This window comes from Rhodopseudomonas sp. NSM (genome assembly GCF_052445935.1).
Lineage (GTDB): Bacteria > Pseudomonadota > Alphaproteobacteria > Rhizobiales > Xanthobacteraceae > Rhodopseudomonas.
In genome coordinates, this window is the sequence record NZ_JBQTCH010000007.1 from 53,689 (window position 1) to 109,265 (window position 55,577).

At 67.6% G+C, this 55,577-nt stretch carries 55 protein-coding genes (2 of these 55 only partly in view); 20 read left to right on the forward strand and 35 right to left on the reverse strand.

Features of this window, described 5'->3' with window-relative positions:
* The 11 genes from ACTZWT_RS17930 to ACTZWT_RS17980 all read right to left on the reverse strand — a co-directional run.
* Positions 1–249 carry the start of an NAD(P)/FAD-dependent oxidoreductase gene (locus ACTZWT_RS17930; protein WP_444771036.1) on the reverse strand. The gene continues 1,074 nt to the left of window position 1, outside the view, so only the first 249 of its 1,323 coding nucleotides appear in the window; its start codon is at positions 247–249; its stop codon lies off the left edge, out of view.
* Positions 250–411: 162 nt separating this feature from the next.
* Positions 412–1,329 (reverse strand): metallophosphoesterase, encoded by a 918-nt coding sequence (locus ACTZWT_RS17935; RefSeq protein WP_444771037.1) that lies wholly within the window; start codon positions 1,327–1,329, stop codon positions 412–414.
* A gap of 72 nt (positions 1,330–1,401) precedes the next feature.
* On the reverse strand, positions 1,402–1,857 hold the full coding sequence (ybgC, locus tag ACTZWT_RS17940) for a tol-pal system-associated acyl-CoA thioesterase (RefSeq protein ID WP_444771038.1): 456 nt from the start codon (positions 1,855–1,857) through the stop codon (positions 1,402–1,404).
* A gap of 124 nt (positions 1,858–1,981) precedes the next feature.
* Positions 1,982–2,275: a type II toxin-antitoxin system RelE/ParE family toxin gene (locus ACTZWT_RS17945; RefSeq protein WP_444771039.1), complete on the reverse strand. Its 294-nt coding sequence runs from the start codon at positions 2,273–2,275 to the stop codon at positions 1,982–1,984.
* Positions 2,276–2,282: 7 nt separating this feature from the next.
* The gene (locus ACTZWT_RS17950; protein ID WP_444771040.1) at positions 2,283–2,489 is read right to left on the reverse strand and encodes a hypothetical protein; all 207 of its coding nucleotides are present in this window, start codon (positions 2,487–2,489) and stop codon (positions 2,283–2,285) included.
* A 67-nt stretch (positions 2,490–2,556) separates the two neighbouring features.
* The gene (locus ACTZWT_RS17955; protein WP_444771041.1) at positions 2,557–2,778 is read right to left on the reverse strand and encodes a type II toxin-antitoxin system HicB family antitoxin; all 222 of its coding nucleotides are present in this window, start codon (positions 2,776–2,778) and stop codon (positions 2,557–2,559) included.
* 240 nt (positions 2,779–3,018) lie between these two features.
* Complete coding sequence (gene ruvB, locus ACTZWT_RS17960) at positions 3,019–4,062, reverse strand: Holliday junction branch migration DNA helicase RuvB (protein ID WP_444771042.1); 1,044 nt, start codon at positions 4,060–4,062, stop codon at positions 3,019–3,021.
* A 232-nt stretch (positions 4,063–4,294) separates the two neighbouring features.
* Positions 4,295–4,723 (reverse strand): cytidine deaminase, encoded by a 429-nt coding sequence (locus tag ACTZWT_RS17965; protein WP_444771043.1) that lies wholly within the window; start codon positions 4,721–4,723, stop codon positions 4,295–4,297.
* Entirely contained in the window at positions 4,720–5,337 is a 618-nt protein-coding gene (gene ruvA / locus ACTZWT_RS17970) for a Holliday junction branch migration protein RuvA (RefSeq protein ID WP_444771044.1), read from the reverse strand. The genes ACTZWT_RS17965 and ruvA overlap by 4 nt, the downstream gene beginning before the upstream one ends.
* Before the next feature lie 175 nt (positions 5,338–5,512).
* Entirely contained in the window at positions 5,513–6,037 is a 525-nt protein-coding gene (gene ruvC, locus ACTZWT_RS17975) for a crossover junction endodeoxyribonuclease RuvC (RefSeq protein WP_444771045.1), read from the reverse strand.
* A 238-nt stretch (positions 6,038–6,275) separates the two neighbouring features.
* A complete protein-coding gene (locus ACTZWT_RS17980; protein ID WP_444771046.1) occupies positions 6,276–7,022 on the reverse strand; it encodes a YebC/PmpR family DNA-binding transcriptional regulator in 747 nt (248 codons plus the stop codon).
* A gap of 190 nt (positions 7,023–7,212) precedes the next feature.
* On the opposite strand from ACTZWT_RS17980, the gene ACTZWT_RS17985 reads away from it, so the two are divergent.
* The 3 genes from ACTZWT_RS17985 to ACTZWT_RS17995 are packed head-to-tail and all read left to right on the forward strand — an operon-like array spanning position 7,213 to position 9,359.
* Positions 7,213–8,967: a methyl-accepting chemotaxis protein gene (locus tag ACTZWT_RS17985; protein ID WP_444771047.1), complete on the forward strand. Its 1,755-nt coding sequence runs from the start codon at positions 7,213–7,215 to the stop codon at positions 8,965–8,967.
* Positions 8,968–8,979: 12 nt separating this feature from the next.
* Positions 8,980–9,213, forward strand: coding sequence for a hypothetical protein (locus tag ACTZWT_RS17990; protein ID WP_444771048.1), 234 nt, complete (start codon positions 8,980–8,982; stop codon positions 9,211–9,213).
* Entirely contained in the window at positions 9,210–9,359 is a 150-nt protein-coding gene (locus ACTZWT_RS17995) for a hypothetical protein (RefSeq protein WP_444771049.1), read from the forward strand. Before ACTZWT_RS17990 ends, ACTZWT_RS17995 begins: the two co-directional genes overlap by 4 nt.
* Before the next feature lie 418 nt (positions 9,360–9,777).
* Here the strand turns inward: ACTZWT_RS17995 and ACTZWT_RS18000 are convergent, their stop codons facing one another.
* The 5 genes from ACTZWT_RS18000 to ACTZWT_RS18020 form a co-directional block, all read right to left on the reverse strand.
* On the reverse strand, positions 9,778–10,059 hold the full coding sequence (locus tag ACTZWT_RS18000; protein ID WP_444771050.1) for a cysteine rich repeat-containing protein: 282 nt from the start codon (positions 10,057–10,059) through the stop codon (positions 9,778–9,780).
* Positions 10,060–10,155: 96 nt separating this feature from the next.
* Positions 10,156–10,599 (reverse strand): periplasmic heavy metal sensor, encoded by a 444-nt coding sequence (locus ACTZWT_RS18005; RefSeq protein ID WP_444771051.1) that lies wholly within the window; start codon positions 10,597–10,599, stop codon positions 10,156–10,158.
* Positions 10,596–11,027, reverse strand: a complete 432-nt coding sequence (locus ACTZWT_RS18010; protein WP_444771052.1) for a hypothetical protein — start codon at positions 11,025–11,027, stop codon at positions 10,596–10,598. The genes ACTZWT_RS18005 and ACTZWT_RS18010 overlap by 4 nt, the downstream gene beginning before the upstream one ends.
* Positions 11,024–11,662, reverse strand: coding sequence for an RNA polymerase sigma factor (locus tag ACTZWT_RS18015; RefSeq protein ID WP_444771053.1), 639 nt, complete (start codon positions 11,660–11,662; stop codon positions 11,024–11,026). The genes ACTZWT_RS18010 and ACTZWT_RS18015 overlap by 4 nt, the downstream gene beginning before the upstream one ends.
* Positions 11,663–11,666: 4 nt before the next feature.
* Positions 11,667–11,993, reverse strand: coding sequence for a hypothetical protein (locus ACTZWT_RS18020; RefSeq protein ID WP_444771054.1), 327 nt, complete (start codon positions 11,991–11,993; stop codon positions 11,667–11,669).
* Positions 11,994–12,500: 507 nt separating this feature from the next.
* Between ACTZWT_RS18020 and ACTZWT_RS18025 the strand changes: the two genes are divergently transcribed.
* The 5 genes from ACTZWT_RS18025 to ppk2 all read left to right on the forward strand — a co-directional run bounded on the left by ACTZWT_RS18025 (position 12,501) and on the right by ppk2 (position 19,990).
* Positions 12,501–14,192 (forward strand): methyl-accepting chemotaxis protein, encoded by a 1,692-nt coding sequence (locus ACTZWT_RS18025; protein WP_444771055.1) that lies wholly within the window; start codon positions 12,501–12,503, stop codon positions 14,190–14,192.
* Between the two features lie 219 nt (positions 14,193–14,411).
* Positions 14,412–16,016 carry a hypothetical protein gene (locus tag ACTZWT_RS18030; RefSeq protein WP_444771056.1) on the forward strand — a complete coding sequence of 535 codons (1,605 nt, stop codon included), beginning with the start codon at positions 14,412–14,414 and terminating at the stop codon, positions 16,014–16,016.
* Complete coding sequence (locus ACTZWT_RS18035) at positions 16,006–17,253, forward strand: ATP-grasp domain-containing protein (protein ID WP_444771057.1); 1,248 nt, start codon at positions 16,006–16,008, stop codon at positions 17,251–17,253. Before ACTZWT_RS18030 ends, ACTZWT_RS18035 begins: the two co-directional genes overlap by 11 nt.
* Positions 17,250–18,716: a pyridoxal phosphate-dependent decarboxylase family protein gene (locus tag ACTZWT_RS18040; protein WP_444771058.1), complete on the forward strand. Its 1,467-nt coding sequence runs from the start codon at positions 17,250–17,252 to the stop codon at positions 18,714–18,716. Before ACTZWT_RS18035 ends, ACTZWT_RS18040 begins: the two co-directional genes overlap by 4 nt.
* A 374-nt stretch (positions 18,717–19,090) precedes the next feature.
* On the forward strand, positions 19,091–19,990 hold the full coding sequence (gene ppk2, locus ACTZWT_RS18045) for a polyphosphate kinase 2 (protein WP_444771271.1): 900 nt from the start codon (positions 19,091–19,093) through the stop codon (positions 19,988–19,990).
* Between the two features lie 367 nt (positions 19,991–20,357).
* Here the strand turns inward: ppk2 and glyS are convergent, their stop codons facing one another.
* From glyS to ACTZWT_RS18075, 6 genes are all read right to left on the reverse strand, one after another.
* Complete coding sequence (gene glyS / locus ACTZWT_RS18050) at positions 20,358–22,526, reverse strand: glycine--tRNA ligase subunit beta (RefSeq protein ID WP_444771059.1); 2,169 nt, start codon at positions 22,524–22,526, stop codon at positions 20,358–20,360.
* Positions 22,526–23,482, reverse strand: a complete 957-nt coding sequence (locus ACTZWT_RS18055) for a glycine--tRNA ligase subunit alpha (RefSeq protein ID WP_444771060.1) — start codon at positions 23,480–23,482, stop codon at positions 22,526–22,528. The genes glyS and ACTZWT_RS18055 overlap by 1 nt, the downstream gene beginning before the upstream one ends.
* 380 nt (positions 23,483–23,862) lie before the next feature.
* Entirely contained in the window at positions 23,863–24,051 is a 189-nt protein-coding gene (locus ACTZWT_RS18060) for a hypothetical protein (protein ID WP_444771061.1), read from the reverse strand.
* Between the two features lie 107 nt (positions 24,052–24,158).
* Positions 24,159–25,061 carry a S49 family peptidase gene (locus ACTZWT_RS18065; RefSeq protein WP_444771062.1) on the reverse strand — a complete coding sequence of 301 codons (903 nt, stop codon included), beginning with the start codon at positions 25,059–25,061 and terminating at the stop codon, positions 24,159–24,161.
* A 260-nt stretch (positions 25,062–25,321) separates the two neighbouring features.
* Entirely contained in the window at positions 25,322–26,086 is a 765-nt protein-coding gene (locus ACTZWT_RS18070) for a tRNA1(Val) (adenine(37)-N6)-methyltransferase (RefSeq protein WP_444771063.1), read from the reverse strand.
* Positions 26,079–26,306, reverse strand: a complete 228-nt coding sequence (locus ACTZWT_RS18075) for a putative signal transducing protein (protein WP_322514348.1) — start codon at positions 26,304–26,306, stop codon at positions 26,079–26,081. The genes ACTZWT_RS18070 and ACTZWT_RS18075 overlap by 8 nt, the downstream gene beginning before the upstream one ends.
* A 212-nt stretch (positions 26,307–26,518) precedes the next feature.
* Here ACTZWT_RS18075 and ACTZWT_RS18080 point away from each other — a divergent pair, with 212 nt between their 5' ends.
* Both ACTZWT_RS18080 and ACTZWT_RS18085 read left to right on the forward strand, forming a co-directional pair.
* Complete coding sequence (locus tag ACTZWT_RS18080; RefSeq protein WP_444771064.1) at positions 26,519–27,529, forward strand: polyprenyl synthetase family protein; 1,011 nt, start codon at positions 26,519–26,521, stop codon at positions 27,527–27,529.
* Positions 27,530–27,594: 65 nt separating this feature from the next.
* The gene (locus tag ACTZWT_RS18085) at positions 27,595–28,140 is read left to right on the forward strand and encodes a hypothetical protein (protein ID WP_444771065.1); all 546 of its coding nucleotides are present in this window, start codon (positions 27,595–27,597) and stop codon (positions 28,138–28,140) included.
* Between the two features lie 172 nt (positions 28,141–28,312).
* Here the strand turns inward: ACTZWT_RS18085 and ACTZWT_RS18090 are convergent, their stop codons facing one another.
* The 3 genes from ACTZWT_RS18090 to ACTZWT_RS18100 all read right to left on the reverse strand — a co-directional run bounded on the left by ACTZWT_RS18090 (position 28,313) and on the right by ACTZWT_RS18100 (position 32,889).
* On the reverse strand, positions 28,313–29,203 hold the full coding sequence (locus tag ACTZWT_RS18090) for a 4-(cytidine 5'-diphospho)-2-C-methyl-D-erythritol kinase (RefSeq protein WP_444771066.1): 891 nt from the start codon (positions 29,201–29,203) through the stop codon (positions 28,313–28,315).
* Positions 29,204–29,216: 13 nt separating this feature from the next.
* Entirely contained in the window at positions 29,217–30,995 is a 1,779-nt protein-coding gene (locus ACTZWT_RS18095; RefSeq protein ID WP_444771067.1) for a tetratricopeptide repeat protein, read from the reverse strand.
* 235 nt (positions 30,996–31,230) lie between these two features.
* Positions 31,231–32,889: an electron transfer flavoprotein-ubiquinone oxidoreductase gene (locus ACTZWT_RS18100; RefSeq protein WP_444771068.1), complete on the reverse strand. Its 1,659-nt coding sequence runs from the start codon at positions 32,887–32,889 to the stop codon at positions 31,231–31,233.
* Positions 32,890–33,086: 197 nt separating this feature from the next.
* On the opposite strand from ACTZWT_RS18100, the gene ACTZWT_RS18105 reads away from it, so the two are divergent.
* Positions 33,087–33,935, forward strand: coding sequence for a uracil-DNA glycosylase (locus ACTZWT_RS18105; protein WP_444771272.1), 849 nt, complete (start codon positions 33,087–33,089; stop codon positions 33,933–33,935).
* Positions 33,936–33,947: 12 nt separating this feature from the next.
* Here the strand turns inward: ACTZWT_RS18105 and ACTZWT_RS18110 are convergent, their stop codons facing one another.
* The 3 genes from ACTZWT_RS18110 to ACTZWT_RS18120 form a co-directional block, all read right to left on the reverse strand.
* The gene (locus ACTZWT_RS18110) at positions 33,948–35,456 is read right to left on the reverse strand and encodes a glycosyltransferase family 39 protein (RefSeq protein WP_444771069.1); all 1,509 of its coding nucleotides are present in this window, start codon (positions 35,454–35,456) and stop codon (positions 33,948–33,950) included.
* Between the two features lie 71 nt (positions 35,457–35,527).
* Complete coding sequence (locus ACTZWT_RS18115) at positions 35,528–36,382, reverse strand: ribonuclease HII (protein WP_444771070.1); 855 nt, start codon at positions 36,380–36,382, stop codon at positions 35,528–35,530.
* A 128-nt stretch (positions 36,383–36,510) separates the two neighbouring features.
* Positions 36,511–37,671, reverse strand: coding sequence for a PA0069 family radical SAM protein (locus ACTZWT_RS18120; protein ID WP_444771071.1), 1,161 nt, complete (start codon positions 37,669–37,671; stop codon positions 36,511–36,513).
* 178 nt (positions 37,672–37,849) lie between these two features.
* On the opposite strand from ACTZWT_RS18120, the gene ACTZWT_RS18125 reads away from it, so the two are divergent.
* The 3 genes from ACTZWT_RS18125 (at position 37,850) to ACTZWT_RS18135 (ending at position 39,666) form a co-directional block, all read left to right on the forward strand.
* Positions 37,850–38,413: a glycosyl transferase gene (locus ACTZWT_RS18125; RefSeq protein WP_444771072.1), complete on the forward strand. Its 564-nt coding sequence runs from the start codon at positions 37,850–37,852 to the stop codon at positions 38,411–38,413.
* A 174-nt stretch (positions 38,414–38,587) separates the two neighbouring features.
* A complete protein-coding gene (locus ACTZWT_RS18130; RefSeq protein ID WP_444771073.1) occupies positions 38,588–39,511 on the forward strand; it encodes a bifunctional helix-turn-helix transcriptional regulator/GNAT family N-acetyltransferase in 924 nt (307 codons plus the stop codon).
* Complete coding sequence (locus ACTZWT_RS18135; protein ID WP_444771074.1) at positions 39,511–39,666, forward strand: hypothetical protein; 156 nt, start codon at positions 39,511–39,513, stop codon at positions 39,664–39,666. The genes ACTZWT_RS18130 and ACTZWT_RS18135 overlap by 1 nt, the downstream gene beginning before the upstream one ends.
* A 9-nt stretch (positions 39,667–39,675) precedes the next feature.
* On the opposite strand, the gene ACTZWT_RS18140 is transcribed toward ACTZWT_RS18135, so the two are convergent.
* From ACTZWT_RS18140 to ypfJ, 4 genes are all read right to left on the reverse strand, one after another.
* The gene (locus tag ACTZWT_RS18140; RefSeq protein ID WP_444771075.1) at positions 39,676–40,428 is read right to left on the reverse strand and encodes a CoA-transferase; all 753 of its coding nucleotides are present in this window, start codon (positions 40,426–40,428) and stop codon (positions 39,676–39,678) included.
* Entirely contained in the window at positions 40,425–41,243 is an 819-nt protein-coding gene (locus ACTZWT_RS18145; protein ID WP_444771076.1) for a CoA transferase subunit A, read from the reverse strand. The genes ACTZWT_RS18140 and ACTZWT_RS18145 overlap by 4 nt, the downstream gene beginning before the upstream one ends.
* A 108-nt stretch (positions 41,244–41,351) precedes the next feature.
* Positions 41,352–41,900, reverse strand: a complete 549-nt coding sequence (gene moaB / locus ACTZWT_RS18150) for a molybdenum cofactor biosynthesis protein B (RefSeq protein WP_444771077.1) — start codon at positions 41,898–41,900, stop codon at positions 41,352–41,354.
* 154 nt (positions 41,901–42,054) lie between these two features.
* On the reverse strand, positions 42,055–42,972 hold the full coding sequence (gene ypfJ / locus ACTZWT_RS18155; protein WP_444771078.1) for a KPN_02809 family neutral zinc metallopeptidase: 918 nt from the start codon (positions 42,970–42,972) through the stop codon (positions 42,055–42,057).
* Positions 42,973–43,335: 363 nt separating this feature from the next.
* Here ypfJ and ACTZWT_RS18160 point away from each other — a divergent pair, with 363 nt between their 5' ends.
* Positions 43,336–44,469 (forward strand): site-specific DNA-methyltransferase, encoded by a 1,134-nt coding sequence (locus ACTZWT_RS18160; protein ID WP_444771079.1) that lies wholly within the window; start codon positions 43,336–43,338, stop codon positions 44,467–44,469.
* A gap of 237 nt (positions 44,470–44,706) precedes the next feature.
* On the opposite strand, the gene ACTZWT_RS18165 is transcribed toward ACTZWT_RS18160, so the two are convergent.
* From ACTZWT_RS18165 to mutY, 3 genes are all read right to left on the reverse strand, one after another.
* Positions 44,707–46,029 carry a methyl-accepting chemotaxis protein gene (locus ACTZWT_RS18165; RefSeq protein ID WP_444771080.1) on the reverse strand — a complete coding sequence of 441 codons (1,323 nt, stop codon included), beginning with the start codon at positions 46,027–46,029 and terminating at the stop codon, positions 44,707–44,709.
* Entirely contained in the window at positions 45,992–46,528 is a 537-nt protein-coding gene (locus tag ACTZWT_RS18170) for a PAS domain-containing protein (protein WP_444771081.1), read from the reverse strand. Before ACTZWT_RS18170 ends, ACTZWT_RS18165 begins: the two co-directional genes overlap by 38 nt.
* A gap of 129 nt (positions 46,529–46,657) precedes the next feature.
* Entirely contained in the window at positions 46,658–47,782 is a 1,125-nt protein-coding gene (gene mutY / locus ACTZWT_RS18175) for an A/G-specific adenine glycosylase (RefSeq protein WP_444771082.1), read from the reverse strand.
* Positions 47,783–47,810: 28 nt separating this feature from the next.
* Here mutY and ACTZWT_RS18180 point away from each other — a divergent pair, with 28 nt between their 5' ends.
* From ACTZWT_RS18180 to ACTZWT_RS18200, 5 genes are all read left to right on the forward strand, one after another.
* Positions 47,811–48,308, forward strand: a complete 498-nt coding sequence (locus ACTZWT_RS18180) for a DUF721 domain-containing protein (RefSeq protein ID WP_444771083.1) — start codon at positions 47,811–47,813, stop codon at positions 48,306–48,308.
* Between the two features lie 139 nt (positions 48,309–48,447).
* Positions 48,448–49,116: a DsbA family protein gene (locus tag ACTZWT_RS18185; RefSeq protein ID WP_444771084.1), complete on the forward strand. Its 669-nt coding sequence runs from the start codon at positions 48,448–48,450 to the stop codon at positions 49,114–49,116.
* A 1,197-nt stretch (positions 49,117–50,313) separates the two neighbouring features.
* Positions 50,314–50,496, forward strand: coding sequence for a hypothetical protein (locus tag ACTZWT_RS18190; protein ID WP_444771085.1), 183 nt, complete (start codon positions 50,314–50,316; stop codon positions 50,494–50,496).
* Positions 50,497–51,020: 524 nt separating this feature from the next.
* Entirely contained in the window at positions 51,021–54,485 is a 3,465-nt protein-coding gene (gene smc / locus ACTZWT_RS18195; protein ID WP_444771086.1) for a chromosome segregation protein SMC, read from the forward strand.
* A gap of 364 nt (positions 54,486–54,849) precedes the next feature.
* On the forward strand, positions 54,850–55,577 hold the 5' portion of the coding sequence (locus ACTZWT_RS18200; protein ID WP_444771087.1) for a small ribosomal subunit Rsm22 family protein. It continues 256 nt past the right edge of the window; 728 of the gene's 984 nt are visible here — the first part of the coding sequence; it begins with the start codon at positions 54,850–54,852; its stop codon lies off the right edge, out of view.

The window sequence follows — 55,577 nt, forward strand, 5'->3', positions numbered from 1 at the left end:
ATAATGGAAATGATGCCAGTGCGCCTGCGCCAGATAGTTCAGCTCGTGCTGCGAACGCCGCAGCGAGCCGGCGGCGATCGCGTGCAGCAGCGGCTTCCAGATGTGGGTGCGGCTGCGATCGACCAGCGTGACGCGGACATTGTCGGACTTGCCGTATTTATCGCCGAGCGCAGTGGCGAGCTCGAGCCCGCCGGCGCCGCCGCCGACGATGACGATCCGATGCAGGGACGATGGTGCTGAGTCTGTCATGAATGAGCTCGGAAGTTAGGCGTCACCGATAGCACCAAAACCGACGCGAGGGTATCGGAAGCTACGCTGGTAGTTTTGCGCGGAGTCGAGCCGCGCACTTCCTGGTCGAAGCGTCACGTCAGCACAAAACGAATAGAGAGTTGCGCCGCACTCATGCTACCGCTAGGTCGTCGCGGCGGCCCCGCCGACGGTGACGACGACAATCTCCGGCGGTACGCCGAAACGGAACGGGACAATGCTGCAACCCAAGCCGCCCGAAACGATCAGATCACATTGTTCGCGCACGTGGCCATAGGCATAACGATTTCGGTAGCGTGACGGCACGATCGGTGACCAACCGAGGATGCGGACCTGCCCGCCATGGGTGTGGCCGCTCAGCACCAGGGCAACGCGATCCGGAACCTGCGCCATGATGTCGGGCTCGTGCGCCAGCAGGATCACCGGTTCGAGCGGCGGAATTTTCGCCATTGTCGCAGCAAGATCGTCGACGCCGAGGCGACGGCCGGGAAGCCGATGTCGCGATGGCAAGAACGCTAGTTGGTCGCCGAGACCGGCGAGCCAGAAGGTCTGGCCATCCTTGGTCAGATGCACCACGTCGTTTTCGTACACCGGAATTCCCACCCGCTCCAATGCAAGGCGCCCGTAGGTCGGACCAGTTCCGGCTGCTTGCGCGGCCCTGTCGTCCCACCAATCGTGATTTCCGAGAATCGCATGGACCCCGAGCGGCGCCCTCAACTCGGCCAATGAAGCCGACCAATCCAGCGAGTCGACGCTGCCGAGCACCCAATGATGGCCCGCCGAATAGTCGCCGAGCAGAACGATGAGATCGGCGCCGAGACCGTTGGTGGTGGCGACGATCGAACGAATCCGCTCGTCGGTCATCCATGGATTGCAGGCATGGATATCGGCGATCACGGCGATCTTGAGCGTCAGACCTGCAGGCCAAGGCCCGGGATTTACCTGATAGCGGGTGATCGCCGGCCACCGCAGCGGCTCGACGAGGAACCCGTAGCCGGCCAGTGCCGCGCCTGACAGCCCGAGCCCGGCGAACCATTTCAGAAACTGACGGCGCGAGATCATGAACGTCTGATCGCATCGAATGATGACAGAAATTCCGTCCGCCCTCGAATGCGAGCGCAGCCGCGCCCGGGATCAGGCGACGTCGGCCTTCATCGCCACCCGCAATGGTAGCGGGATCGGACGCGCCCGGCCGCCGGAGACGAAGGCGACCTTGACGCCGGCTTTCATCAGCAGTTGATCGCCGAGCCTGATCTCCTGCTGCATGGTGATCGACGCGCCACGTACATCTACGGGGCGGGTGATGACGTCGAGCAGATCGTCCATCTTGGCCGATTTCAGGAAATCGAGCTGCATCGCCCGCACCACGAAGGCGAAGCCCGGCGTCTCGCTCTCGGCCTCCGCGAACAATTCGCTCTGCGCCGCGCCGAGCAGCCGCAGATAATTGGTCCGCCCGCGCTCCATGAAGCGCAGATAGTTGGCGTGGTACACGATGCCGGAGAAGTCGGTGTCTTCGTAATAGACGCGGACCTGCATGTGATGGGCGCCGTCGATGATGGCGCCGTCGAGATGGAGAGATAAGCTATTCATAAGAGGGCACAAGCACTTGTCGAGAGTGGAAGGCGAGTGCCGCGATCAGTCCGCGGCGGCCTCGACATGTATTGCGCGAGGACCGAACGCGAAGCAACGCCGAATTGAGACGCAAGCTTCCGGATCATGACTCACGGAATTCCTCGTCGATGTTCATTCTGGCGTCGAGCACGCGAACGACAACGATGCACCTCGGTTCGATCACATAGAATGCAATCAAATTGCCGATGAGAAGCGCCCGGATCGACGGACCGAGGTCGCTCCTCTTGGGGCCCAGCATCGGAAAGCGAGCCAGTTCTTCAAAACGATGATCAATCTGATCGATCAGCCGCTGCGCGGCTTGGGGACTGCGCTCAGCGAGGTACGACGCGGCTGCTACGATATCGGAGCGAGCGCGAATGGCAATAACGACTTCCATTGGCGCTTCACGGCTTGCGCACCCGGCGCAGCATGTCTTCGGGATCCCAGGCCACCACACGCCCGGCAGCGACGTCAGCCATTCCTTCGTCGATTGCCGCCTTAAGGGCCCGGAACTTCTCCGCCTGCTCGACAAGACGGGCCACCGCATGCTCGCGCATGTCGTCGGGCATCGCCTCCAGCGCTTCGACGGCTCTTTCGATGGTCGACGTCATGGTGAGCTCATAACAGTTGTTGCAACCACGGCAAACCGGAACGCTTTGTCACCGACGTGACATGTCCTCACCCAACCCGCGCCAAAGGCGGCGCTGGCTGCGGCACGTCCCGCTTCCATTCTTTGGCGGCTTCGATCCAGGACCCGATCGCCTCCTGCACGTTCTTCAGCGCCTCCTCGGGTGTCGCGCCGTCGGACATGCAGCCCGGGAGTTGAGGGACCGTCGCGAGATAGCCGCCACCATCGGCTTCGCCCAGGGGGTCGATCTGCACGCTGTATTCGAGCTTCATCGTGAGCCTCCGTGCTCCTCAATATAGTGCACGAATTTGCGGATGTAGACCGGCTTGATCGGCCGGCGCGCCGGGATCGTCAGGATTTCGGTCGCGGCCGGGTGTTTGGCGTGGCAGTGCGACCCCTTGCCGGCCCGGAACAGCAAGCCGTGATCGCGGCAGACCTTCTCGACATCGGCGATGTCCAGTCCGCGGCCGGATTGCGGCGCATCCGATCGAGCAGATCCGCCGCCATCATGGCTAGTCCCCCTCCCCGCCGAACAGCCCGAACTGGCCCGGCTCGCGGGCGGGCTCGGCGAGGCCGAGGTGCTTGAAGGCGTGGGGTGTCAGCAGGCGGCCGCGCGGGGTGCGCTGCAGGTAGCCGCACTGGATCAGATAGGGCTCGATGATGTCCTCGATGGCGTCGCGCGGCTCCGACAAAGCCGCCGCCATGGTTTCGACGCCGACCGGGCCACCGCCATAGTTCAGCGCGATGGTCGACAGATAACGCCGGTCCATCGCGTCGAGGCCGGCGGCGTCGACTTCGAGCGCGCCGAGCGCGTGGTCGGCGATCTCGCGGTCGATCGCTTCGGCATCGGCCGCCGACGCAAAGTCGCGGACCCGGCGCAGCAGGCGCCCGGCGATGCGCGGCGTGCCGCGGGCGCGGCGGGCGATCTCGTTGGCGCCGTCGGCGGTGATACCGGTGCCGAGCACGCGGGCGCCGCGCCGCACGATGCTCTCGAGCTCTTCAATCGTGTAGAAATTCAGCCGCACCGGAATGCCGAAGCGATCGCGCAGCGGATTGGTCAACAGGCCCGCGCGCGTCGTGGCGCCGACCAGGGTGAATTTCGACAGCTCGATCTTGACCGAGCGCGCCGCCGGCCCCTCGCCGATAATCAGGTCGAGCTGGAAATCCTCCATCGCCGGATACAGCACTTCTTCCACAGCCGGGCTGAGGCGGTGGATCTCGTCGATGAACAGCACGTCGCGTTCTTCGAGATTGGTCAGCAGTGCCGCCAGATCGCCGGCCTTGGCGATCACCGGGCCGGAAGTGGCGCGAAAGCCGACGCCGAGTTCGCGCGCGACGATCTGCGCCAGCGTGGTCTTGCCGAGGCCGGGGGGCCCGACGAACAGCACATGGTCGAGCGCTTCCTTGCGCTTCCTCGCAGCGTCGATGAACACCTGCAGATTGGCGCGCGCCTTCTCCTGCCCGACGAATTCGGACAGGTTCTGCGGCCGCAACGCCGCATCGCCGAGATCGTCGCCGCGGCGCTCGGGGGTGACGAGGCGGGAGGGGTCGGTCATGGCGCGAGGATAGCATGGTGAGCGAGTTGAGGATGGTCTCCCCTCCCCAGGCACGGCGCAACCTCTCCCGCTTGCGGGGGAGGTCGGATCGCGAAGCGATCCGGGTGGGGGAAGGGCTCCCGGCGGGTCGGAGGTTCCGTGCGCGTCGCCCTCACCCCAACCCTCTCCCGCAGGCGGGAGAGGGGGGTCGCCGTGCGCGGGGAGATCGCAGCGGCCATCATCAGCGCAGCCCTCACAACACCCGCTCCCGGCTGTATTTGTTCGGCAGCAGATCGCTGATCGCGACGGCTTCGACGACGCCGTCGGGGCCGGGCACCAGCACGCGGGCGCCCCGGTCGTAGTCCCAGATCAGTTCGCGGCAGGCGCCGCAGGGCGAGACCACGCGGACCTCGCGATCGGTCTCGTGCGGCTTGGGGTGGCGCACCGCCACGATGGTGTCGATGCCGGCGTCACCCAATTCGGTAATCACTTGCCCGAGCGCGACCGCTTCGGCGCACACCGCCATCCGGCCGAGATACGCATCGAGATTGACCGCGACGAAGCGCTTGCCGGTGCGCGTCAGAAGTGCTGCGCCGACTTCCTGCCAGTCGTTGCGATAGCGCTTGGTGATCGCCTGGGTCGCGTTGGCGATCAGGTCGCGGTCGGCATCGGTGATACTCACTTCGACAGCTCCTTGAGGCCGAGCTTGATCAGTTGCGCGGTGGCGGCGTCGTCGCCGGCGGCGCGGGACGCCGCCGCGATCGCGGCGGCCGCCTGCGGCTGGCCGTAGCCGAGATTGACCAGCGCCGAGATCGCGTCCGTCACCGGGCGCGGCGCGCGGTGATCGTCGAGCGCGCCGGACAGATGCACCACCGCCGGATCGACGTTGCCGAGCGCCGGCACCTTGTCCTTCAATTCGGTGACGATGCGCTCGGCGACTTTCGGGCCGACGCCGGGGGTGCGCGCCACCGCGGCCTTGTCGCGCAGCGCGATGGCGTTGGCGAGGTCGTTCGGCGGCAGCGTCGACAGGACCGCCAGCGCCACCTTGGCGCCGACGCTCTGCACCGTCTGCAGCAGCCGAAACCATTCGCGCTCGGTATCGGTGCGGAAGCCGAACAGCTTGATCTGATCCTCGCGCACGTAAGTCTCGATCGACAGCGTCGCCGCCTCGCCGGGCGCCGGCAGCGCCTGCAGCGTCCGGCTGGCGCAATGCACCTGATAACCGACGCCGTGGACGTCGAGCACGACATAGTCCTCGCCGTAGGAATCGATGACGCCTTTGAGCTTGCCGATCATGGGGCGCCCTCTTCTCCCCTCCCCCTTGCGGGGAGGGAGCCTGCCCCGCACTTGATCCGGGGTCGGGGGTGGGGGTCCGCGGGCACTGAGCCCGCGTCGCCCTCACCCCAGCCCTCTCCCGCAAGCGGGAGAGGGGGTTCGCTGTGCTCGGGGCTGGTTCCGCGGATGAACACGCTCATCCCCCCACCGCCTTCAGCCGCTGCGCGGCAACGCGGTGGTGGGCGTGGGTGACGGCGATGGCCAGCGCGTCGGCGGCATCCGCCGTGCGCGGGTCGGCCTTGGGCAGCAGGATCTTCAGCATCATCTGGATCTGGGTCTTGTCGGCATGGCCGGCGCCGACCACCGTCTTCTTGACCTGGTTCGGCGCGTATTCGGCGACCAGGATGCCGTGCATCGCCGGCGCCAGCATCGCCACGCCGCGCGCCTGGCCGAGCTTCAGCGTGGCGGCGCCGTCCTTGTTGACGAAGGTCTGCTCGACCGCGGCCTCGGCCGGCGCGTAGTCGGCCAGCACCTTTTCAAGCCCGCGATGGATCGCCAGCAGCCGCTCCGCCAGCGGCAGCGTGTCTTTGGGTTCAACCGAACCGCAGCCGACGAACACCAGACGATTGCCGTCGCTCTCGACCACGCCCCAGCCGGTGCGGCGAAGGCCGGGGTCGATCCCCAGGATACGAACGGCGGTGCGAATCGGCGGAATCGTCATGGCGCAGTGATAACGCCATACAGACGTGAACGAAACAGAAACGCGGTGGGCGGGCGGGGTCATCCCCACCACGTCATCCCCGCGAATGCGGGGATCCGGTATCCCCGAGCACCGGCGTTTGGCCGCAGCGGCGGCCACGCTCCAACCGTGAACGCTCCGGGGTACTGGGTCGCCCGGTCGAGCCGGGCGATGACGGTGGATGGTGTTGCCTACGCGGTGCGAAGGCATCGGCGGCAGATCAGCCCGCCATCTTCGCCATCAGCGCGTCAGACACTTCGAAATTGGCGTAGACGTTCTGGACGTCGTCGTGATCGTTGAGGTGATCGATCAGCTTGAACAGCTTCTCGCCGGTCTCGTCGTCGACCGCGACGGTGTTTTGCGGCTTCCAGATCAGCGCCGCCTTGCGGGCCTCGCCGAACCTGGCTTCGAGCGCCTTGGCGACGTCGCGGAAGGTGTCCTGCGAGGCGAACACCTCGTGGCCGGTCTCGGACGACAGCACGTCGTCGGCGCCGGCCTCGATCGCCGCATCCAGCATGTCGTCGGCGGAAGCGACGCCGGCGTCGTATTCGATCACGCCGGTGCGGTCGAACATGAACGACACCGAGCCGGTTTCGCCGAGGTTGCCGCCGGACTTGGTGAAGTAGGAGCGGATGTCGGAGGCAGCGCGGTTGCGGTTGTCGGTCAGCGCCTCGACGATGACGGCGACGCCGCCGGGGCCGTAGCCCTCATAGCGGATCTCGTCGTAATTCTCGCTGTCGCCGCCGATCGCCTTCTTGATGGCGCGCTCGATATTGTCCTTCGGCATGTTCTCCTGCCGGGCGGCGATCACGGCGGCGCGCAGCCGCGGATTCATCGCCGGGTCCGGCGTGCCGAGCTTGGCGGCGACGGTGATTTCGCGGGCCAGCTTGCTGAACGCCTTGGACCTCTGGGCATCCTGCTTGCCCTTGCGGTGCATGATGTTCTTGAATTGGGAATGTCCGGCCATGCGTGCTCTCTCGCGGTCGATCAGAAAATTTCGGGCTGCGGCGCGGGGTTATAAGCGGCACAGGGCCCGAAATCAAAGACCTGGCCCAATATCCAAGGGGGAACCGGATTTCCGCATCGAGAAATTTAACCGCAATTTCACGTAGTCACGCGAGAGTATCGGACAAATTTCGCGTCACGCGGGAGGATTCATGGCGTTCGGCCTCTTTCGAAACCGGCAGCCGGCGACGGCTGCGCCTGAAACTGCGCGGGTCACAGCGCCCGCACCGGCTTCTCCCCCACCCGCCGCCGAGGCTGATTCGGCGTCCGAAATCCTCGAACTGCTCGAACTCGAGCTCGGCTCGCTGATTCGCCAGCTCGAACGCGCCGCGCAGTCGGTGACCACCGGCGTCGAATCGACCACGACGACGCTGCACACCATCCGCGAGCGCACCGATGCGCTGACCGGGCGAACCAGCGCCGCGCAGGCGACCGCGACCTCGTTCTCGCAGGTGGCGGACAAATTCACCGAATCCGCGCAAGGCATCGGCGCCCAGGTGCGGCAGGCGGCACAGCTCGCCGACGACGCCAGCGCCGCGGCCGACGAGGCCACCGCCAATGTCGAGCGGCTGCGGGATTCGTCCGCGGCGATCGGCAATGTCGTCAATCTGATCGCGCAGATCGCGCGGCAGACCACGCTGCTGGCGCTGAACTCGACGATCGAGGCGGCGCGCGCCGGCGCCGCCGGCCGCGGCTTCGCGGTGGTCGCCACCGAGGTCAAGGCGCTCGCGGTGCAGACCCAGGAGGCGACCGAGGAGATCAAGCGCAAGATCGACGCACTGCAGCGCGACGCCTCGACCTCGGCCGACGCCGTCCACCGCATCACCAGCGCGATCGCGGCGATCCGGCCGGTGTTCGAGAACGTCAACGGCGCGGTCGCCGAGCAGAACTCCACCACCGGCGACATCGCCGGCAACGCCGCGACCGCGAGCAGCTTCATCGTCTCGGTCGGCGACAGCGCCGCCGAGATCGACAGCGCCACCCGCGAGGCCGAGCAGCACGGCGACGAGGTCGCCAGGGCCGGTCAGGCGGTGACGATGTATGCCGAGAAGCTGCGCGCGCGCACCGCGGTGCTGCTGAAGCAGGGCGACCGCGAAGCGGCGCGCAAGCGCGAGAAGCTGCCGTGCCATCTGTCGGTCACGATCGACACGCCGCGCGGCAAGGTCGACGCGCCGGTCTACGAAATTTCGCTGGACGGCGTGCTGATCGCAGGGCCCGGCGCCGCGACACTGCCGGTGAAGCAGCCGCTCGCCGCCGAGCTGCCCGACATCGGCGCCTGCAGGATCCGCATCACCGAGCACACCGGCGCCGGCGCGCAGGCGAGCTTCGTGGCGCCCGACGCCACGCTGCGGGCCCGGATCGAGGACCGGCTGTGGGCAATCCGCGACGAGAACACCGAATTCGTCACTCGCGCGCTGGAAGCCGGCCACGCCTTGACGGACATCTTCGAGCGCGGAATCGCCACCGGCGCGATCACGCTGGATGAGATGTTCGACGACAACTACGTCGAGATCGCCGGCACCAACCCGACGCAGTATCGCACCCGGATCCTGACCTGGGCGGATCAGGCGCTGCCGCCGTTCCAGGAGGCGTTCCTCGCCAGGGACAAGCGGATGGCGTTCTGCGCGATGATCGACCGCAACGGCTACCTGCCGGTGCACAACAGGATCTACTCGCAGCCGCAGCGGCCGGGCGACGTCACCTTCAACACCGCGAATGCGCGCAACCGCCGGATCTTCAACGACCCCGCCGGGCTTGCGGCGGGCCGCAACACCCGCCCGTTCCTGATCCAGAGCTACGCGCGCGACATGGGCGGCGGCAACATGGTGATGATGCGCGAGATCGACGTCCCGGTGAAAGTCCGCGGCCGGCACTGGGGCGGTTTCCGGACGGCGTACAGGCTGTAGGGCGATTGGGCGATGGCCGATCTCTCTCAGACCGCCCAGAACGAAGTCACCAAACTGACGGCCGGTTTCGTCAGCAATCTGGGCGTGGGCATCATCGCCGCCGGCGTTTTCGCGCCGGCGCTGTCGCTGCTGTCGGAACGGCCGCTGCTCATCAAGAGCGACTTCCTCATCGTCGGATGTGGTTGCGTGGTTCTGAGCGGCATCCTACATTTGCTGGCACGTAGCGCGCTACGGAGCCTCCGATGAATGACGTGCTGTATCTGCTGGCTATTCCCGCGCTGGTCACTGTGATGGGCGCGGTGCTGGTCTGGCACAACAATCGAACCGCGAAGCGGGCCTGTCAGACCGTTGTTCCTGGTCCGCCGACCATCCGGCGAACCACGCAACAGTAAGCGGCCGGCCGCGATCCTCGACCTCCGCGGCCAAACTCGACGGGCGTTTGCCCGGGCATGGCCCAGCCTCACCCTCACCAGTCATCGTCCGCGAAGGCGGGCGAACCAGTATTCCAGAGCGCTGGTTCATCGGCAGTGCGCCCCATCGAACGCTCCGGGATACTGGATCCCCCGCATGCGCGGGGGATGACGGTCTGCTGTGATGAGAGCTTGCTATGATGAGAGCGCCTTATTCCACTCCGTCGTCATGCGCGGGCTTGACCCGCCTGCGGGGCCGAAGCCCCTTCGGCGCGGCGAAGGCCCCGCATCCATCGCGCCAAGCGCGTCGAAAGCACTTTGCGAAGAGGATGGATCGCCGGGTCGAGCCCGGCGATGACGGTGGAAGATGTTGCAGCATGATGAAGTAGCGGCGCGCCGCTTACTTCATGTCGTCGAGCACCTGCTTGCAGGCGGCCGACAAGGCATCGCGGTTTTCGGCCAGGCATTTCTTGATGCGGCCGCCGCCCGGCATCACGCCGCTGCAGAGTTTCTGATAGTCGGGCTTGCAGGCTTCGCGGGCCTTGCCCTGGTCCTGCGCGCTCGCCAGCGAGAGCGACACGGCCAGCGCGGCGATCACGCAGGCGGCGACCAGTGTGGCCCGCACCATCGCGTCGCTGACGCGCAGCATGGCCTTGCGGCGGAGCGGGATTTTCGAAGTCATTCGCATGTCGGCTCCTTGCGGTCGAAAGTTGCCTCTGGGCAACGGATGTAGATGATACGCACCAGCCGGCGCGATCCCTCGCTGCGGCGTCGTCCGTCAGGGAAGAAATCCGCCGACGAGTTGCCGTCGTCCTTTCTCCGAGACCTGTTCGAGCGTTTCCACGAACGTGTCGGCGACGACGTGGCCGATCGCGATCCGCTTGTTGCGGGCGTCGTCGATCGCCGCGCGCAGCGCCGGCTTGTCGAGATCGGCCTGCCTGATCAGCCGCAGCGTCTTCAGCAGCGCCGCGGTGTATTGCTGCTGCAGCGGCCGCAGTTCGGTCTGCCGGGCCTCGAAATTGCGGCGCAGGATCTCGGCATCCGGCTCCGGCAGCCGCGACGCCACGCGCTCCATGATCCGCTGCGGCATGCCGGCGCTGGCCGGCCGCCATTCCGGTTGCGACCATTGCACGCCGACATAGGCGCCGAGCGCGACATTGAGACACAGCGACACCAGCAGCAGCAGGCGGCCGCCGGTGAAAGGACCCAGCCGGACGGTCATTGCCCGCTCCACAAGGCGATCGCGGACGCGTCGAACACGGCGCTGACGGCTTCCAGCGCCTGCGCGTCCCGGTGATAGGGCAGCGTGCTGGCCATCCAGACGCCGAGCAGCGCCGAGCAGGCGAGGCTGCCGGCCGGCAGCAGCGAGTTCGACCGGAGCCACCGGCGAACCCAGGGCTCCCGAACCGCTTCGGCCTCCGCGGCGGCGATCCGCTGCAGCACCGACAGCCCGGCGCGGCCGGCGCGCGCGGCGTCGACCTCGGGCGCGATCGCCAGCAGACGATCGAACTCCGCCTGCGTCTGCAGCATTGCCGCGGCCTCACCGTCCCGATCGGCCAGGCGCCGCGCAGCGTCGCGGACATCGGGCGGCCAGCGCCCGATGTCGCCGCCCCAGCTTTCTGCCAGTTGCCTGAACTGTTCGCGATTCATGCGTCCCTCCTGTGATCTTGCAGTCTCTCGACTTCCTTGCGCAGCGCGGCCCGCGCCCGCCCCAGCAGCGATTCGAACGCCTTGGGGCTCAAATTCATCGCTTGCGCCGCGGCCTCGCCGCTCAAACCTTCCATGTGGAACAGCGCCACCGCGCCGCGCTGGCGCTCCGGCAGAGCGGCCATCGCCTGCTCCAGCGCGCGGCGCTGCTGAGCCGCAATGAGCGTCTCCACCGGACCGGGTTCGCTCGAGGCGACCTCGGCCGCGTCCTCGATCGGCGCGAGTTGCGGCTTGCGCGCGCGGTCGAACGCCAGATTGAGCACGATCCGGTACAGCCAGGTGGTGAACCGCGCGATCTGCGGATCGAACGACGCCGCCTTGTTCCAGACCCGCAGAAACGCCTCCTGGCCGATATCGTCGGCCTCGGCCGGATCGCGGACGATGCGCTGCGCGACCCGGATGGCGCGCGGCATGTGACGCGTCATCAGCACGCGAAACGCCTGCTGCCGCCGCGCGACCACGGCGGCCATCAACGCCTCGTCGCTGTCATCGTCCATCACCGCCGCCCCCGGCCCGGCCCGTGTCTCGGCCGATGTCTCGTCCGATCGTGCACGCGCGACGGCCGGGCCATCACGCATCGGTTCAGCAGGGCCGCCAGGCGCCTGCGATCCAGCAGCTCCGCGGCGCGACCACCACCGGCGGTCCCGCCACCACGACCCGCGGCCCAACGTAGTACGGCGCGACCGGCCGCGCGTAGTACCTATACGGCCGCACCGGATAGCCCGGCCGATAGGCGCGGCAGCCGGGATAGACGCCCGGTCCACGCCAGCCGCCACGCACGCAGGCGACGGTTTCGACCGGCGAGGCCGCCGCAATGGCGCTGCGCATCGCTTCCGGCCCGATCAGCGGGGCGGCATGGGCGGCAGGCGCCGCGGCGGCGAGGAAGGCGACGGTCAGAAGTGTTCGCATGATCAGGTCCTTTCTGCTGGGCTCCCGGACTCGCGGCGCGCATCGCGCCGGCCGACAGGGGGAGTACGGCGGCAGTGAGGATTTCCCTCGCGACGAAAGTCTGAATTCCCGAGAGGATCAATCTCCGACGCTCTGGAAGGACAGAAACTCCGAGTGGGCTGCGGCGCCTTGCCACTGCGTATTATACCGGGGCCAATTCCTGTCCACGCCGGTATGAGGGTGAGGAAAATCGGCGGAATTTCTGCCCACGGGTACCACTATTCCATATCGCGTGATACGCAATTTTACTAATCGCTATCATTTCACCTTCATATTCTTCGCAGCGGGGCGCGGCGGGAAACGGGGAATGACTCGGCGCGCTCGGCTCCCTGAATGTGGATGGGATTTCACGGCGTGCGGCCGACCGCGCGGTGCCTGAGATAGGGCGCCGCAAGGCAAGCCGTGCGCGGCAACATGCCATGTGGTCAGCGAGCCGGGACCCCAGAATACGACAACCGGAGATCACGAATGCTATCGAAACTGCACATGACCATCGGTCGCCGCATCTATCTGCTGATCGGCCTTGGCTTTCTCGGGCTGCTGGGCACTACCTTCATGGCGTCGCAGGAGATCGGCGGCGGCCTGAAGCAGCAGAAGCAAATCGAGCTCACCCATCTCACCGACCTCGCGCTCGCGATCGTCAAGGACGAACACGACGCTGCGCAACGCGGCGAGATCAAGGCCGACGAGGCGCAGAAGCGCGCGCAGGCGCGGCTCTCCAAGCTGCGCTACGGCGGCAAGGAATATTTCTTCATCACCGACATGCAGAGCATGATGCTGATGCATCCGATCGCGACGCAACTGATCGGCAAGGATCAGTCGAACGCCCGCGATCCCAACGGCAAGCCGCTGTTCACCGAAATGGTCGACACGGTCCGCCGCAACGGCAGCGGCTTCGTCGACTACGCCTGGCCGAAGCCGGGCTCGGACAAGCCCTACCCGAAGCTGACCCATGTCGCCGGCTTCGCGCCGTGGGGCTGGATCATCGGCACCGGCGTGTATATCGACGATCTCGACGCCCAGACCTGGAGCGCGACGCAGCGTCTGCTGATCGCCGCGACGATCGCGCTGCTGATCATCACCGCGGTGTCGATCCTGGTGGCGCGCGGCATCACCCGGCCGATCAACGCGATGACCTCCGCAATGAAGGATGTGGCCGGCGGCCGGCTCGACGCCGAAGTGCCCGGCGTCGGGCGTCGCGACGAGATCGGCGAGATGGCCGGCGCGGTCGAAGTGTTCAAGCACAACGCGATCGAGCGCCAGCGGCTCGAGGCCGAACAGCACGCGGTGGAAGCGCGCGCGGCCACGCAACGCAAGGCCGACACCAAGCGCCTCGCCGACGAATTCGAGCGGGCGATCGGCGAGATCGTCGAGACCGTGTCCTCGGCCTCGCACGAACTGGAAGCCTCGGCGACGACGCTGACCACGACCGCGGAGCGCTCGCAGCACCTCGCCACCATGGTGTCCGCGGCGTCGGAGGAAGCCTCCACCAACGTCCAGTCGGTGGCGTCGGCGACCGAGGAGATGAGTTCGTCGGTCAACGAAATCAGCCGCCAGGTGCAGGAATCCGCCCGTATCGCCCATGAGGCGGTCGAGCAGGCCCGCGCCACCAATGGCCGGGTGGAAGAACTGGCCAAGGCGGCGGCGCGGATCGGCGACGTGGTCGAACTGATCAACACCATCGCCGGCCAGACCAACCTGCTGGCGCTGAACGCCACGATCGAGGCGGCGCGCGCCGGCGAGGCCGGTCGCGGCTTCGCCGTGGTCGCCGCCGAGGTCAAGGCGCTGGCCGAGCAGACCGCCAAGGCCACCGGCGAGATCAGCCAGCAGATCAACGGCATCCAATCGGCGACCGACCAGTCGGTGACGGCGATCAAGGAGATCGGCGGGACCATCGGGCGGATGTCGGAAATCTCCTCCACCATCGCCTCGGCGGTCGAGGAACAGGGCGCGGCCACGCAGGAGATCTCGCGCAACGTCCAGCAGGCGGCGATCGGCACCCAGCAGGTGTCGGTCAACATCACCGACGTGCAGCGCGGCGCCACCGAGACCGGCTCGGCCTCGAGCCAGGTGCTGTCGGCGGCGAAATCGCTGTCGCAGGACAGCAATCGCCTCAAGATCGAGGTGTCGAAGTTTCTCGACAACGTCCGCGCCGCCTGATCGGCCCGACCGCACGACAAACGGCCGGCGCCCGCGGGGCGCCGGCATTTTTACGCAGCGCCGCCCGCGAACCCCGCCTCTCCGCCGCGTCCCGGAACCGTCGCAGCGCGGAGATAAAGCCGGCATTAACCAAGTTCGTTTACGTCTCGTTGAGCATAGCGCCCGGCATCCGGCCGCGGCGCCGACGACCGCCCGGCGTGCCGGGCGAGAGGTTGAGCGATGTCGAACACCCGGAGCCTACCGCGCACCGCAGCCGACCGCCGGCCCCTGACCGAGCCAGGGCTGCGCACCCGCTCGAAGCTGCGCGAATTGTTCGCTCCGCTCGAACAGCTTCTGACCTGCGGCGGCGACGCCCGGCTCGCGGTCGACCCATCGACCGTCCACAATGCCTATGGCTGCAGCCCGACCCCGACCCCGGAGATTCCCAGCTTCTCGTCCTGCACCGCGACCACGATCTCGCAGCGCGGCTACGAGGCGGCCGAGCGCGCCCGCACGGCGCTGATGTCGTCGGCGATGCTGCACGGGCTGATCGCGTGCTTAGATGCGCGGATCGAGGCGATGCGCGACGAGCTGAAAGCGCTGCTCGGGCTCGAGCACACCGACGCCGACATTGTGTTCTCGGCATCGGGCACCGACGCGCAATTGCAGGCGCTGGCGCTGACCCGCGCGCTGACCGGCGGCGAGGTGACGACGCTGATCGTCGCCGCCGACCAGACCGGCACCGGCACCATGCACACCGCGCGCGGGCATCATTTCGGCGATCGCAGCACCAACGACTGCAAGGTGACCAGGGGCGCGCCGGTGAACGGGCTCGGCCCGGTGCGCAGCCTCGCGCTGCGGCTGCGCGACGCCGACGGCCGGCTGCGGTCGCCCTCGTCGATCGACGCCGAGGTGCTGGAGACGGTGGAATCGCTCGTGGCGCAAGGCGCACGGGTGATGCTCGAAGTGATGGACTGCTCCAAGCTCGGCCTGCAGGCGCCGAGCGACCGCTGCACCGCGGAGATCGCCCGGCGCTGGCCCGGCCGGGTGCAGATCGTGGTCGACGCCTGCCAGATGCGGCTCGGCCGCCGCCGGATCGCGCGCTGTCTGGCGCGCGGCGATCTGGTGCTGCTGACCGGCTCGAAATACCACGCCGGCCCGCCGTTCAGCGGCGCGCTGCTGGTGCCGCCGCGGCTCGGCGCGCAGATCGGCGCGCTGACGCAGCTCGCCCCGGGGCTGGCCGACTACGCCAGCCGCAGCGACTGGCCGATGCGCTGGCGCGGCTTGCGCGCGCAATTCTCGGCGGCGCCGAATTTCGGCCAGTGGCTGCGCTGGGAAGCGGCGCTGGAAGACATCCGCGCTTACTACGCGGTTCCCGACGAGTTCCGCCGCGCCGCGCTGCGCACGCTCGGCTGCGGCATCGCCAGGCTGATCGCCGCATCGCCGGCGCTGCGGCTGTTGCCGCCGCAGCCGCATCCCGAACGCGACGACGAGTTCGCCGCGCCCTCGATCTTCGCCTTCACCCTCGCGCCCGGCGGCGCGCCGCTGTCGCTGGCTCAATGCCGCGCGATCTACACGAGGCTGCGCGACGAGACGCAAAACGCCACGCCGTGCCTGATCGGACAGCCGGTCGGCTGGGGCGGTGCCAACGACGACGCGGTGGCGGCGCTGCGGATCTGCATCAGCGGACGCCATGTCACCGACGCCTTCGCGACGCATCCCGATCGGCCGCACGACGCGTTCGGCCGCATCCTCGACGAGGCCGCCGCCGTGATCGCCGCCATCCATGCGCTGCTGCCGCAGCCCGACTCCATCGAAATCGCCAAGGACCAATATGCCCACTGAGACGCAACAGCCGCCCGCCCCGCAGCCGATCGCCGACCGGATCGGCTTCGCGCGCCTGACCAAGCGGGCGTTCGACGGCGAGAACCTGTTTCCGCTGTGGCAGGAACTCATGACCAGGGTCGATCAGGACGCCGCGAGCGCCGGCGAACAGCTTGATCTGGCGCTGATCACGCAACTGTTCGGCCACAAACAGGCCGGGCTGTCGGTGCAGACCGAGACGCTGGCGCAGCATCAATTGTTCCGCTCGCCCTGTGCGAGCCAACATCCGCAGATGCGGGTGCTGGCGCTCGCCGCCGACATCGACATGGGCGGCAACACGCCGATCGAATTTCTGCTGGAGACCTCCGGGATCGAGCTGCTGACGCTGTATGTGGTCGACGGCGTGCCGCTGCCCGATCCGCTGCCGGCGCACGATCTGGCGATCGTGATCGCCTCCGACTCCGAGGAATGCCGCGGCGCGCTGGCGAAGATCGCGGCGCGCGCGCCGACCTGGCCGGCGCCGCTGCTCAACCCGCCGCATCTGATCGGCCATCTCGACCGCGACAAGCTGTACCGGCTGATCGGCGACGTCGACGGCCTCGACATTCCCGCCACCATTCCGGTCGGCCGCGACGCACTCGCCGCGGTGGCGGCGGGCGACGCTGCGCTCGCCGACGTCACCCAGGGCGTCGGCTATCCGATCATCGCGCGGCCGCGCGGCTCGCATGCCGGCTTCGGCCTGGCGCGGATCGAGGACCAGGCCGCGCTCGCCGCCTATCTCGAAGGCCGCATCGAGGACGAGTATTTCGTCGCGCGCTATGTCGATTATGCCAGCGACGACGGGATGTTCCGCAAATATCGAATCGTCGTGGTCGACGGCAAGCCCTATGCCTGCCACATGGCGATCGCCGACCGCTGGGACATCTGGTACCTCAACGCCGGGATGGCGCACAGCGCCAGTAAACGGCTGGAAGAGGCGGCGTTCTTCCACACCTTCGATTTCGGCTTCGCGCGGCGGCACCGCACCGCGCTCGACGGCATGATCGAACGGATCGGGCTCGATTACTTCACCATCGACTGCGCGCAGACGCCGGCCGGCGATCTCCTGGTGTTCGAGATCGACAACACCGCGGTGGTCCACAACATGGACAGCCCGGAGCTGTATCCCTACAAGCCGCCGCAGATGATCAAGATCTTCGAGGCGTTCGCGGCGATGCTGGAGCATCGCGTGGCGTCGCGTCGACAGAGCGTCGCGTGAGTGGGGCGGAGCGCGTCGGCGGGCATGCCGGCGCGTCGAGCCTCGATCCCGACGACTGGGACAGCCTGCGCGCCGACGCGCATGGCATGCTCGACGACATCATCGACTACATCGCGGATGTGCGCGAGCGGCCGGTGTGGCAACCGATCCCCGACGATATCCGCACGCGCTTCAGCGAGGCGCTGCCGCGCGGCGAGACGCCGCTCGGCGATGTGTATCAGGAGTTCTCGAACAGCATCGCGCCCTACGCCACCGGCAATGTGCATCCCGGCTTCATGGGCTGGGTGCATGGCGGCGGCACCGCGGTGGGCATGCTCGCCGAGATGCTGGCGGCGGGGCTGAACGCCAATTGCGGCGGCCGCGATCACATCGGCATCGAGGTCGAGCGCCAGATCGTGCGCTGGGTGGGCGAGCTGTTCGGCTTCCCCGATAGCGCGAGCGGCGTGTTCGTCACCGGCTCGTCGATGGCCAATCTGATGGCGCTGCTGGTGGCGCGCACCGCCGCACTCGGGCCGCAGGTCCGCGAGGGCGGACTATCAGGCGCGCCGCTCACCGCCTATGCCTCGGCGGCGGCGCATGGCTGCGTGATCCAGGCTGCCGATCTCGCCGGCCTCGGCCGCGGCGCGCTGCGGCGGATTCCGTTCGACGCGGCGCATCGCATCGATATCGCCGCGCTGCGCGCGCGGATCGCGGAGGATCGCGCCGCGGGCTTTGCGCCGTTCCTGGTGACGGGTTCGGCCGGCACCGTGGACGTCGGCGCCATCGACGATCTGTCTGCGCTGGCGCAGCTCTGCCGCGAAGAGAAATTGTGGTTTCACGTCGACGGCGCCTATGGCTCGCTCGGGATGCTGTCGCCGCAGATCGCGCCGAAACTCGCCGGGCTGAGCGAGGCGGATTCGGTCGCGCTGGATTTTCACAAATGGGGCCAGGTCAATTACGACGCCGGCTTCCTGATCGTGCGCGACGGCGACCAGCATCGCGCGACCTTCGCGGCGCCCGCCGCCTATCTGCGCCGCGAGACCCGCGGGCTTGCCGGCGGCTCGCCCTGGCCGTGCGACTATGGGCCGGATCTTTCGCGCGGCTTTCGCGCGCTGAAGACCTGGTTCACGCTGAAGACCTACGGCGCCGACCGGCTCGGCAGGATGATCGCGCGCACCTGCGCGGTGGCGCGCCATCTCGAAACGCGGGTGCGACGCGAACCGGAACTGGAAATGCTGGCGCCGGTCGCGCTCAACATCGTCTGCTTCCGCTATCGCACGCCGTCTCGCAGTGCCGATGCCGATGCGCTGAACGCCGAGATCGTCGCCGACCTGCACGAATCCGGAATCGCCGCGCCGTCCTCGACCACGATCGACGGCGCCCTCGCGATCCGCGCCGCGATCGTCAATCACCGCACGACCTTTGAGGACGTCGATCGGATGGTCGATGCCGTGCTGCGCTTCGGTGCGGCGCGGGCGGGCTGATTAGCACTTCCTTCTCGGCGTCATTCCGGGGCGCGAGCGCAGCTCGCGAACCCGGCGTAGCGCAGCGAAGCTGGTCGGGTGAGGGGGCGCATCACCATAGCCGAGCCCCAGCGACTCGCGGCCGCCCCTCACCCCACCCCTCTCCCCACAAGAGCGGGGCGAGGGAGCAGGCCGTGCGCGGGGCTCGACCTCGCCTCGAGATCGCCTCACGCGCCAAATCATCGCACCTCTGTCCCCGTCATACGCGTGACAAACACGCAGCGGCAGTTACCGGCGACCTCATCCCGGAGACCCCGATGCCCCGCAAGCCTGCGCCGAAACCCGTCAAGAAGACTGCGAAGCCGACCAGGACGCCCGCCCAGCCGGTCGACGAAATGTCGGTCCGGCAACGGATCGCGGCCGAGATGCTCGACAGTTTCGACGAGGAACTGGAACTCGAGATCGACGACGATCGTCTCGACGCACTGACCAACGAATTCGCCGCACATTCGCCGGCCGACACCGTCGACCGCCGCATCTACTTCAAGGAGCTGTTCCGGCTGCAGGGCGAGCTGGTGAAGCTGCAGAGCTGGGTGCAGCATCAGGGGCTGAAGGTGGTGGTGGTGTTCGAGGGTCGCGATTCCGCCGGCAAGGGCGGCGTGATCAAGCGCATCACCCAGCGGCTCAATCCGCGGATCTGCCGGGTCGCGGCGCTGCCGGCGCCGAGCGTGCGCGAACGCAGCCAATGGTACTTCCAGCGCTACGTCTCGCACCTGCCGGCCGCCGGCGAGATCGTGCTGTTCGACCGCAGCTGGTACAACCGCGCCGGGGTCGAGCGGGTGATGGGCTTCTGCACCGAGGCCGAGGTCGAGGAATTCTTCCGCTCGGTGCCGGAATTCGAGCGCATGCTGGTGCGCTCCGGCATCGTGCTGATCAAATACTGGTTCTCGATCACCGACGACGAGCAGCAGCTGCGCTTCATGATGCGGATCAACGATCCGCTGAAGCAGTGGAAGCTGAGCCCGATGGACGTGCAATCCCGCGCGCGCTGGGAGAACTACACCAAGGCGAAGGAAGAGATGCTGGAGCGCACCCACATCGCCGAGGCGCCGTGGCACGTGGTGCAGGCCGTCGACAAGAAGAAGGCGCGGCTGAACTGCATCGCGCATCTGCTGGATCAGGTGCCGTACGAGGAAGTGCCGAGCGAACGCGTCGTGCTGCCGCCGCGGATTCATCACCCGGACTACATCCGCACCCCGATCCCGCCGGAGATGTACGTGCCGGAGCGATACTGAGAGGATGCGGGGCGCGCTGCGGCCGGACAGACGCGCCCAGACCAGCCGCGAGTACAACAGGCGCGAGTACAACAGCCGTCATCCAGGCGCCGTCGCGCAGCGACGGCCTCGAAGGATGGGCGGCAAGCCTCCTCGCGGCCATACTTTGAGGCGCGCAAGGGCGCGCACCTCAGAGTCTGACTGGAAATGCAGGCGGCCGAATCAACGCCCTATCCCCGTCATTGCGAGCGAAGCGAAGCAATCCAGCGCCGAGTATGGGGCTTCTGGATTGCTTCGTCGCTTCGCTCCTCGCAATGACGAACTCAAGTGCCTGATCTTGTTGCTCTCATTTCGAGCCACACTCTCAGGATGACGGCTGTGCGTGGTTCTACTCCTGGATCTTCGAGAAATCCGCCACCGCCCGCGTCGCGGCGCGGATCTCGTTCAAGAGCTTCAGGCGGTTTTCGCGGACGGGTTTGTCGTCGGCGTTGACCGTCACGTGCTCGAAGAACGCATCGACCGCCGGCCGCAAACCGGCCATCGCGCTCATCGCCGCGGCGAAATCCTCGCGCGCCACGGCCTCGGTCGCCGCGGCCCGCGCCCGATCGATCGCAGCCGCGAGCGCCTTCTCCTCGTCCTGCGCGTAGAGCGACGCATCCGGCGCACCGTCGAAGGCGCGGCCGTCCTTCTTCTCCTCGATCCGCAGAATGTTCGCCGCGCGCTTGGTCCCGGCGAGCAGGTTCTTGCCGTCGTCGGTGGCGAGGAACGCAGCCAGCGCCTCGACGCGGCGGACGATCATCAGGATGTCGTCCTGCCCTTCCAGCGCGAACACGGCGTCGACGAGATCGTGGCGGGCGCCCTGGTCGCGGAGTTGGACTTTCAGGCGGTCGGCGAAGAAGGAGAGGAGATCAAGCGCACGCTCGTCAAACCCTGCCGCGTTGATAAGTACTCCCCATGTGGCTCCCGATGATGAATAGAACTTGGCAAAAGCCTCAGTAAGGAATGAACTCAGAGCGATCTGATGGCCACTCTCAAGCAACAGCCTGATCACCCCCAACGCCGCCCGGCGCAGCGCATAGGGATCCTTGCTCCCCGTCGGCTTCTCGTCGATCGCCCAGAAGCCGACCAGCGTGTCGAGCTTGTCGGCGAGCGCCACCGCGATGCTGACCGGGTCGGTCGGCACACGATCGGCCGGCCCCTGCGGCTTGTAGTGTTCCTCGCAGGCGGCGGCGACGCTGGCGTCTTCGCCCTGGGCCAGCGCGTAGTACTTGCCCATCAGGCCTTGCAGCTCGGGGAATTCGCCGACCACTTCGGTGACGAGATCGGCCTTCGCCAATTCGGCCGCACGGGCTGCCTTGTCTGGATCGGCTCCGACCAACGGAGCAATCTCACGAGCAAGACGAATGATCCGATCTATACGTTCGCCTTGAGTACCAAGGCTCGCGTGGAAGACGATTTTCTGATCCCGAATCTTCTTGAGACGCTGATCCAGCGGACGCAAGCCGCTATCACGATACTCCGGAAAGGATTTATGATCGGTCTCCCAGAAATGCCGCGCATCGCTCAATCGCGCGCGGATCACGCGTTCGTTGCCGGCGGTGATGGCGGCGCCGCCGTCGCTGGCTTCGATGTTCGCCGTCAGGATGAACTTGTTGGCGAGCTTGCCGGTCGCGGGATCGGCGACCACGAAGCATTTCTGGTTGGCGCGGATGGTGGCGCGGATCACTTCGCCGGGGATCGACAGGAAGGCCTCGTCGAACGAGCCCATCAGCGCCACCGGCCATTCCACCAGCCCCGAGACTTCGTCGAGCAGGCCCTGGTCCTCGACCAGTTCGTAGTTCTGCGCCTGCGCCAGCGTTTTCGCGTCGGCCAGGATGATGTCCTTGCGGCGGGCGGGATCGAGCACCACCTTGGCGGCATACAGCTTCGCCTCGTAGTCCTCGAAGCGGCGCACGCTGATCTCGGCTGGTGCCATGAAGCGGTGGCCGCGCGTCAGCTGCCCGGCCTTGATGCCGCTGATCTCGAAGCTCACCACGTCGGGCTCCTCGGTGTCGATGCCGAAGGTCGCGACGATCGAATGCAGCGGCCGCACCCATTGCAGCGCGCCGGGCTTCGCCGAGCGCTCGCCCCAGCGCATCGATTTCGGCCACGGGAAGGTGCGGACGATCACCGGCAGGATCTCGGCCAGCACGTCGATCGCAGGCCTCCCCGGCTTTTCGATCAGCGCGACGTAGAAGTCGCCCTTCTTCGGGTCCTTCTGGATCGTGGCCTCGTCGAGCGAGGCGAGCCCGGTGGCCTTGAGAAAGCCCTGCACCGCCGCATCCGGCGCGCCGACCTTCGGCCCCTTGCGCTCATCCTTCAGATCCGGCTGCCGCGCCGGAATGCCGTGCACCGTCAGCGTCAGCCGCCGCGGCGTCGCGAACGCCTTGGCGCCCTCATAGACGAGGCCTTCCGCCACGAGCTTGTCGGTCACCAGCCGCTTGAGATCGTCAGCAGCCTTCGCCTGCATCCGCGCCGGGATTTCTTCGGAGAACAATTCGAGGAGAAGATCCGGCATTATCGGCTCTCCCCACGCACGGCTTCACCCGCCCCGCCCGCCTCCGTGTGCAGCCACGCTTCGCCGCAGGCTTTCGCGAGGTCGCGGACGCGGAGGATGTAGCTTTGGCGTTCGGTGACCGAGATCACGCCGCGCGCGTCGAGCAGGTTGAAGACGTGGCTGGCCTTGATGCACTGGTCGTAGGCCGGCAGCGCCATGGCGTGGGCTTCGCGTTTGTCGCTGGTCCAGCCGGCATCGAGATACTTTTTGCAAGCCTCTTCCGCCATTTTGAACTGCGCGAACAGCATGTCGGTGTCGGCGACCTCGAAATTGTGTTTCGAATATTCCTTCTCGGCCTGCAGGAAGACGTCGCCATAGGTGACTTTGTCTTCGCCGTCGCGGCCGTTGAAGTTGAGGTCGTAGACCCGGTCGATGCCCTGGACATACATCGCCAGCCGCTCGAGGCCGTAAGTGAGTTCGCCCGCGACCGGGGCGCATTCGACGCCGGCGACCTGCTGGAAATAGGTGAACTGGCTGACTTCCATGCCGTCGCACCAGCACTCCCAGCCGAGCCCCCAGGCGCCCAGCGTCGGGCTCTCCCAATCGTCCTCGACGAAGCGCACGTCGTGCAGCGCGGTGTCGACGCCGATCGCCTGCAGCGATTTCAGATAGAGGTCCTGCAGGTCCGGCGGCGACGGCTTCAGGATCACCTGAAACTGGTAATAGTGCTGCAGCCGGTTCGGGTTCTCGCCATAGCGGCCGTCCTTCGGCCGCCGCGACGGCTGCACATAGGCGGCTCGCCAATGCTTCGGGCCGAGCGCGCGCAGCGTGGTCGCCGGATGGAAGGTGCCGGCGCCGACCTCCATGTCGTAGGGCTGCAGGATCACGCAGCCGTAATCGGCCCAGAAACGCTGCAGCGTCAGGATCAGGCCCTGGAACGATCGTTCCGGGCGCATGTGGGGAGGCGTCGGGTCCATGAGCGGCTTTGGATTCACAAGGGTTTTCGGAAAGCGGGCGGACCGTATCGAGGCGGCCCCGGCAAATCAAGGCGACGCCGCCGCCAAACCGGCACCGTGGTCGCGCATTTACCCGAGATTAACCACGACTGGGAGGCCCGCGCGGCGGGCCGAAATTCGTTAGCAACTGCCGGGTAACGATCGGACCGTGATCGACGCGCTGAGGGTCCTGCTCACGATCGCGCGGCGGCTCAACGGCGAGACCGGTGACCGTCGATAGAGTTTCCAGGCGCGCGCCAGATCAGTTGCAACCTCCAAGGTTGCGTGCCGGCCTTGCGGGCGATGCCCCGCCCCAGGGCCGGCACCGAATCCGGCCGCAAGGTCGATGAAACAGCGGGCGATCAGCCGGGCCGATACGCGCCGGTCACCGGGTCCCTGCGCAGCGTCGGAATTTCGGCCGGCTGCGGCTCGGCGAAGATTGCGGAGCGCGCGTCGTCCAGTTCCTGATTGATTCGGCCGGCGGTCCGAAAGGCCCAGCGCACGAGCGCGATCCCTACCAGACTTCCGGCAAGTACAAGCAGCGGCGGCATTGGTCGATCCTCATCTCGGGTCACGTCACGCCCCGGCAACAGTCTCGCTGAATCGCGCCCGCTCCGCAATCGCATCCGGCGGGGCGAAACAGCGCGTCCGGCATCTTCTAAAAGCCATATTTGGCCCAGATCGCGCGCGCTTCCAGCGCCGAGATCAGTTGGTCGGGCAGCGCTGCGAACCCGTCGAGCGACGCCTCGGCGCCGGACGATTTGCGCATCAGGCCCGACAGCAGGCCGGTCGGCGCCGCGATCACCGGGGTGCGGACCTTGTCGCCGAATTTTTCGCGCAGCACCGCACGCAGGTCGCCGATCGCATCGCTGAGACCGAGCGTCACCGACGTCCCGCCGGCCCAGTACTCGCCGGAGAACAGCGTGTCCTCGTCGCCCTTCAGCCGCGCGCCGCGGCTGTCCTTCACCAGCGAGATGAACAGCGCGTGGATTTCCCGCTGCAGCGCCTTCACGCGGGCGACGTCGGCGGGGTCTTCGGGCAGGAACGGATCGAGTTGCGCCTTGTGCTCGCCGGCGGTGTAGAGCCTGCGTTCGACGCCGATCTTCCTGATCAGTTCCTGGAAGCCGAAGCTGCCGCCGACCACGCCGATTGATCCGACGATCGACGACGGATCGCAATAGATCTCGTCGGCGGCGCAGGCGATCATGTAGCCGCCGGACGCCGCGACGTCCTCGACGAAGGCATAGACCGGCAGCTTCTTCTCGGCCGCCAGCGCGCGGATGCGCAGATAGATCAGCCGCGACTGCACCGGCGAGCCGCCCGGCGAATTGAGCGCCAGCGCCACCGCCTTGGCGTTGCGAGTCGCGAACGCGCGCTCCAACAATTTGGCGACGCCCGCCAGCGACATGCCCGGCCGCAGCGGCGTGACGGCGCCGATCACGCCCGACAGCCGCACCACCGGGACAACCGGAATGTCGGAGCGGAACCTGGCCGGAATCCATTTGCCGAGAGTGTCGAGCAGCCCCGAAGAGCTGCGGCCAGCGGTCGCCGGTTCATTCATGCGTTCACCCGGGAGTTGATCATTTCATTGCCTGTTACATCATGGTCTGGAACGCGTTTTGCAGCACCGAGTTTCATGACCGAGTTTCATATAGGAACGCGGCTTCAACGACGCAGTGGAGGGGCGGATGAAAATCTATCTGTTGTTGCTGCTGATGGGGGCCATTCTGGCCTTGGCTCACTTCACCGCCAAGCCGGACCAGCAGTCCGATCCGATGCCGCACTAATCGCTGATGCGCAGGCCTTGCCGGCCACTCGCGATTATGTGATTGCGGACGGCAATATTGTCTCACCGTTCAGGACCGCGCGCGCCGAGTTTGTCGGTATTCCAGAGGCCTCGTTCAGATGCAGCGCTGCGTCGATCCGAAGCGGCGCCCGCCCTCCCTTCACCGCGCGTATCAGCACCCGGATCGCCGGCTCGTCCGGCTTGCCATGGACTGGTAGCAGCCAAAGGCTGCCGTAGCCGCGGCCGAGCGCCGCCAGCACGTCGGCCAGTCCGTCGGCACGCCAGATCAGCGTCAGCGCCCCGCCCGATTTCAGAACGCGTCGCGCGGCATGGACCCAGGCCTCCAGCGTCGTGGCGGTCGCCACATGCGCGATCTGCCGCGCGCCATCGGGCGAGCCGCGATGCCGGGCGGGATCGTTGAACGGCGGATTCATCAGCACGACATCCACGCTGTCGGGCCCGAGGTCCGCCGCCGCGAAGGCGTCTGCGCCGGCCTCCACATCCAGCACCATGGCCTCGGCGCGGATGCCGTTGGCCGCGGCGTTTGCGCGCGCCAGGCCGGCGAGACGCGGATCGCGCTCGACCAGCACCAGATCGAGCCCCCCGACCCTTGCGGCCAGCGCCAGCCCGGCCGCGCCGACGCCGGCGCCGAATTCGACCACCCGGTCGCCGGCCCGCGCCCTGGTCGCCGCCGCCAGCAGGATGGCGTCATGGCCGGCACGGTGGCCGGCGACCGGCTGCCGTAGCCGCAATCGCCCGCCGAGAAAGCCGTCCTCGGTGGTGGGGGCAGGATCAGTCATCGGTGCGGAGTTCGTGGGCCAGACCCGCGTCAGTCAAAACCTGACGCGCGGAGCGGAGGTCGTCAGGATGGACCAGAACGCGCCTTGGAATCACCCCGACCGACCCCTCCAGCACGCTCATGTTCTGGTCCATCACCAGATAGTCGATCTCGGCGCCGTCGAGCAGAGCCCCGACCGCCGAGATCAACACCACGTCATTGGTCCTCACCAGTTCCCGCAACCTTGCGCCTCCCCTGATCCCTGCATTATAGCTCCCGGCAACCGTTGCGAGCGAATGCTCGTCTCGTGAGCGGGCCAGTCCCATGTTATAGTCGGGACCTGGACCAAGAGCGAAATCGCCGGCCGCAGCCGCAATTCGCCCCAAGCAACGAAATCACGGAGTTTTCGCGCGGACTCGTTTTGCCGGAAACCTCCCGAATCTGGAGACTGAGCGTGGCCGTAGTCGTACCCTTCGAAGGCCCCCCGTCCGCCTCGATCGACCAACTGGTCGGACTTGTCGCGGCCGACATGGAGCGGGTCAACGCCACCATCCTGTCGCGCACCGGCTCGGACGTCACGATGATCCCCGAGGTCGCGAACCATCTGATCTCCTCGGGCGGCAAGCGGCTGCGGCCGATGCTGACGCTGGCGATGGCCAACCTCACCGGCTATGCCGGCGACGGCCACATCAAACTCGCCGCCGCGGTCGAATTCATGCACACCGCGACGCTGCTGCACGACGACGTCGTCGACGAAAGCGAGATGCGGCGCGGCAAGAAGTCGGCGCGGATGCTGTGGGGTAACGAGGCCAGCGTGCTGGTCGGCGACTTCCTGCTCGGCCAGGCATTCCGGATGATGGTCGAGGTCGGCTCGCTGCGGGCGCTCGATATCCTCTCGGCGGCCTCGGCGACGATCGCCGAAGGCGAAGTGATGCAACTCGCCGCCGCCAAGAACACCGCGACCACCGAGGACGAATATCTCGCGGTGATCCGCGGCAAGACCGCCGAACTGTTCGCCGCGGCCTGCGAAGTCGGCCCCGCGATAGCCGAGCGGCCGAAGGCCGAGCAGTCGGCCTGCCGCTCGTTCGGCATGAATATCGGCATCGCGTTCCAACTGGTCGACGACGTGCTCGACTACGGCGGCAAGGCCGCCAAGCTCGGCAAGAACGTCGGCGACGATTTCCGCGAAGGCAAGATCACGCTGCCGGTGGTGCTGGCGTTCCGGCGCGGCAACGACGCCGAACGGGCGTTCTGGATCAAGGCGCTGGAGCGCGGCGAAATCACCGAGGCCGATCTCGACCAGGCGATCAAACTGATGACCAAGCATCGCGCCCTCGAGGACACCATTCAGCGCGCGCATCATTACGGCGCGATGGCGGTCGATGCCCTGGCGCTGTTCCCGCCGTCGCCGATGAAGACCGCGCTGGAGCAGGTCGTGGCGTTCTGCCTGGCCAGGTCGCACTAGCTGCAGCCGGCGCTGGGACTGCCAAGCCCGTCACCTGCCATCGCGCCCGTCGAGACGCGCGCCCCATGGGGCGCGCTCCTCATTCTGACGCCGAGCGCGTCGACGACGACGGTTCAGCGACGGCCGACGCGGTTGACCGGACCGCCCATATTGCGCCCGACTCCGCCGACGCCGACACCCGGACGACCAACGCCGACACGACCGACGCCGACGCGACCGACACCGACCGGCCCGGCCACCGCGGCGCGCGCGACTGGTGCGGCGACGCAACCGCGCGGTCCGCAGACCACGGCTTCCGCCGGCCTGGTATCGACGGCGACGAGGCCGAGCATCGACAGGGTGAGAGCGGCGAGAACAAGGCGCGGCGAGAGAACACGATAGGTCATGACAAGCCTCCATTTGATTTGAGCGGGGTAGTGCTGCGGATGTCCGAAGCGGCGCCCGCAGTCGCCGGATCTCAACTCAGAGCGGCGAATCCGCTCGCGTCATCCCTGAACGCGGGATGCCGACAACGCGAATATTCCGGTAGCCTGTCGTCGGCGCGCAGCCGGCTTCTTGGGCTGGCCTTGCAATGCGCCGGAGTTTCCTCCGCTGATCACCATGACGGGTAAACATGACCAATGCCTTCGTGATTTAGATTGTATTAGTTCAATCACCATCAAAGGGACCCGCGCGCCGATCCACCGACGACGCAAACATCGTCGCAGGGCGCCCTTCCTGGGCGCTCGGCTCGGCATGACGGTGCGGATATGGTCGGGTCGGTCGTGCGCTGCGCGGCGGGAGCTAGCTCAGCGTTCCCGCATGCACCCACCAGTTCGGATGCGCGCGCTGGATCGACTGCGCGGCGGCCTTGGCCTCGGCATCGCTGCCGAAAATCGCAAAACAGGTCGCGCCGGAGCCGGACATTCGCGCCAGCAGCGCGCCGTCGCAGGCCGCCAGCAGCGCAATCACCTCGCCCACCAGCGGCTGTACCTGCCTGGCGGGGGCTTCGAGGTCGTTGACGACGGCGGAAAGTGCGGCGATCCACGCGCCGAGCGGCGCGTCGCGATCCGGCCAGGCCGGCGCGGCCACCAGGTCGGTGATGCCGACGTTCAACTGGCCTTTCTTCAATCCGAGCGCGGCAAAAACGTCCTTGGTGGGGACGCCGACACGCGGATTGACCATCACCGCCGGGAGCCTCGGCAACGGCAGCGGCGTCAGCTTCTCGCCGATGCCGCTCATGATGCAGGACGCTGAAGCGACGCAGACCGGCACGTCGGCACCGGTGCGTCCGGCGGCTTCCATCAGCCGGGGATCGTCGAGCGCAAGACCATTGGCGCGCGCCAGCAGTCGCAGCGCCGCAGCCGCGTCGGCCGAGCCGCCGCCGATGCCGGCCGCGATCGGCAGTTGCTTGTCGAGCGCGAAGCCGCCGGTCGTCAGCCCGGGCACCAATTCGGCCAATAGCCGCGCCGCCTTGATCACCAGATTGTCGGCGTTGTCGCCGCATTCAACAACCCGCGGCCCGCTGGCATCGAGACTGAGGTCCTGGCCCGGCGCGAGCGTCAAGCTGTCGGCGCAGTCGGCGAACACCACCACGCTTTCGAGCTCATGATAGCCATCGACCCTGCGACCGATCACGCGCAGCGTCAGATTGACCTTGGCGCGGGCCTGATCGCTCAGCGCCGTCGTTGGCATTGCGTCGCTCAACTCAGCCGCCCTTGCCGTCTTCTTTTTTCTTGTCCGCCGACGCCGCCGAGGAGGTGTCCTCCGGCAGGCCGTTGGCGAGCTTGGCCTCGATCTTCGGCAGTTCGTCCGGGTCCGGCTTGAGATCGCGGGCGTGGGCCCACTGGAAACGCGCTTCCAGCGTCCGGCCGACGCGCCAATAGGCGTCGCCGAGGTGGTCGTTGATGGTCGGATCTTCCGGTTTCAGGTCGATCGCGCGCTCCAGCGTCTTCACCGCCTCTTCGTAATTGCCGATGCGGAAATACGCCCAGCCGAGCGAGTCGACGATGTAGCCGTCGTCGGGGCGCTGGTCGACCGCGCGCCGGATCATCTTCATCGCTTCGTCGAGATTGATGCCCTGGTCGATCCAGGAATAGCCGAGATAATTGAGGACATGCGGCTGCTCCGGCTGCAGCGACAGCGCCTTCTTCATGTCGACTTCCGCCTTGGCCCACTGCTTGGAGCGCTCCTCGCAGATGCCGCGGAAGTAGTAATACACCCAGCTGTTCTTCTCCGAGCCGGTGAGCGAGTCGATGCCCTGGGTGTAGGTCACGGCGCAATCGGCGAACTTCTTGCGGCCGCGCTCGATATTGCCGAGCGCCATGATCGCCTCGAGGTCCTTGCCGTCCTCGGCGATCACCGTCTTGAGGATCTTGATCGCCTCGTCGCTGCGGTCGATCGCGTCGAGATCGGTGGCGAGCTGGATCTGGGCGTTGCGCTTCAGCGGCGAACTCGCCGGCACGCGCTCGTAGACCTTCACCGCCATCTGCGGCTTCTTGACCGATTCGTAGAGGTCGCCGAGAGCCAGCAGCCCCAGCGCGTGATCCGGCTTCAGGTAGAGCGCGAGTTGCAGATAGACCAGCGCGAGGTCCTCCCCGCCGCGGCGGGTCAGCGACGCGCCGATGCCGTACAGCGCTTCGGCGGCGCCGGCCTGCGGGCTGTCGACCAGCGGCGGCAGCTTCTTGCCGGCCTTGGCCTCGCGCAATCCTTCCAGCACCAGCGGATGGCGCGACAGTTTCTTGTCGAAACCCTCGTAGATCGCGACCGCCGAGCCGTCGTCCTTGTTGCGCGACAGCCAGCGCGCATAGGCGTCCGTCACCCGCAGCGCCGAATCGTCGAGCTTGTAGGCGCGCTCGAAGCGGACGCCGGCGTCCTTCTGCTTGTTGGCGAGCTCGAGCATCATGCCGGAATGCAGATCCTTGAAGATCGGATACCATTCCGGACCGGCGAGCTTGTCGATATTGGCGACCGCGCCCTTGACGTCGCCGGCGCCCTCCATCGCCCAGCTCGACAGCAGGGTCGCGACCAGATCGGTGATCGGACCGCGGACCGACAGATTCACGTTCTGGATCGCCGCGGCGTATTTCTTGGTCTTCAGATCGCGAACGCCGATCACCAGCCGCGCAACGCGGTTGGTCTTGTCGATCTTGAGGATCCGGTCGGCGAGCTTGACCGACTCCTCGATATTGCCCTCGGCCAGCGACGAGATGAAGGCGCGGTCGAGCAACTCGTTGTTCTTCGGGTCGGTGCGCAGTGCAGAGCGATAGAACGCCGCGGCGGAGGCCGCGTCGCGTTCCACGCTGGCGTGGCGGGCGGCGAGATAGCTGCCGGCCGTGGTCATCGACCGCAGATCCTGGCTGGTCGGAAACTGCGCGGAATTGTCGCCCGGATGGTCCGGAGTCTGCGCCAGCGCCTGCCCCGCGATCGGCAGCGCCGCGACGGTGACGGCGACAAACATCGAACGACGGAATCGGTGAACGAGCATCAAATGCCTAGCTCCAGGAAAGGGCTCGGATATCCCGGCCGCCGAGCCGGCAGCGTCTGGCCGATGACAATGCCGGGTTTGGCGACCGATCGCAAGGATCGGACCAGGCACGCATCCACCGTACCGCTCCGCAAAGTGTCGCGGCACGGCCCTCGATCCGATTGAGACGGTGGCAACATGGCAGCATCGTGACCGGCGCGTCGCTCGCAGCGCGCCGGCGCTCACGACATCGTGGCTACATGCCCTGATAATTCGGGCCGCCGCCGCCTTCGGGCGGCACCCAGGTGATGTTGCCGTTCGGATCCTTGATGTCGCAGGTTTTGCAGTGGACGCAGTTCTGCGCATTGATCACGAAGCGCGGTCCCGACGGTTCCTCGACCCATTCGTAGACCGCCGCCGGGCAATAGCGCCCCGACGGACCGGCGAAGACATCGTGTTCCGACTTCTTCTGCAGGTCCATGTCGGCGACCTTCAGATGCACCGGCTGGTCTTCCTCGTGATTGGTATTCGACAGGAACACCGAGGACAGCCGATCGAAGGTGAGCTTGCCGTCGGGCTTCGCGGCCGGATGCCGCTCGTGCGACTTGGCGGGATCGAGCGTCGAGCGGTCCGGCTTGCCATGCGACAGCGTGCCGAACACCGAGAAGCCGAGCGTCGAACACCACATCTCGAATCCGGCCAGCACCACGCCGACCGCGGTGCCGAACTTCGACCACAGCGGCTTGACGTTGCGGATCCTGAACAGATCGCGGCCGATCGCGGACTCGCGCCACGATTCCTCGTAGCTCTTGACCTCGTCGTTGCTGCGGCCCTCGGCGAGCGCCGCGACGACGTGCTCGGCGGCCAGCATGCCGGACCCGATGGCGTTGTGGACACCCTTGATACGCGGCACGTTGACGAAGCCCGCGGCGCAGCCGACCAGCGCGCCGCCCGGGAACGTCAGCCGCGGCACCGACTGCCAGCCGCCTTCGGTGATGGCGCGCGCGCCGTAGGAAATCCGTTTTCCGCCCTCGAAGGTCGGCGCCACCGAGCGATGCGTCTTGAATTTCTGGAACTGCTCGAAAGGCGAGAGATAGGGATCGTCGTAGTTGAGATGCACCACGAAGCCGACCGCGACCAGGTTGGTGCCGTAGTGATACAGGAACGAGCCGCCGCCGATATTGTTGCTGAGCGGCCAGCCGAACGAATGCGCGATGCGGCCCTTGCGGTGCTTCGCCGGATCGATCTCCCAGACTTCCTTCAGGCCGATGCCGAATTTCGGCGGATCGCTGTCCTTGTCGAGCTTGTACTTCGCGATCAGTTGCTTCGCGAGACTGCCGCGCGCGCCCTCAGCGAACAGCGTGTACTTGCCGAGCAGCTCCATTCCGCGCGTGAACGAATCCTTCGGCTGGCCGTCGCGGCCGATGCCCATGTCGCCGGTAGCGATGCCGCGCACCTCGCCGTTGTCACCGTAAAGCACTTCGGTCGCAGCGAAGCCGGGATAGATCTCGACGCCCAGCTCTTCGGCCTTGGGGCCGAGCCAGCGGCACAGATCGCCGAGCGAACCGATGAAGTTCTTGTGGTTGTTGAGCATCGGCGGGACCATGATGCCCGGCACCTTGTAGGCCTTGTCCGCCGTCATGACGTAGAAATGATCGTCCTCGACGTGGGTCTTGAGCGGACAGGTCTCGTCCTCGCGCCATCCCGGCATCAATGCGTCGAGTGGCGTCACGTCGATCACCGCGCCCGAGAGAATGTGCGCGCCGACTTCGGAGCCTTTCTCGACCACGACCACCGACAGCTCCGGATTGAGCTGTTTCAGGCGGATCGCGGAAGCCAGTCCCGAGGGTCCCGCGCCCACGATCACAACGTCGAATTCCATCGATTCGCGGGGCGGCAGCGTTTCGTCGCTCATTGAATTTTCTCGCAGGACACTCTTGAACGTTTCCAGCCGGTGTTCTTTCTTATTTTTCCGCGAAGGACAACCACCCAAATGTACCGGCTGCGCGATCGTTCCGGCTTTCACGCGGCGTTTTTCTGGGGCAGAGTTCGCTCTGCGAAACCGTCGGCGATGTCCGGCCTTGCTCACCACCTCCCGATCGGCCGCTGATGATGATGCCCGAACCCGCGCCGAGTCTGCAGCAATTGCTGGCGTTCTACCTCGAGTCCGGGGTCGACTGCGCGCTGAACGACGAGCCGGTCAACCGGATGCTCGACGACGAGATCGTCGCGCCGGCTCGCGCGGAGCTACGTGCGGCTGAGCCGCCGTCACGTCTCGAAACAACGCGACCGGTCGGGGTGCAACCGGTGATTCCGTCGAGCGCGGCCGTGCCGCTGGTGCCGGAGGCCGCGATCGTGTCCGCCCGCGAGGCCGCCGCGACCGCGCCGACGCTCGAGGCGCTACGCGCGTTGATGGAGCAGTTCGACGGCTGCGCGCTGCGATCGACGGCGACGCGGCTGGTGTTCGCCGACGGCAATCCGCAGGCGCGCCTCATGCTGGTCGGCGAAGCGCCGGGCCGCGAAGAAGACATCGAGGGGCTGCCGTTCGTCGGCCGCTCCGGCAAGCTGCTGGACCTGATGCTGGCGGCGATCGGCCTCGATCGCAGCCAAGTCTACATCGCCAATGTGATCCCGTGGCGTCCGCCGGGCAACCGCACGCCGACGCCGCAGGAGACCCAGATCTGCCTGCCCTTCATCCGGCGCCAGATCGAGCTGGTGAACCCGGCAATTCTGGTGACGCTCGGCAATCCCTCGACCCAGACGCTGCTGTCGACCCGCGACGGCATCATGCGCACCCGCGGGCGCTGGTTCGACTACGACACCGGGACGCGCATGATCCGCGCGCTGCCGACGCTGCATCCGGCCTATCTGCTGCGGCAGCCGACCTACAAGCGGCTGGCGTGGCAGGACCTGCGCGCGATCGCGACGGCGCTCGCCGCAATACAGTCGCCGGCGAACTGATCGCGAGCGGAATTACTGCGCGGCCTTCGGCCGCACGATCGCCCAGCCGATCCGCAGCAGCGGCTGGCGCCCGGCGATGGTCCGCTCGAAAGCGCGCGGCAGCTCCGGCACGATCTCGGGAAATCGCTGCGCGATCTCCGGCGGCGGCTTGCCGGCGGTGTCGGCGGCGCGCCAGACCACGACGCCGCCGCGCGCGTTGAACGTCTCCCGGGTCACCCAGGGCGTCCGCGCCGGCGTCGCATCGAGAAACAGATGCGGCCGCGACCTGCCCATCGCGATCAGTCCGGCGAGTTCGGGATCGCCCGCGACCGCCGGCAGCGGCCGCCCGGTGCGGCGCTCGAAGCTCTCGCCGAAGAACCGGGCGATATCGCTGGCCGGCAGCGACGTCGCGCGTTCCGCCGGGCTGACCCAGGGCTGCACCACCGCAATCAGGATCACCGCCACCGCCGGCGCCGCCACGACCGCAGCCCAGGCGGCGCGCAGCACGCGCTGCCGGCGCAGGCGGATCAGGTCCCCGGTCGCCATCACCACCGCGAGCCCGACCATCAGCAGCGCGATGCCGGCGCCGCCGATGACGTGAGGCAGGCCGAATAAAGCCGCGGCGACGCTGCCGAGCAGCGCCGGCGCCAGCGCAAAGAAATACACGAACTGCCGCGCCAGCGGATCGACCGGCGCCCGATAGACCACCGGCGCATCGTCCGGCCTGCGATCGAATCGGGTGTTGAGCAACGCCAGCAGAGCCACGCCGCCGAGCGCGACCAGCAGGCCGCCGAACAGCTCGGCCGCAAGGATCGCCCGATCGGTCAGTTCAGCGGTCGCCGGCAGCGGCGGCAGCGCGAAGATGTCGGCGCGCACCAGCCAGATGCCATAGGGCAGCACCAGCACCGCGATCACCAGCAGGCCGAACAGCGGATCGAGCGACATCAGCGCGCGGCGGGTCCGGGCGGTGGCGAGCGCGAAGCCGATCGGCAGCAGCAGCAAGGCCGGTGCGGCCACCGTGGTCAGCAGCAGCAGCCCGACCTCGATCGACAGCGCGAACCAGGCGCTGCGCCGGCCGCGGCCGATGATCTCCCAGCTATGCCACAGCACCAGCGCCCACAGCGGCCGCGCCAGCACCAGCGGCCCGAATTCGACGCCCGCCTCCGCAAACGCGGTGACGGTCGAGGTCAGCAGCACCGCGATCACCGCATGCTGCGGCCCGACCATGCTGCGCGCGAGCTGGAACAACCCGTAGAACGTGACGATGAAACAGAGCTGCGCCAGCAGATAGACGCCGGCGATGTGGCCGCCGGCGGCGCGGAACGCGATGTCGGCGAGCCAGAATGCCAGCGGCGGGCCGAGGTCGCTGCCGACCTGATATTCCCGGCCATAGGCGAGCACGATCGCAACGCCGTCCGGCGGTCCGGCATAGACCAGCAGCGGGACGATCAGCCACAGCAGCGCCTGCGCCGACACCACCAGCCAGAACATCAGCCGCGGCCGGGCGCGGATCAATTCGATGATCAGGGAGGTAAAGCGCATAAGGGGCCAGCGGAGTTCGGTTCGCCCGTGATAGAACCCACCGGCGCACCAGGCAACCGGCTTGGCACCGCCTACAGCGTGGCCTCGATCGCGGAATCCGCGGGTGTGTCGAACAGATCGCCGCTGAGGGCGGCGACCTCGGCCGGCACGCCTTCGATCTTCCGCCAGGCGGCGGCGACCGGCGCGAAGAACCGGCGGTGATGTTCCGTCGGACCGAGCCGCGCCAGCGCCGCGAGATGCTCGGGCACGCCGTAGCCCTTGTGCTGCTCGAAGCCGTAGCCCGGACACTCCTGCGCAAGCCGGCACATCAGCCGGTCGCGCGTGACCTTGGCGATGATCGAGGCCGCGGCGATCGAGGCGATCAGACCGTCGCCGCCGATCACCGCCTCGCTCTCGCACCGCGTCGCCAGCCGGTCGCGGCCGTCGACGAAGACGTGCTGCGGCAGGTCCGGCAGCGCATGGACGGCGCGGGTCAGCGCCCACAGCGAGGCGCGCAGGATGTTGTCGCGGTTGATCCGCTCCGGCGAGGCGCAGGCGACGGCGACCTGCGCGGTGGCGCAGATTTCCTCGAACAGCTCCTCGCGCCGCTCGGCGGTGAGCCGCTTGGAGTCGTCGAGGCCCTTCGGAACCCGCTTCGGGTCGAGCACCACGGCGGCCGCGACCACCGGGCCGGCGAGCGGCCCGCGGCCCGCCTCGTCGCAGCCGGCGACCGGCCAGACGCCACGCTTGAGCAGCGCGCGCTCGCGCCGAAAGCTCGGCGGCGCCACCGCGATCACGCCACGGCCGAGTCCCTTGGCGGGCGAGGCTTTGGCGGCCTGCGCCTTTCCGGTGGCTTTGATTGACGTCGCGGCCGGCTTCGCCGCCTTGGCCGTCGTCTTCGCCTTGCCGGGCGCGGCCTTGGCAGGCTTCGTGGAATTCCGAATCATGCGGCGATGCTGCGGGCAGGCACCGGCACGCGCAACCGGAAATTCCGCGCCATGCCCGCTATTCAAGCGACATCGCCGCCGCCGGAACTCGCCGCCCTTCCCCATCAATCCCGCGAGTGGAAGCCCCGCTAGAACAAACTCAACTGCTGCCCCGCCCGCTCCGGCTTTGCGAAATGATCCGTCGTCAATTTCGAGCGGCGCTTGTTGAGGCCGAGTCGCGCGCAGGCGGTCTCGAAGCGGCGACCGATCATCCAGGCGATCGGGCCGGTGCCTTTCATCCGCGTGCCCCATTGCGAGTCGTAGTCGCGGCCGCCGCGCATATCGCGGATCAGCGTGAAGACGTGGCGGTAGCGGTCCGGATAGTTCGCCATCAGCCATTCGCGGAACAGGTCGCGGACCTCGAGCGGCAGCCGCAGCATTACGTAGCTCGCCTCCTTGACACCGGCATGGGCGGCGGCGTCGAGGATGCGCTCGATCTCGACGTCGTTGAGCGCCGGGATCACCGGCGCCACCATCACGGTGGTCGGAATCCCGGCCTCCGACAGCCGCTTCAACGCCTCCAGCCGCTTTTCCGGCGTCGAAGCGCGCGGCTCCATGGTGCGCGACAGTTTCGGGTCGAGCGACGTCACCGACAGCGCCACCTTGGCGAGCTGGCGCTTCGCCATCCGCGCCAGGATATCGATGTCGCGCGTCACCAGCGCCGATTTGGTGACGATCCCGACCGGATGGCCGGTCTTTTCCAGCACTTCGAGCACGCCGCGCATGATCTTGTGCTCGCGCTCGATCGGCTGGTACGGATCGGTATTGGTGCCGATCGCGATCATCTTCGGCTCGTAATCGGCGGCGGCGAGTTCCTTCTCCAGCAGCGCCGGCGCGTCCGGCTTGGCGAACAGCCGGGCCTCGAAGTCCAGCCCCGGCGACAGGCCCAGATAGGCATGGGTCGGCCGCGCGAAACAGTAGACGCAGCCGTGCTCGCAGCCGCGATACGGATTGATCGAACGGTCGAAGCCGATATCCGGCGAATCGTTGCGGGTGATCACCTTTCGCGCGGTGTCGAGCGCCACCGTGGTCTTGAACGGCGGCAGCTCGTCGAGGCTCTGCCAGCCGTCGTCGAACGCGACCCGCGCCTCGGCCTCGAACCGACCCGAAGCGTTGGATTGCGCGCCACGGCCGCGGCGACGTTGCTTATCGATAGCAACTTCGATCGCAGGAAAGGGAGAAGGCGCGCCCACCGGCTCGGAGGGCGCCGTGACCGGCGGGCGCTTGAGGGCATTGGATGCTCTGCTCATGGTTCGAAGATAGCGCGTAAATAGAACAAATCAAGAACATAATCGTCGCATCCACAGCGCCGCCGGGTCGATCAACCACATCGCTTGGGTTCGGCCCGGACTGCAATTCCGGGCTGATTTCGGCGCCGCGAGGTGCTAAGCGTGCATCAAATGGTCGTAACCAGGTCATTCGGCGGACATGCTGAGCGTCATCATTCCTACCGACGGAGTTGAACGGACCGCGGTCGCCACCTTGGCCGCGCTCGTGCCTGGCGCGGCCGCCGGCGTGATTCGCGAGGTCCTGCTGGTCGATCGCAAGGATGACGGCGTGATCGAGCGCGTCGCCGACGTCGCCGGTTGCGGCTTCCTCGCCGTGCAGGGCAGCCGCGCCGCGGCGCTGGCAGCGGGCGCGCAGCAATCGCGGTCGCCATGGCTGATGTTCCTGCACGCCGGCGCGGTGCTGGATTCCGGCTGGATCGAGGAGACCTCGCAGTTCATCCAGGGCGTCTCGCTCAGCGGCCGGCCGCGCGCGGGGATCTTTCGCTATGCGCGCTCACCTTATGCGGAGCCGAGCTGGCGCGAGACGTTCAAAGCCCTGCGCCGGCAGATCGCGGGGCCGCGGGCCGATCAGGGCCTGCTGATCGCCCGCGATCACTACGACCAGCTCGGCGGCCACGACCCGGAGCGCTCCGAAGCGCGGCTGCTGCGGCAGCTCGGCCGCTCGTCGCGCACGCTGCTGCGCAGCCAAATCGTGCTGGTCTGAGCGCGGCGCCGCTCCTCGACCGACAATCTCCCTTCCCGCCCCATCCCCGCCCTCGCGACAGATCGCGGAGACGCTCCGCGCGTCGCGGCAGACGGACGAGTGCGGCCGTGGGCCGGAAAAATACTTGCCAAAAGCAACCATATATTTGACAATGGCAACCATTGAGGAGTTGCCATGTCGAACCCCGTCCCGCCCGATCAGGTCGCCCGCGTCCGCGGCTTCAACCGCTTCTACACCCGCCGGCTCGGCGTGCTCGAGCAGCACCTGCTGAATACGCCTTTTTCGCTCACCGAAGCCCGGGTGCTGTACGAGCTGGCGCATCGCGACGCCCCCCTCGCCAAGGAGATCGGCGCCGAGCTGGGCATCGACGCCGGCTATCTCAGCCGGATTCTCCAGAGCTTCGATGAGCAGGGCCTGATCAGCCGCAAGCCGTCGCCGGACGACCGGCGGCAGTCGCGGATCGGCCTGACAGCGAAAGGCCGCACCACCTACGGCCGGCTCGAGCAGCGCTCGCAGCAGGAGATCGCGGCGATGCTCGCGGGCCTGCAGCCGTCCGAGCGGTCGCGGCTGGTGGCGTCGATGGAGACCATCGAGCGATTGCTCCGCGCGGCCCCGTCGCAGGGCCCGATCCTGCGCGGCCCGCAGCCCGGCGACATCGGCTGGGTGGTGCAGAGCCACGGCGCGTTCTATGCCGCCGAATACGGTTTCGACGCCTCGTTCGAGGCGCTGGTCGCCGAGATCGCCGGCAAGTTTCTCGCCGCGCACGATCCCAGGCGCGAGCGCTGCTGGATCGCCGAACTCGACGGCGCTCAGGCCGGCTCGCTGTTTCTGGTGCAGGCCAGCGACGAGGTCGCCAAGCTGCGGCTGCTGCTGGTGACGCCGCAGGCGCGCGGCCATCGGCTCGGACAGCGGATGGTGCAGGAGGCGATCGGCTTCGCCCGGCAATGCGGCTATCGCAAAGTGACGCTGTGGACCCAGAGCATCCTCGGCGCGGCGCGAAAAATCTATCAGGACGCCGGCTTCGTGCTGGTCGCGACCGAGCCGCATCGCAGCTTCGGCCCCGACCTGATCGGCGAGACCTGGGAGCTGACGCTGTAATGGCGCCGCGTCGCGACCAGTCGCGGCAGGTCACCTCCGAGCTGATCGCGTTCCACGCCCGGCGTGGACGGGCGCTGCAGCGCGCCGCTATTTATGCGGCCATGCGCGCATTGGTCTGCTGGCTGCGCGCGGCGCTCGGCCGGCGCCGCTTCTGAGCGGCAGCCTCACGCGGCGCGATCGGCCACCATCGTCTCGACGAATTGCGGATAGCACTCGGCGAGTTCGGTGGTGACCCGGCCGCGCAGCAGCGAAAGCGTTTCCGCATCCGGCTCCGGCGTGAACGGCACCTCGTCCGGCGCATCGTAGTCGAAGCCGGTGTTGGCGCGGACATCCGAAGCCGAGCCGCCGCGATGCACGCTGCGCAACCGGAAGCGCTTCTTCTGCTTGTCGAAGTCGAACAGCGCGAGGCCAGTCAGCAACGCGTGCGGCCCGCCGCTGCGATGAATGCCGTCGCTCGATCCCGGCGCGCTGACGAAATCGACCTTGTCGACCAGCACCCGCGGCGAGTGCTCCTCGCGAAACAGGATCACCCGCGGGACCAGATAGTACATGAAGGCGGAGCCGAACGAGCCCGGCCAGCGCACGGTGCTCGCCGGATAGTCGCCGGTGCCGACCAGATTGATATTGGCCTGCCCGTCGATCTGGCCGCCGCCGAGAAAGAACGCGTCGATCCGGCCCTGCGCGGTGGCGTCGAACAGTTCGAACGAGCCGTTGGTGAAGAAATTGTGCTGGCGCGAGCCCAGCACGATCACCCGCACGCGCTCGCGGCCGCGCTGTTCGTTGCGGGCGCGCAGCAGCATCGCGCCGGCCGCCGGCATCGGCGACGACGCGCCGACCGCGACGGTGCGAACGCCGTCGAGCAGGTCGGCGATGGTGGCGATCAGGATTTCGCGCGACGTCGCGGGCATCGCGCTCATGCCACCGCCTCGAACGCTTGCGCGAAGCCCTTCATGTAGGCCGCGAAGCCGTCGGCCGAGCGCGCCATCTTGGCATAGCGCGCGACTTCGGCGCTGTCGGTGGCGTATTCACCGGCCAGCCCGAGCGGCCAGGCGCCGTGCTTCGCCTCGGCGATCGCGCCGACATACAGCGCCGGCAACACACCGGCGGCCGAGCGTTCGTCGGCGAGCAGCGAGGTCTCGACGATGCGTTCGACCGTCACCAGCGTGGTCTTCGCCGCATAGGCCATCGCCGCGAGCTCGGCCTGCCGTCCGATCCGGACATTGCCGAAGCGATCGGCCTCGGGGGCGTGAAACAGCGCGATGTCGGGCCGGATCGCCGACACCACGACGATCGGGTCGTTCGCGTCGAACGGATTGTCGATGATGGTCCAGTCCGGCCGCGAGGCCAGCAGGTCGCTGCCGATGATGCCGCGGATCGGCATGAACGGCACGCCCTTCTGGCCGGCGACGAGGCCGGCGAGAATCGCCGGGCAGGTCGCGTCCATCATCCTGAACGCGCCGTTGCGGATGCCGTCGGCGAATCGCGGCGCGCCGCCGGCCTCGCCGAGCGTCACCGCACTGGTCTCGAGCGTGCCGACCAGCCCCTCGCCGATCAGCATGTCGGCCTGCATGCCGCTGATCGGGACGCACACGAGGTGGAGATTTTTCGGGCGGTGGGCGAGAATCGCCGCCGTGGCGGCCATCGCGGCGCCGGCATTGTCGGAGCCCAGCGCGACCGTCATGCCGTCGCGAACCTGCGCGGCCAGTTGCTGCAGCGAAACGATTTCTCCCACGGCATCCTCCCTCGTCGCCGCGTGATCGCGGCTGTCGTTTGGACGGATGGTTTCGTGAGCAGGCGGGACTGTCAAGCCACGGAGCCGCTCACCACGGATGCGGTGAGGTCAGGCCTTGTCGCGGCGCAGATGCTCGTCGAGGCGGGGCATGATCTCGACGAAATTGCACGGCCGGGTGCGGTAATCGAGCTGGGCGGCGAGGATGCCGTCCCAGCCGTCGCGGCAGGCGCCGGGCGAGCCGGGCAGGCAGAAAATATAGGTCGCGCCCGCAACGCCGGCGGTTGCGCGGCTCTGGATCGTCGAGGTGCCGATCTTGCCGTAGCTCATGATGTGAAACACCGTCGAGAAGCCGTCCATGCGCTTCTCGAACAGCGGCTCGATCGCCTCGGGTGTCACGTCGCGGCCGGTGAAGCCGGTGCCGCCCGTGGTGATGATCGCGTCGATGCCCGCATCGGCGATCCAGCGCCGCACCACCGCGCGAATCGCCTCGACGTCGTCCTTCACGATCTCGCGCGCCGCGAGACGGTGCCCCGCCGTGGTCAGCCGGTCCGCCAGCGTCGCTCCGGACTTGTCGTCGTCGAGCGCGCGGGTGTCGGACACGGTCAGCACCGCGATGTTGAGAGGAATGAAAGTCTTCGGCTGTTCGGAGGAGGCCATTGTCGATCCTAATTGCATCTCAACACTACGGCCGTCATCCTGAGGTGCGAGCGAAGCGAGCCTCGAAGGATGATGCTGTGCGCGCTTTCCATCCTTCGAGGCGCGCCCGTCGGGCGCGCACCTCAGGATGACGCTGTGCGCGTCTCAGCATCTCTTACAGCCTTTCCGCCGCGAAGGTGTTGCAGGACTGGATCGTGCCCTGCTGATAGCCGGTCATGAACCAGCGCTTGCGCTGCGCGGCCGAGCCGTGGGTGAAGGAATCCGGCACCACGTCGCGGCCGGCGTTGCGTTGCAGCGTGTCGTCGCCGATCGCGCTCGCCGTGGTCAGCGCCGCGTCGATATCGCCGGGCTCCAGGAAATTCGGCCGCTTCTTTTCTTCCCGGTTGACCCAGACGCCGGACAGACAATCGGCCTGCAATTCGACGCGCACCTGCAGCGCGTTGGATTCGGCGCGCGAGCCCGCCTGCTGCTGCAGCCGCGTCACGCGCGGCAGGATGCCGAGCAGGTTCTGGACGTGATGACCCGCCTCGTGGGCGATGATGTAGGCCGCGGTGAACCGGCAGGCGCTGCCGGAGCAGCCCCTGAAGCGGGTCTCGACCTGCTTGAAGAAATTGGTGTCGATGAAGATCTGCTTGTCGGGCGGACAGTAGAACGGCCCCATCGCGGATTGCGCCATGCCGCAGCGGCCGCCATTCGTCGAGTTGCGGAACAGCACGATCTTCGGCCCGACATAGGTCTGGCCGCTGGCCTTGAAGATTTCGGTCCAGCGATCGTCGATCTCGCCGAGCACGCCGGAGATCATTTTGCCCATATCGTCGGTCGGGGCGCCCTGCTTGCCGGGCGACGCCCGCTCGCTCTGCTGAGTCGGCGCGCCGCCGGTCAGGACCTCGGCACCGCTGATCAGCAGGCGCGGATCGATGCCGAACGCCCAGCCGACCAGACCCAGCACGACGATGGCGCCGATGCCGAGGCCGCCGCCGCCGGTCGGAAACCCGAAGCCGCCGCCGCCACCCCCGCCGCCTTCGCGCCGGTCGTCGATGTTGTCGCTGCGACGGAAGTCATCGTCACGCATCAGTTTTTCCTCGGGTTCACGGCGGACCGCCGTCCGCACAATACGGCCGGCACGAGCACATCCGCGACAATTAGAAATAACCCGCCCGGCAAATATTGCCTAGTGCGCACATCGAAAGCCTGTTCGCAGCGCATCGACGAGAAGGCAGAACGCACCCGACCGCCCGAAACAAACCGCAAATCCACACCCTCGACGCAACAGGCGGCGAGCGACCGGGAAAACACCCGCCACCCGTTCTCGTTCCAGTAACAACGAATTCGATTTCAATTAAGTCGATTTTTACTTTGCCGGGGCAATCTATCGCCAGTCGGTTGTTTAGTCCCGCGTCTCCGACGGCGTCACATGAGTCAGAGTAGTTGAGTCATGATTTTGTCGCGTCGCGGGGCGTCTGCAAGGGCGCCCCGCACTCAATTCGAGCCCGCTCCGGAAAGCCGGATCATCGTCGGCGATTGCGTCGCCGAGATGTCGAAGCTTCCGGCCAAATCGGTCGATCTGGTGTTCGCAGATCCGCCGTACAATCTGCAGCTCAAGGGCGCGCTGAAGCGCCCCGACGAGTCGCAGGTCGACGCAGTCGACGACGATTGGGACAAGTTCTCGTCGTTCGCCGCCTATGACGACTTCACCCGCGCCTGGCTGCTCGCCGCCCGGCGGATCATGAAGCCGTCGGCGACGATCTGGGTGATCGGCTCCTATCACAACATCTTCCGCGTCGGCGCGATCATGCAGGACCTGGGCTTCTGGGTGCTCAACGACATCGTCTGGCGCAAGACCAATCCGATGCCGAATTTCCGCGGCCGCAGGTTCACCAACGCCCACGAGACCATGATCTGGGCGGCGCGCGACGAGAACGCCAAGGGCTACACCTTCAACTACGAGGCGCTGAAGGCCTCCAACGAAGACGTCCAGGCGCGCTCCGACTGGCTGATCCCCTTGTGCACCGGCGACGAGCGGCTGAAGGGCACCGACGGCAAGAAGGTGCATCCGACGCAGAAGCCGGAAGGCCTGCTGGCGCGCGTGCTGCTGAGTTCGTCGAAGCCCGGCGATCTGGTGATCGATCCGTTCAACGGCACCGGCACCACCGGCGCCGTCGCCAAACGGCTGCGCCGCAACTACATCGGCTTCGAGCGCGACCGCACTTACGCCGACGCGGCGCGGGCGCGGATCGACGCGGTCGAGCCGCTGCCGGAAGACACGCTGAAGCCGTTCCTCACTGCGCGCGACGCGCCGCGCGTGGCGTTCTCCGAACTGATCGAGCGCGGCATGATTTCGCCGGGCGCCAAGCTGGTCGATTCGAAGAAGCGCCACGGCGCCCTGGTCCGCGCCGACGGCGCCATCATGCTCGGCGACAAGGTCGGCTCGATCCACCGCATCGGCGCGGTGGCGCAAGGCTCGGAAGCCTGCAACGGCTGGACTTTCTGGCACCTCGAGACGCCGAAGGGCCTGAGGCTGATCGACGAACTGCGCGCCGAAGTGCGCAGCGCGATGGCGGCGGGCTGACGGCTCTGCGGATTCGGCGCAGGCCCGGCCTTCACCAACTCATCCTTCGAGACGCCCGGCTTCGCCGGGCTCCTCAGGATGAGGTCCGTGCATGTATTACTTCCGTCAACAGACACAGCCCTCATGGTGAGGAGCGCGCAATGCGCGCGTCTCGAACCATGAGCTGATTGGGCGCGCTCTTTGCTACACTTCGCCCGGCGCGCGGGTGCCCTTTCAGCGCGTGCCCATATTAAACGGTCACGCCGCGTTCTGCTGGATCAGATCCTTGCGGACCTGGCCGAGATAGCCGCGGATCTGCTCCGCGAGGGTCTCCGAATTCGACGACAGATGCGTCGACGCCGTCATGGTCGATTCGGCGTAGCGCTCGGTATCGCGCGCGTTCGCGGCGATCGCCTGGATGCTGGTGGCGATGTCGCTGACCACCGCGAAGGCCTGCTCGATGGTCTGGGCGATGTCGGCGGTCGCGTCCGATTGCGCTTCGGCGGCGCCCGCGACCTTGGTGGTGATGCTCTCGACCTCGGTCATCACCGCGCCGATATCGGTGATCGACTGGCTGACGACGTCGGCGGCGCCGTGGACGTGATCGACCTGCGATTCGATTTCCCCGGTGAATTTCGCGGTCTGTTCGGCCAGCGCCTTGACCTCCTGCGCGACCACGGCGAAGCCGCGTCCCGCATCGCCGGCCCGCGCCGCTTCGATCGTGGCGTTCAGCGCGAGCAGATTGGTCTGGCTGGCGATCGCCTCGATCGACTTCACCACGTCGCTGATCCGCCCGGCGACGCCGCGCAGCGCCGCGACGTTGCTGGTCGCTTCCGACACCCGCGCCACCGCGCGGCCGACGATCTCGGCGGAGCGTGCGACGTCGGCGCCGACCTCGCGTGCGCTCGCCGACAGGCCCGCCGTCGCATCCGCGACGTGGCGCATATTGCCGCTCGCCTGTTCGGACGCGCCGGCGACCGCGGTGAGGCGTTCGCGCGTCGTCGAGGCGCCGCTGGTGAGATGACCGGCGGTTTCGCGCATGTCCTTCGAATCGGCATCGAGCGAGCCGACCACGGTGCTGACCGCACCTTCAAGCCGCGCGGCCTGTTGCTCGAAGCTGCGGATGCGGCCTTCGATGCTGTCGGTCGCGTCGTTGAAGGTGGCGGCGCCGCGCAGCAGCGCGCCGTGCAGCCCGCCCGGCAGGATGCGCCGGAAATAGCGGCGCTGCTGCACCGCGCGCATCGACGCGGTGGCTTCGCGCACGAAGGCGTCGCAATCGTCGATCACGTCGTTGATCGCGCCGAGCAGATCGCCGATCCGGCCGGTGGTGGGAATATGCAGCACGCGCGCCTCGAAATCGCCGTCGGCGACCCGCTGACAGACGTCGCGCGCCTGCTCGATCAGCCGCGTGGCGGTGGCCACGCTGGCGAATGCGAGCACCGCCGCAATCAGCGCGACCGCCTGAAACGCCGACGCGACCGTCGGGTAGTTCATCCAGGCCAGCGCCGCTGCGATCGTCGCAGCGGCGATCGCGATCGCGATGTTAAGCTGCGCTTTTGAGAGCGAACATGAGTTCGTCATAGCTGACCTTCTTGGAAGCGACGAAATCCACCAGTGCCCGGTAGCCGGCCTCGACCGCGTCCTTGCCGTTGGCGTGGCCGCTCTCGATCCGCAGCACCTCGGCGTAGAGCGGGGCGATCGCGTTCTCGATCACGTTGCGGTCCGGCGCGCGGCGATTGGAATGGTAGCTGGTAATCCTGCCGGCATCGTCGAACGACGGGGTGACGTGCGCGAATACCCAATAATGGTCGCCCGAGCGCGCCATGTTCTTGACGTAGCCGAAGATCTCGCGGCCGGCGGCGATGGTTTCCCACACCAGGCGGAACACCGCGCGCGGCATGTCGGGATGGCGGATGATGCTGTGTGGCTGGCCGAGCAGTTCGGCCTCGCTGTAACCGGCGATCCGGCAGAACGTCCGGTTCGCGTAAGTGATGCGCCCCTTGAGATCGGTCTTGGAGACGATCAATTCCGCTGCGGGGAATACGACTTCTTTGCCGGTCGGCCGAATTTTTGTGGCCATCGCCGGTCTCCGTTATGATTGACGTGACAACAGTCCTTAAGAGCAGCCGGATTAAGGTCGGCTTAAAATACCATCGGCGGAAATCCACAAATTCCGCCGCATCCGGAATGCACCGAATCAGAACCGTGATTAGTCCATCGCATGCGCGATCACCTTGCGCATCAGATTGGGCAGCGCTTCGCCGGCGAGCGTGGCGATCTTTTCCCAGCGCATCCCACTCGGCGCGCGCGTCCCGGCCGGTGCATCCGCGGTGTAGACCACGAGTTCGAGCGGGAAGTGCGTGAACACGTGGCTGACGATGCCCGCCTTGCGATGCCAGCGCGTGACGCCGGCGAGTTTCGGCGCCTGCGCGCGCGCCGTGGCGTCGTCGTGCCCCGCGAGCCAGTCGGAATTCGGCACCTCGGTCATGCCGCCGAGCAGGCCCTTCGCTTCGCGCGTGCGTAGCAGGATGGCATCGCCACGGATCACCACGAAGGCCGCGCCGCGGCGGAGCGCGCCAGTCTTCTTCGGCGCCTTGCGCGGAAACGTCTCGGCGTCGCCGCGCTGCCTCGCCGTGCAATCCGCGTCGAGCGGGCACAGCGCGCAGGCTGGCTTCTTCGGCGTGCAGATGGTGGCGCCGAGATCCATCAGCGCCTGGGCGCTGTCGCCGGCACGCTTTGGTCCGAGCAGCGTGCGCGCCAGTTCCTGAATCCGCGGCTTCGCCTTGGGCATCTCGTCTTCGACCGCGTAGAGCCGCGACACTACGCGCTCGATATTGCCGTCGACCGGCATGGTCTGCCGGCCGAACGCGATCGCCGCGATCGCCGCCGCCGTATACGGACCGACGCCCGGCAAGGCGCGCAGGCCATCTTCCGTATCGGGAAAGCGGCCGCCGTGCTGCGTCGCCACCGCGACCGCGCAGGCGTGCAGATTGCGCGCACGCGAGTAGTAGCCGAGCCCGGCCCACATCCGCAGCACATCGTCGAGAGAAGCGCTGCCGAGATCGGCGACGCTCGGCCAGCGCGCCATGAATTTCTCGAAATACGGCCCGACCGCGCGGACGGTGGTTTGCTGCAGCATGATTTCGGACAGCCACACCGCATAGGGGTCGGCGGCGGTGCCGGCGGGCGGGCGCCACGGCAGCACGCGGCGGTGGCGGTCGTACCAGGCCAGCAGCGCCGCCGGGCGGCCGGCGCCGTCGCTCGCTTCCGCTGTGATGACCGGGGATCGTTTCCGCCGCGGCGCCGCGGCCGCCGGACTCCCTGCTAGACTCATGGGCCGTATCGTCGCAAAGCATCATGCCATGAGCAAGCCCGCCCCGATCTACAAGCCCGGCCCGATCAGCGCCAAGCCGCTGTCGGGGCTGCTCGGCGCGACGCTCAACGAGGCCTTCGCCAAACAGGGTTTCGCCGCGCGGGAACTCGTCACCCGCTGGCCGGAGATCGCCGGCGCGCAAATCGCGGCGCATTGCGAGCCGCTGAAGATGCAGTGGCCGCGCCCGGTCGAGGGCCAGAAGCAGGAGCCGGCGACGCTGGTGTTGCGGGTGGAAGGGCCGATGGCGCTGGAAATCCAGCATTCGTCCGACCAGATCCTGCAGCGGGTCAACCGCTTCTTCGGCTGGGCCGCGGTCGGCAAACTGGCGCTGCGCCAGGCGCCGTTGACGCGCAAGATCCGCAAGCCGCTGCCGAAGCCGCCGGACGACGCCGCCGTCGCGCAGGTCGCCGCCGGCCTCGACGCCGTCGAGGACGACGCGCTGCGCATTGCGCTGGCCCGGCTCGGCGCCACGATCAAGCGGAATTGACGCTTCCGCGACAACGCGCGGTTCGGCCCGGCATTGCCACAATTGCGGTTTCAAGCTAGCCAACGGCTGTAGCTGCGGCGGACGCGCCGCGCCCCTTCTTGCCTCGGCGGCGCGCCCGCCGCGTTGGAGCACCTTGCCGATGATCACGCGCCGTACCTTCACCGCCGCTCTGTCGCTGACCGGTCTCGCCGCTTTCGCTGGCGTCTCGCCGTTCCGCCTGATCGACGACGCCTTCGCCCAGAGCACCAAGGCCGCCACCGCCGCCGACGTCGCCAAGCCGTTGGCGCTGCCCGACATGGCGCTCGGCCCCAAGGACGCCGCCGTCACCATCACCGAATACGCCTCGTTGACATGTTCGCATTGTGCGACCTTCGCCGAGGAAGTGTTCCCGAAGCTGAAGGCGGCCTATATCGACACCGGCAAGGTCCGCTACGTGTTTCGCGAGTTCCCGCTCGACATCAAGGCCGCCGCCGGCTCGATGCTGTCGCGCTGCATCGCCAAGGACGACGCTGTGAAGTACTTCGCCGTCACCGACCTGTTGTTCAAGACCCAGGCCGACTGGGTGATGAAGGACACCACCGAGCAGCTCAAGCGGATCGGCAAGCAGGCCGGCCTCAGCGCCGCCGAAGTCGAGACCTGCCTGAAGGACCAGGCGCTCTTGGACAAGATCGCCGCCGACCAGAAATACGCCAACGAAGTGCTGAAGGTGAACGCCACCCCGAGCTTCTTCATCAACGGCGAAATGCTGCGCGGCGAAACCTCGCTGGAAGAATTCGCCAAGCGCATCGACCCGCTGCTGAAGAGCTGAACGAGCGCTGCTACCATCTGGGCGCCGTCATCCTGAGGTGCGCGCCCGCAGGGCGAGCCTCGAAGGATGCGGACACGGCGCGCGGCCCATCCTTCGAGGCTCGCTGCGCTCGCACCTCAGGATGACGCTGTGCGAGTTGCGAGGCGGTGCCATACATCATGAGGTCATCCTCCGCGAAAGCGGGGGATCCAGTATTCCAGAGCGTTCGCGGCGAGCGCACGACGAACGAACCGGCGCTCTGGAATACTGGGTCGCCCGCCTGCGCGGACGATGACGCGAGAGAGTGGAAATCCGCGTGACGATTACACCGTCGACGCGGTTCTCTCGGCGCCGTGATCCTGAGTCGCTCGCCCGCAAGGGCGAGCCTCGAAGGATGCGGAGACGTAGACGGTGCATGCGGCTCATCCTTCGAGGCTCGCTGTGCTCGCGCCTCAGGATGACGGAGCGCAAGTCGAGGGCCTGCACCCGCCGGCATTTTCACTTATCAAACAGCCACGGCCATTCGATCTCGCGGCTCCGCTGAGCCCGAGTTGTGCACCCGTCGCTGTCACAGCGAGGGGTGGGGGCGCGCCGGTCGGCGCGAAGGTGGTGAGTGTCGCGATGGCTTTGCGGACCATCGCGCAACGCCATTCCGGCGCGCCCACCGCGGCGGTTTTGGGCATCGGGACCGTTCTTCCGGGAACGCAGCGGTGCGGGATCTCCCCGGCCTTGCTGCGCCCGTCCAGCCACGAAAGCGGCAGCCGCTCGTAGTAGCGGCGGACGGTGACCTCTGCCTCCCGGACGCGTGCTTGCGAGGCACAGCGCGCAGGACGCCGCGTCCATCCGACTCCACCGGCACAGCGCCGGCGTCATCGAACCATCGTGCCGACCGGTTGCCCGGCCCGCCGATCTGTCCCGCTTGTACGACGCCTCGCGAAGCGCCCCTCACGGACAGGACGATGCGGACTATAGTCATAATAGGATTATTGTCAAGAGTCTCGTGTCCCGGACGCGCAGCGGCACAAAGTGCCGCTGCGCAGAGCCGGGACCCCGGTTCGCGGGCTCACAACACTTGCTACTTCTCGAGAAGAAACCGGGGTCCCGCATCTGCGGAGCAGCGCTGCGCGCTGCACCGCGTGCGGGACACCAAGGCCTCGGTTGCGCAGTGCGGGGCGTGGTCCTACATTCACTGGGTCGCAGCGCGCTGCGGAGGATCCGATGACCAACATCCTCTACTTACTTACCATCCCCGTCGTGGTGACACTGATGGCCGCCGGCGTGATCTGGTACAGCAACCGCCAAGCCGACGCCTCCCTACGCGCTCGCCTGCACCGCCGCAGCGAAACGAAACCGTCTGTCGCACCAGCCGAAGTGCTCCGCGCCGAGCGCGACAGGGCATGATCGTGGTCAGCGCGTCAGGGCATCGCTCCTGACGATCGCCCCGAAAGACCTCTCGTCTCCGTCATTCCGGGGCGCGCCACCGGGTCCGGCCTTCGGCCGGCCCGATGACAGGCTCCGCGCGAACCCGGAATTCATAACTACCGCGCTCGCGTCGGCGGCGCTGTGGCGCCGCTTTGCCTCGCAACGAGTCCAGGGGATATGGATTCCGGGTTCGCTCACTTCGTGAGCGCCCCGGAATGACGGACGAGAGGTGATCGCGCCGCGCGCTGACGCAGCGGCCCGAAGCCGCTCCGGAGTGAGCCGCCCCATCGAAATCCCCAGCTTTCTCGCGCCTTCGTCACGAATCCCCCCGTGGAAAAGCCCGGTTCCGCGGTTGCCGTGCCCGGTGCGGACGGCCATTGTCGCCGGCTAACGACGCCGCCGGCTGCGAGCGAATCGCACCGCCATGATGCCGCTATGGTATTGTCGAGCTTGAGAGATTCGCACGCGCCGCCCGAATCGCGGCCAAACGAGCATCGGACCAGATGAAACTCACGCGTCTCCGCCTTCACGGCTTCAAGTCGTTCGTCGAGCCCACCGATTTCATGATCGAGCCGGGGCTGACCGGCGTGGTCGGGCCGAACGGCTGCGGCAAGTCCAATCTGGTCGAGGCGCTGCGCTGGGCGATGGGCGAGACTTCGCACAAATCGCTGCGCGCGACCGACATGGACGCGGTGATCTTCGCCGGCAGCGGCAACCGGCCGTCGCGCAACCACGCCGAAGTGGTGATGTCGATCGACAACACCGACCGCACCGCGCCGGCGGCGCTGAACGATTCGGAGATTCTGGAAATCTCCCGCCGGATCGAGCGCGAGGCCGGCTCGCAATATCGCATCAACGGCCGCGAGGTCCGCGCCCGCGACGTGCAGCTCCTGTTCGCCGACGCCGCCACCGGCGCGCGCTCGCCGGCGCTGGTCCACCAGGGCAAGATCGGCGAAATCATCCAGGCCAAGCCGGAGCAGCGCCGCCGCGTGCTGGAAGACGCCGCCGGCGTCGCCGGCCTGCATGCCCGCCGCCACGAGGCCGAACTGCGGCTGAAGGCGGCCGAAACCAACCTCACCCGCGTCGAGGACGTGATCGGGCAATTGTCGTCGCAGGTCGACGGGCTGAAGAAGCAGGCGCGGCAGGCGATCCGGTTCCGCGAAGTCGCCGCCAAGGTCCGCAAGACCGAGGCGATGCTGTATCATCTGCGCTGGCGCGACGCGAACACCGAGGTCGCGGCCGCCGCCCAGGTGCACGATCTCGGCGTCCGCGAACTCGCCGAGCGCACCCGCGAGCAGGCCGAGGCCGCCCGCATCCAGGCCGACCGCGCTTCCGAACTGCCCGGCCTGCGCGAGTCCGAGGCGCGCGCCGCCGCCGGCCTGCAGCGGCTGGTCAACGCCCGCGAATTGCTCGACCGCGAGGAAGCCCGCGCCAAGGAGCGCGTCGTCGAGCTGGAGCGCCGGCTGGCGCAGTTCTCCTCCGACGTCGCGCGCGAGCAGCAACAGGCGATCGACGCCGACGCCGCACTCGAGCGGCTGCAGGCCGAGGACATCGAGCTGCGCGAAGAGATTCTCGAACGCGTCGAGAAGCGCGGCGGCGTCGACGAGCGCGTCGGCCTCGCCGAGGAAGCACTCGGCGAAGCCGAGCGGCTGTTCGCCGAACTCACCACCCAGCTCGCCCAGCTCACCGCGCGGCGCAATCAGTTCGAACAGGCGGTGCGCAGCCATCGCGACCGGCTCGGCCGGCTCGACACCGAGATCAAAAACGTCGACAGCGAAATCGAGCGGCTGACGGCGGAGACCAGCGGCGCCGGCAATGTCGACGAACTCGCCGAAGCCGTGGCGATGGCGCAGGAGACGCTGGCCGAGCTCGAAGCCTCGGTGCAGCAAGCCGAGGCCGCCCATGTCGGCGCCCGGCAGAAGCTCGAGGGCTCGCGCGGGCCGGTGACCGAAGCCGACAAGCGGGTGCAGCGGCTCGAGACCGAAGCCAAGACCATCAGCAAGATCCTCAACGGCGAGACCAAGAATCTGTGGCCGCCGATCATCGACGGCATCACGGTCGCCAAGGGCTATGAAAAGGCGATCGGCGCCGTGCTGGGCGACGATCTCGACGCGCCGGTCGACCCGACCGCGCCGATGCGCTGGACCGATATCGGCGTGCAGGCCGACGATCCGGCGCTGCCGGACGGCGTCGAGGCGCTGAGTAGCCACGTCAACGCGCCGCCGGAACTGGCGCGGCGTCTGGCGCAGATCGGCGTGGTGGCGAAAGAGCGCGGCGGCGAGCTGGTGGGCCAGCTCAAGACCGGGCAGCGGCTGGTGTCGCTCGACGGCGACGTCTGGCGCTGGGACGGCTTCGTCGCCTCGGCGCATGCGCCGACCGGCGCGGCGCGGCGCCTCGCCGAGCGCGCCCGCCTCGTGGATATCGAGAACGAGCTGGAACAGGCCCGGATCGACGCCGCCGCCAAGCGCGACGCGCTGGAGATCGCCGAGGCCGAGCTGCGCAACGCGGCGCAGGCCGAAACCGCCTCGCGCGAGTCGCTCCGCGGCGCCCGCCGCGAGGTCGATGCGGCGCGCGAGCGCCATGCCGCCGCCGAGCGCGAGATCAACCGCCACGCCGCGCGCCGCTCGGCGCTGACCGAGGCGCAGTCGCGCCTCGCCGCCGACCGGCTCGAAGCCGAGATGGCCTGCGAGACCGCCGAGAACGCGCTGGCGGATCTGGCGCCGAACGACGACGCCGAACAGCGGCTGTCGGCCGTGCGCGGCGACATCGAAAACCATCGCCGCCTCGCCGCGCAGGTCCGCGCCGAGGCGCAGGCGCTGGCGCGTGAGGCCGAGCTCGCCGACAAGCGGCTGCAGGCGATCGTCGCCGAGCGCAACCAGTGGATCCACCGCAAGCAGAGCGCGGCGTCGCAGATCGCCACCGTCGAAGAGCGCGTCGCCGAGCTGACCGCCGAGCGCGCCGAACTCGACAACGCGCCGACCGTGTTCGCCGAGAAGCGCAGCGCGATCATCACCGAGATCGAATACGCCGAGGCCGACCGCCGCACCGCCGCCGATGCGCTCGCCACCGCCGAACGGGCGATGGCCGACACCGACCGCGCGGCGAAAGCGACGCTCGAACAGCTCTCCAGCGCGCGCGAAGCCTGCGCCCGCGCCGAGGAACGGATGGAAGCGGCGCGACGCCGGCTCGAAGACGTCGAGCGCGAGATCCGCGACATGCTCGAAGTCGAGCCGCAGACCGCCGCTTCGCTCGCCGAGGTCCAGGAGGGCGTGGAGCTGCCGCCGCTCGCCGAGATCGAGGCCGATCTGGAAAAGCTGCGCCGCGATCGCGAGCGGCTGGGCGCCGTCAACCTGCGCGCCGAGGAAGAGCTCAACGAAGTCGAGACCCAGCACGGCTCGCTCGCCGCCGAGCGCGACGATCTGGTCGAGGCGATCAAGAAGCTGCGCACCGGCATCCAGAGCCTCAACAAGGAGGCGCGCGAGCGTCTCCTGGCGTCGTTCGAAGTGGTCAACGGCCATTTCAAGCGGCTGTTCACCACGCTGTTCGGCGGCGGCGAGGCCGAATTGAAACTGATCGAGAGCGACGACCCGCTCGAGGCCGGCCTCGAGATCATCGCCAAGCCGCCCGGCAAGAAGCCGCAATCGCTGTCGCTGCTGTCCGGCGGCGAGCAGGCGCTGACCGCGATGGCGCTGATCTTCGCGGTGTTCCTCACCAACCCGTCGCCGATCTGCGTGCTGGACGAAGTCGACGCGCCGCTCGACGACCACAACGTCGAAAGGTTCTGCGACCTGTTGAACGAGATGACCGCCACCACCGAGACGCGCTTCATCATCATCACCCACAACCCGATCACCATGGCGCGGATGAACCGGCTGTTCGGCGTCACCATGGCGGAGCGCGGCGTGTCGCAGCTCGTCTCCGTCGACCTCGAAGGCGCGGTGGAGATTCTGGATCAGCACGTGGCGTGAGCTACGCTGTCCCTCCTAAGCGAAGCGCCGGCGGCTCCCCTCCCCCTTGCGGGGAGGAGAGCAAAGGTGGCCTCCGGCCGCCGTTCTTCAGAAAGACGCCGATGCTCCGCATCGGCTATGGCGAAGCGGAGGCCGGGGTGGGGGTGCAACGAGCACTGAGCAAGTCATCCTTCGAGGGCCGCTTCGCGGCCACCTCAGGATGACGGCGAAACCTCTGAAGCTCACACTGCCCGTCATCGCCGGGCTTGACCCGGCGATCCATCCTCTTTGCAAGATGCTGCTTTCTCTTGCGCGCTCCGCGCGCGATGGATGCGCGGGTCAAGCCCGCGCATGACGTCGGTCTGTTGGGGAGTATGAGGACTGCATGATCCCCCCGTCCCTTCCCGCCGAACTCAAGGCCGCGCTGGAGCAGCAGCTGCACGGGTTGCCACGCGACGCCGCGGCGACGCGGGCGGGGGTGATTTCGCAGACCTATCGCGACGGCGGCACCTCCGCGCCGATCAGGACGCCGACCGACGCGCTGGCCTATGCGGGGGCGCGGATGCCGGCGACCTATGCGGCGGTGGCGGCGAGCCTGAATGCGGTGATCGGGATTCGGCCCGACTTTGCACCGGATGCGCTGCTCGATGTCGGCGCCGGGCCCGGCACCGCGAGCTGGGCTGCGGCGCAGGCGTTCGAGACGCTGGGCGCATTCACGCTGCTCGATGCGAACAGCGCGCTGCGCGAACTGGCGCGCACGCTGGCGCAGGACAGCCGGCTCGCGAAAGCAAACTACCAGCTCGGCGACGCGCGCAAGCTGCTGCGCGACGCGCCGGAGGCGGCGCTGGTGATCGCCAGCTACGTCATCAACGAACTCGACGACAGCGCGCGCGACGGTTTTATCGACGCGCTGTGGCGCAAGACCGCCGACACGCTGCTGATCGTCGAGCCCGGCACGCCGGCCGGCTACGCCCGCATCCTCGAGGCCCGCGCCCGGCTGATCGCGCAGGGCGCGCATCTGATCGCGCCGTGCCCGCACGAGAACGCCTGCCCGCTGCAAGCGCCGGACTGGTGCCACTTCGTGCAGCGGCTGCCGCGCTCACGCATCCATCA

Bases quoted from the DNA above. Each gene is read 5' to 3' on its own strand.
- ACTZWT_RS18085 (WP_444771065.1), top strand. From the start codon at position 27,595: ATGGGGCGCGCTCCTCATTCTGACGCCGAGCGCGTCGACGACGACGGT.
- ybgC (WP_444771038.1), bottom strand. From the start codon at position 1,857: ATGAATAGCTTATCTCTCCATCTCGACGGCGCCATCATCGACGGCGCC.
- ACTZWT_RS18140 (WP_444771075.1), bottom strand. From the start codon at position 40,428: ATGAGCGCGATGCCCGCGACGTCGCGCGAAATCCTGATCGCCACCATC.
- ACTZWT_RS18100 (WP_444771068.1), bottom strand. From the start codon at position 32,889: ATGAGCGACGAAACGCTGCCGCCCCGCGAATCGATGGAATTCGACGTT.
- ACTZWT_RS18055 (WP_444771060.1), bottom strand. From the start codon at position 23,482: ATGGACCCGACGCCTCCCCACATGCGCCCGGAACGATCGTTCCAGGGC.
- smc (WP_444771086.1), top strand. From the start codon at position 51,021: ATGAAACTCACGCGTCTCCGCCTTCACGGCTTCAAGTCGTTCGTCGAG.
- ACTZWT_RS18065 (WP_444771062.1), bottom strand. From the start codon at position 25,061: ATGAATGAACCGGCGACCGCTGGCCGCAGCTCTTCGGGGCTGCTCGAC.
- ACTZWT_RS18115 (WP_444771070.1), bottom strand. From the start codon at position 36,382: ATGATTCGGAATTCCACGAAGCCTGCCAAGGCCGCGCCCGGCAAGGCG.
- ACTZWT_RS17935 (WP_444771037.1), bottom strand. From the start codon at position 1,329: ATGATCTCGCGCCGTCAGTTTCTGAAATGGTTCGCCGGGCTCGGGCTG.
- ruvB (WP_444771042.1), bottom strand. From the start codon at position 4,062: ATGACCGACCCCTCCCGCCTCGTCACCCCCGAGCGCCGCGGCGACGAT.
- ACTZWT_RS17945 (WP_444771039.1), bottom strand. From the start codon at position 2,275: ATGGAAGTCGTTATTGCCATTCGCGCTCGCTCCGATATCGTAGCAGCC.
- ACTZWT_RS18110 (WP_444771069.1), bottom strand. From the start codon at position 35,456: ATGCGCTTTACCTCCCTGATCATCGAATTGATCCGCGCCCGGCCGCGG.
- ACTZWT_RS18060 (WP_444771061.1), bottom strand. From the start codon at position 24,051: ATGCCGCCGCTGCTTGTACTTGCCGGAAGTCTGGTAGGGATCGCGCTC.
- ACTZWT_RS18010 (WP_444771052.1), bottom strand. From the start codon at position 11,027: ATGAATCGCGAACAGTTCAGGCAACTGGCAGAAAGCTGGGGCGGCGAC.
- ACTZWT_RS18035 (WP_444771057.1), top strand. From the start codon at position 16,006: ATGCCCACTGAGACGCAACAGCCGCCCGCCCCGCAGCCGATCGCCGAC.
- moaB (WP_444771077.1), bottom strand. From the start codon at position 41,900: ATGGCCTCCTCCGAACAGCCGAAGACTTTCATTCCTCTCAACATCGCG.
- ACTZWT_RS18005 (WP_444771051.1), bottom strand. From the start codon at position 10,599: ATGACCGTCCGGCTGGGTCCTTTCACCGGCGGCCGCCTGCTGCTGCTG.
- ACTZWT_RS17950 (WP_444771040.1), bottom strand. From the start codon at position 2,489: ATGACGTCGACCATCGAAAGAGCCGTCGAAGCGCTGGAGGCGATGCCC.
- ACTZWT_RS18015 (WP_444771053.1), bottom strand. From the start codon at position 11,662: ATGCGTGATGGCCCGGCCGTCGCGCGTGCACGATCGGACGAGACATCG.
- ACTZWT_RS18160 (WP_444771079.1), top strand. From the start codon at position 43,336: ATGATTTTGTCGCGTCGCGGGGCGTCTGCAAGGGCGCCCCGCACTCAA.
- ACTZWT_RS17995 (WP_444771049.1), top strand. From the start codon at position 9,210: ATGAATGACGTGCTGTATCTGCTGGCTATTCCCGCGCTGGTCACTGTG.
- ACTZWT_RS18120 (WP_444771071.1), bottom strand. From the start codon at position 37,671: ATGAGCAGAGCATCCAATGCCCTCAAGCGCCCGCCGGTCACGGCGCCC.
- ppk2 (WP_444771271.1), top strand. From the start codon at position 19,091: ATGTCGGTCCGGCAACGGATCGCGGCCGAGATGCTCGACAGTTTCGAC.
- ACTZWT_RS18105 (WP_444771272.1), top strand. From the start codon at position 33,087: ATGATGCCCGAACCCGCGCCGAGTCTGCAGCAATTGCTGGCGTTCTAC.
- ACTZWT_RS18090 (WP_444771066.1), bottom strand. From the start codon at position 29,203: ATGCCAACGACGGCGCTGAGCGATCAGGCCCGCGCCAAGGTCAATCTG.
- mutY (WP_444771082.1), bottom strand. From the start codon at position 47,782: ATGAGTCTAGCAGGGAGTCCGGCGGCCGCGGCGCCGCGGCGGAAACGA.
- ACTZWT_RS18125 (WP_444771072.1), top strand. From the start codon at position 37,850: ATGCTGAGCGTCATCATTCCTACCGACGGAGTTGAACGGACCGCGGTC.
- ruvC (WP_444771045.1), bottom strand. From the start codon at position 6,037: ATGACGATTCCGCCGATTCGCACCGCCGTTCGTATCCTGGGGATCGAC.
- ACTZWT_RS18095 (WP_444771067.1), bottom strand. From the start codon at position 30,995: ATGCTCGTTCACCGATTCCGTCGTTCGATGTTTGTCGCCGTCACCGTC.
- glyS (WP_444771059.1), bottom strand. From the start codon at position 22,526: ATGCCGGATCTTCTCCTCGAATTGTTCTCCGAAGAAATCCCGGCGCGG.
- ACTZWT_RS17980 (WP_444771046.1), bottom strand. From the start codon at position 7,022: ATGGCCGGACATTCCCAATTCAAGAACATCATGCACCGCAAGGGCAAG.
- ypfJ (WP_444771078.1), bottom strand. From the start codon at position 42,972: ATGCGTGACGATGACTTCCGTCGCAGCGACAACATCGACGACCGGCGC.
- ACTZWT_RS18185 (WP_444771084.1), top strand. From the start codon at position 48,448: ATGATCACGCGCCGTACCTTCACCGCCGCTCTGTCGCTGACCGGTCTC.
- ACTZWT_RS18130 (WP_444771073.1), top strand. From the start codon at position 38,588: ATGTCGAACCCCGTCCCGCCCGATCAGGTCGCCCGCGTCCGCGGCTTC.
- ACTZWT_RS18165 (WP_444771080.1), bottom strand. From the start codon at position 46,029: ATGACGAACTCATGTTCGCTCTCAAAAGCGCAGCTTAACATCGCGATC.
- ACTZWT_RS18170 (WP_444771081.1), bottom strand. From the start codon at position 46,528: ATGGCCACAAAAATTCGGCCGACCGGCAAAGAAGTCGTATTCCCCGCA.
- ACTZWT_RS18000 (WP_444771050.1), bottom strand. From the start codon at position 10,059: ATGACTTCGAAAATCCCGCTCCGCCGCAAGGCCATGCTGCGCGTCAGC.
- ruvA (WP_444771044.1), bottom strand. From the start codon at position 5,337: ATGATCGGCAAGCTCAAAGGCGTCATCGATTCCTACGGCGAGGACTAT.
- ACTZWT_RS18190 (WP_444771085.1), top strand. From the start codon at position 50,314: ATGACCAACATCCTCTACTTACTTACCATCCCCGTCGTGGTGACACTG.
- ACTZWT_RS18020 (WP_444771054.1), bottom strand. From the start codon at position 11,993: ATGCGAACACTTCTGACCGTCGCCTTCCTCGCCGCCGCGGCGCCTGCC.
- ACTZWT_RS18025 (WP_444771055.1), top strand. From the start codon at position 12,501: ATGCTATCGAAACTGCACATGACCATCGGTCGCCGCATCTATCTGCTG.
- ACTZWT_RS18180 (WP_444771083.1), top strand. From the start codon at position 47,811: ATGAGCAAGCCCGCCCCGATCTACAAGCCCGGCCCGATCAGCGCCAAG.
- ACTZWT_RS17955 (WP_444771041.1), bottom strand. From the start codon at position 2,778: ATGAAGCTCGAATACAGCGTGCAGATCGACCCCCTGGGCGAAGCCGAT.
- ACTZWT_RS17985 (WP_444771047.1), top strand. From the start codon at position 7,213: ATGGCGTTCGGCCTCTTTCGAAACCGGCAGCCGGCGACGGCTGCGCCT.
- ACTZWT_RS18030 (WP_444771056.1), top strand. From the start codon at position 14,412: ATGTCGAACACCCGGAGCCTACCGCGCACCGCAGCCGACCGCCGGCCC.
- ACTZWT_RS17990 (WP_444771048.1), top strand. From the start codon at position 8,980: ATGGCCGATCTCTCTCAGACCGCCCAGAACGAAGTCACCAAACTGACG.
- ACTZWT_RS18070 (WP_444771063.1), bottom strand. From the start codon at position 26,086: ATGACTGATCCTGCCCCCACCACCGAGGACGGCTTTCTCGGCGGGCGA.
- ACTZWT_RS18135 (WP_444771074.1), top strand. From the start codon at position 39,511: ATGGCGCCGCGTCGCGACCAGTCGCGGCAGGTCACCTCCGAGCTGATC.